Below are 57,671 nucleotides of genomic sequence, written 5' to 3'. Positions count from 1 at the left end.
ATGTACAGGTACGCCTACACGATGCGCAGCCTGTTGATTTATTGAGTTAATTTGTTAGCTGAATAGTTGGCATTTGCGACTAATCGACATCGAACCTTAGCTCTTTATCCCCTATGCGCAAAATTAAACTGGCCCTGTGCGACGATCATACCTTGTTTCGCGTGGGCATGTCCACCATTCTTGGTCAGATTCAGGACTTTGAGTTGATTCTGGAAGCCGGCAATGGACAGGAACTGATCGACAAAATTGCCCGTAAAACCCCTGATGTCGTATTGCTCGACTTACAAATGCCGGTCATGGACGGCACGGCTACCGCCGACTACATGCGCGAACACTTCCCATTGGTGAAAATCGTCGTGCTTACCATGCACGATGAAGATCGGATGGTGTTGCATCTGCTCGAAAAAGGCGTCAGTGGGTACCTGCTGAAAGATGCCGAAGCCGGCGAAGTGGAAAAGGCGGTCCGGAAGGTAATGGACGAAGGAGTCTACCTCAACGAATTTGTTTCGAAGGCGATGCTCCGCAAGATGACGAACAAAACGAAAGTTCAGCCCGTCAATGCCTTCTATAATAGTAAAATTCTACTCTCCGAGCGTGAGAAGGAAGTCCTGGTACTCATCTGCGAAGGACTTTCGACCAATGAAATCAGCGAAAAAATATTCCTGAGCCCCCGTACGGTCGAAGGCCACCGGCTGCGTATTCTCGAAAAAACAGGCACCAGAAATACCGCGGGTATGGTGGCCTACGCATTCAAAAACAGCCTGGTCTGATAGAGGTTAGTAAATAGTAGTAAGTTGATAATCAGCGGTCGGGACCGGTAGCCGATTCAGCTTCTCACAACGAACCACTATTTACTATCCGCTTTTACAAACTGCCTGTTTTACCCCCATCGACCGGGAGATTGATGCCGTTAATCGAAGCGGCTGCGGGTGTGCACAGAAAAGCGGCCGCAGCCCCTACTTCTTCAGCCGTAATGAACCGTCTGGTCGGGATATCCCGTTCCAGTTGTGCAGCGATCTCTTTTTCTGTTTGACCCGCGTTTTTAGCCCGCGACGCAATCGTCGACGACAGACGGGCAGTGTCGGTGTAGCCCGGCAGCACGTTGTTGACCGTAATCCCGAAGTGTGCAATCTCCAGCGATAACGTTTTAGCCCACTGAGCCACCGCTCCCCGGATCGTGTTCGACACGCCCAATCCGACAATCGGCTGCTTAACCGAGGTCGAAATAATATTAACAATGCGGCCATAGCCTGCCTGTTTCATTGCCGGAACAACTGCCTGAACCAACACCTGGTTGTTGAGCAGGTGATTATGGAAGGTCTGTAAGAATTCATCCGCCTTTGCATCGATGAGCGGCCCCCCCGAGGGCCCGCCTGTGTTGTTAATGAGTATGTGCATTTCCGGAAACTGGGCCAAATGGTCAGTTATTCCCCGTTGTACCGCCCCTGGCTGGCTAAAATCGGCAACGATATACCGATGAATTTGTCCTTCTTTCGTCGCTAAATCGGCTAGCGTAGTTTTCAGGGTCTGCTCGTTTCTGGCCATGAGTATAAGGTTGGCACCCAGCAGTGCCAGTTCTATGGCTGTAGCGCGCCCAATCCCCTGCGTACTTCCACAGACGAGCGCCGTTTTTCCGGTTAAATCAAGGTTCATTTTATTGACTAATTAGGGTCTCCCGAGTCGTTTTTTGGCAAGCTGTTGAATACCAGTCATCAGGACAAATACCCAAACAAAAACGACAAAAGCACCGTTGACGTAGTTTTACATCGACTAATTAACGAGTTTTGATCAACTTTGAAAGCAGTATTAACCTTTTGCATTCTAAAAAACCATGTCAAAGACTTTAATTATTGTGATCGTCATTGCCTTGATACTGGGCATGTACGGGTGTAGTTCATACAATGGATTAGTACAGGAAGATACGAACGTACAGGAAAAATGGTCGCAGGTACAAACGCAGTACCAGCGCCGGGCCGATCTGATTCCTAACCTGGTCCGGACCGTACAGGGGGCGGCCAATTTTGAAAAGAGTACCCTGACAGCGGTCATCCAGGCACGGGCCAATGCAACCGGTATTAAACTGGATGCCAGTCAGCTAACTCCCGAAAATATACAGAAATTTCAGGCTGCGCAGGATCAGCTGAGTGGGTCGTTGTCGCGGTTACTGGCCGTGGCCGAAAGCTATCCCAACCTGAAAGCCAATCAGAATTTCTCGGAACTCCAGGCACAGCTGGAAGGCACAGAAAACCGGATTGCGGTATCCCGAAACGATTTCAATGGGGCTGTAAAAACCTATAATCAGTCGGTACGGTCGTTTCCCAATAATATCTTCGCCGGTATTTTTGGCTTCCCGGTCAAAGGGTTTTTCGAAGCGTCTGCAGCCGCTCAGAGCGCGCCCACGGTACAGTTTTAATAGCGTAGGGCGTGGGGCACGGGGCATGGGATAGATTTCCCACGCCCTGTACCCTACGCCCTACGCCCTATACCCTATGCCAACCAATCTTTTCACGTCCGCAGAGCAGCAGCGCATTGTCGATGCTATACGACAAGCCGAAAAAGCGACGTCAGGCGAAATCCGGGTTCATATCGAACCTCACTGTGGGGAGGCCGATCCAGTACGGCGGGCCATCGACGTATTTGCCCGGTTGGGTATGCATCAGACAAAGGCACGAAACGGGGTGTTATTTTATCTGGCTCACGTCGACCGTAAGTTTGCCGTAGTAGGCGACCAGGGTATAGATGCCAAAGTGCCAGCCGACTTCTGGGAAACGACCAAAGAGCTGCTACGTACGCATTTTAGCACCGGTGATTATGCTACCGGATTGAGCCGGGGGATCGAACGGGCCGGAGAGCAGTTGAAACATTATTTTCCATACGCCAGTGACGATACCAACGAACTTGCCGACGATATTTCGTTTGACTAATACTGACGTGAACGCCCCCTTTTTGATTACGTATCTTATCCGAACGCTCCGTGTAGGATTGCTTCTTTGGTTGCTTGTTGCCCCAACTGGTCTGCAGGCGCAGGACGTCGCTACGGATACCGGTACCAACACGGTTATTCCCGATCGACCGAATCCACCACGTCTGGTCAACGATTTTGTCGGTATCCTCAGTAGTTCAGAACGATCGCAACTGGAGCAGAAGCTACGGACCTACAACGACTCGACCTCGACCCAGATTACCATTGTAATCGTTAAAACAACCGAGCCTTACCCTATCGGCGATTTTGCGTTTCAGGTGGGGCGAAAATGGGGTGTTGGGCAGCAAGGGAAAAATAATGGCTTGGTGCTGGCGTGGGCTACGCAGACCCGAAAAATTTTCATTGCCACCGGCTATGGCCTGGAAGGAGCCATTCCAGACGCTATCGCCAAGCGGATCATCTCGAATACTATTGTTCCCGCCTTCAAACAGGAGCAATATTTCAGAGGGCTGGATGAAGCCACGACCGAAATTATCCAACGAGCCAGTGGCGAATACAAAGCCGAACCCAAAAGCGACAGCGGGGAAGGCGACGGCTCCGGAGCTATCTTTATCGCATTGATCGTCTTTCTGATCATTATTTTTATCATTTCACGCCGAAATCGGGGTGGGGGGAACAATCGAAATCGGGGTGGCGGCTGGGGGCCTGTCTTTTTCCCAACGTCGACTTTTTCGGGCTGGGGTAGCTCGGGTGGCGGCTGGAGCGGGGGCGGTGGAAGTAGCGGGGGCGGTTTCGGCGGCTTCGGCGGAGGGAGTTTCGGTGGTGGGGGTGCTGGTGGCGATTATTAGGTGAAAATACCTAAACTTATCTACCAGTCGATAGGCTTAATCCGCCGTTCAACGAAAATCCTGGCCTTGCCCGAATCTCTCTTCTATTTTTGTAGATTCATCGATCCACTTAAATGGGAACCGGTTTTATTCGTTACAGCTTCATCTTTCTCGTTTTCTCGCTTCGATTAGCCGCACAAACAAACCCGGCGTTACCCAATACGGCACAATCCGACATCGTACTGCCAGATACCACACGCGATGACGTACCTGATCAGCAGCTACTCAGCAGCCAGACCGCATCGGGGCAGGCCTTGATTTTTGCACCATCGAAAAAACCCCGAACCGTCCGGGCCGTCGAAATCAGTGATAAACTTAAAATTGACGGCTACCTGAATGAAGCCGACTGGCAACGGGCCAAATCCATCAGCCGGTTTGTTCAGGTCGATCCGAAACAGGGCAGTCCGGCAACCTTCGATACCGACGTTCGGGTGCTCTATAACCGACATTTTCTGTACATCGCAGCCGTCAACCGCGATACACTTGGCCGTAAAGCCATACGAACGCCTAATTTTAAGCGCGATTTTTCGGCTATGGCTCACGATCATTTTGGCGTTGTCATCGACGGCTTCAACGACCGGCGCAATGCGATGACCTTTGCCACCAATCCCTACGCTACCCAGCGCGATATGCTTTCGTTCGATGATGTACTGTACGACATAGACTGGGACGGGTTTTGGAAAGTGCGCACCAGCCGGACCGATTCGGGTTGGGTTGCTGAAATGCAGATTCCATGGCAGACCCTACGCTATGTCCGGACAAGCGATTCGACCCAGAGTTGGGGAATTAATTTTTATCGCAATCGGCGCTATTCCAACGAGTTATCGGCCTGGTCGCCCTATCCGAGGGCCTTTACATCCAGTCGTGTTGCTTACGCGGGGTTGATTACGGGTCTGAAACCTCCCCCTCCTTCAACTAATGTTCGGATTCAGCCTTACGTGTTGATCAGCGACGATCGCTACCAGGGTACCGAAGTAGGCTATGGGCAGAAGGCGGGAATCAAACTGGGTGGGGATTTGAAGTGGGCTATCAACCCGAATACGGTTCTCGACCTGACCTTCAATACCGATTTTGCTCAGGCGGATGTCGATCGTCAGGTAAATAATCTAACCCGCTTTTCGGTGCTGTTTCCCGAACGACGCGCTTTTTTTCTGGAAAATGCCAGCTTATTCGGTGCCGGCTTAGCTGGAAATAATAATACCGGAGAAGGGGGCAGTATGGTTATTCAGCCCTTTTTTAGCCGGACGGTAGGCTTGGCTACGCTTCCCGATGGCACCAGTACGCCAGTACCCATCGATGCCGGGGCCCGACTGGTGTATCGGTCGCTAAATCGAAATTATGGGGGTATGCTAATTCGGCAGCGTGGGATACCCGGCAGTCCGACTACCGATTTTGCCGTAGCTCGTTACGTAGAGAACGTGGGCGGTCAAAACCGAATCGGTGGCCTGGTGACGCTGAAAAGTACTCATGCTACCGATAGCTCGGCTACACGGCAGAACATGACAATCGCTTTAGACGGCTTCTTCCGGCTTAGTCAGGCGTTGGCCTACAACGCTATGGTGACCAGCACGTTGGGCTCGACGGACAATGACCGGGGCGTCTCGGCTTATAGTCAGTTTATCTACCGGACGAATCAACTGGTAGCCTGGTGGACGGAATCGTTAGTGACGAGGAACTTCAATCCGGCCATGGGTTTTGTTTCCCGGAACGATGTCATTGCCACTACACCGGGAGTTTATCTGGTCGAGCGGGGTAAGTGGCTTCCTAAATGGATACGCAGCTTTGAACCAGGGGCTTTTATGGAGCTGTATCATAAAGCTTCGACAGGCTATTTACAGGAAGCGCAGTATAACTTCAACCCTTTGTGGCTGACGTTTCAGAACGGAGGCAATCTTGGGTTATTTGTCAACCCTACCTTCCAGCGGCTCGACGATGGCGATTACCGGCCACTGGGGTTGGCTATCGAGTCAGGAAAATACCGGTATGTTCGGTACACGATGATGTTCAGCACTGATCCATCGAAGAAAATATCCTTTCAGTTTAACGGCGAAACTGGTCGGTATTACGACGGAAGTCTCAATTATGGCCGGGCGTCTATGGTGCTGGCACCTATTCCACACATTGCCTTCACCCTAAGCGGTGAACTCAACGATTTCCGAAATGTGGGCAGCTATTCAGGTAAGATCGGTTTATACAGCGTCGAGAGCCGCATGGCCGTCAATCCGCGTCTGCAACTGATCAGCTTTTTCCAGCGGAATACCTATACCGATAAGAACGTCTGGAACGTGCGGCTGGCCTGGGAGTTTCAGCCACTGTCGTTTTTGTACATCGTGTATAACAACGGCACTTACGCAGGAACGGCCAGAGCCATCGACCGCCAGCAGGAACAGCACATCATCGGCAAGCTGTCGTATCTGAAGCAGTTCTAAACTGGGATTTTTATGATTTTACTGACCAACTTTGATTTTTGCTTTCGAAGAAAGCGTGTTGAATCATGGTCGGTCAATCAAATCACATAAATCCCGGTCTAGATAACCTGCTTTTCGATAAGCAGAATGAACAGGTGAATGACTTTAATGTGGATTTCCTGGATGCGGTCGGCATAACCGAAATGCGGAACCCGGATTTCGACGTCGGCCTGACCAGCGAGTTTCCCCCCATCTTTGCCCGTCAGCAAAACGACCTGCATTCCTTTCTGACGAGCGGCCTCTACGGCGCGTACGACGTTGGTCGAATTGCCGCTGGTGCTCATGCCGAGGAGTACATCACCTGGGTTTCCCAATCCTTCTATAAACCGCGAAAACACAAATTCGTATCCGTAGTCGTTGCCGACGCACGAAAGATGGCTGACGTCGGAAATGGCAATAGCGGCCATCGACCGACGATTCTCACGGTATCGGCCGGAGAGTTCTTCGGCAAAGTGCATGGCGTCGCAGTGTGAGCCGCCGTTGCCACAGGAGATAATCTTATGGCCATTCTTTAGGGCGTCGGCCATGAGTACGGCAGCCTGTTCGATGGCCGAAAGATGAGCCGGGTTGCTGAGAAAGGCGTCTAATACAGACTGTGCTTCGGTCAGTTCCTGGCGAATAAGATCAAGCATAAACGGTTATAACTGAATCACCCGTCTGGTTGCAGGTAGATTCGGATAGCACAAACTTACTGACGATAGATGACTTTTGACCAAAAACGGGGCTAAAACACCCAGTTTCGGTAAGGCATGTTCCAGCGCAGCCCAAAACTGGCAACATTGTCCGTGTACTGATCGGAACGGTACTGACTGTCCTGAAAGCGATATAGGTAGCGGCCTTCCAGGAATATATTGTGCCGGATCATGTACGACGCCCGTAAGTCTACGTAAGTAATCACGGTTTTACGGCCCTGGCCAATGTAATTACCTTCGTCGCGCTTGCGGCTGTTATAATCTTTTAGAATATTACCGCCGTAATTAATATCGGCAGCCGGGTCGGCACCGTACATCATCAGCCCGAAAATACCGTTGGCCGACAGACGTTTCTGCTGATAGCGGACAATGCCCAGTCCTTCCAGAAAATTGCCGCCCAGCGGATGCGCCAGCGGCTGGCTGTAGTTAGCGTAATTAGTTTGCCCTGCACTGACGGTCGGCGACCCTTCGTGCGAATACGTATAAGGACGCGCCAGATTTAATTCGGCCTGCAGGTCGAGGTTAGGGACGTTGAACGCATCGATGTATTTGCCACCCAGTTGTATGGCGAACTTATTGGTCCAGTCGCCTTTGCCTTCCCGCAGGGCCTTCAGCCGAAACTCATCGATCATAATCTGGGTATAGACCATGAACTGGGAGAGGAAATTAGCTTTGAAATCGATTCCAATCAGCGCATTATCGGCACTACCCTGGCTCGATTCAATATACCGATAAAGAATGATGGGGTTTAAATAGCTGAGATCCAGCCGATCACGGCTGAAAACCTCGGCTTCAAACACCCCCAGGTTCATGTGGTCATTCAGATTGATACTCAGATGGTGAATGGCCGTGTACTTCTGTGGAATCAGATGCTGGCCTTTAGGCAGCGGAGCCTGAGTATTCTGCAGGGAGGAGAATAGGTTCGTATACTGAATACGCCGGCCCAGACGAGTCGACAATTTCAGGAATAAGCCCGGCGGACTGTTGTCGGAGAGGAGCAGAGACCGGAAACCATTACCGAAAAAATTGCGGTCGTGGCCAAACTGTATATTAATGACCTTGAGGGCATTGAATGTAATATATCCCCTGGCCGACAGATAGTCGACCCCGCCATTGGAACCAAAGGGTTTGACGAAGCCTTCGCCCGGTGCCGAAGCCAGAGAGTCACTGGCATATGTCATGCCGTACTGGCGCACATACTCGGGGTAAGCCGCCTGCGTATCGGAGAAGAACGTGTAAAAACCCAGTTTGCGGCCAATCGTACCTCGGATTTCCAATCCCCGCGTATTAACAAACAGCATCCGCTGGTTGCTGGTCAGAGCCTCCGATTGACCCGTACTTTTTTCGAGACCCAGCCCAACATAGAGTACCGGATTGACATGGAGATCGATGTCGGGCGTTTGTAGATTATAGAAATCTGCCTTTTTGTGGTAAAAATGCTTTAGAATCGGTTCACGGCTATCGCCGGGCGCTGCCTGAGGCCTCAATTGCCGGGTATACGGATCGATCTGCAAGGAATCGTTGGGGTCTACCCACTCCCAACTGTCATTGCGCAGGTAATCGAAGTTGAAATAATCAGAGTCTGAAAACTCCCGGCCTGGGTGAGTTAGGAGGCTGTCGGTCAGCTGAATAATAGCCTGTCGGTTGTAGGGTTTGACCGTGCTGTGAAACCCTTCGGCCCATCGATTTTGCCGAATCTCAAGTCGGTCGACCAGATGATAATAGTCTGCGTTAAGTGGTACGAATGGACTTTGTGCCCGAACAGTTAACGAAAGCAGTAGAAAACAGAAAACGTAAACGTTGCTGTGCATGAAAATAACGACTATCGGGTCCGTTGTGTCTTTTTTCTGGACTTGGTGGACCAAATGAACGGCTTAAATTAGGCAATTGGTTTGGATATACGCCAACCTTGCGGCTAATTTAGGGCGAAAGAAGCCTTCCCTATGTTTGTCTTTGCGCATCAGTCGTCCCTGGCCAATCAATTTATGGCCGAACTTCGCAGCGTTTCTATTCAGCAGGATCGTCTGCGGTTTCGCCGAAACCTCGAACGGCTTGGTGAATTGATGGCCTACGAAATCTCCAAGAAATTGCCGTATCAGAACGTGGACGTGCAGACACCACTCGGAATCGCCCATACGCAGATTCTTCGTCAGCAGCCTGTTCTGGCTACTATCCTGCGGGCCGGATTGCCGTTTCATCAGGGGTTTGCCAATTATTTCGACCAGGCTGAAAATGCTTTTGCCGGCGCTTATCGAGGCTACGTACCGGGCGAAAACGATGCGTTCGAAATTGCAATGGACTATATCGTAAGTCCTGACCTGAGCGGCAAAGTCCTGATCCTCTCGGATCCGATGTTAGCCACGGGCCGTTCGCTCGAAAAAGTATACCATGCGCTGCTCCGGTACGGAATTCCGGCGCAAACCCATATTGCCGCCATCATCGCCAGTCCCGAGGGGGTTCAGTATGTACAGCAACGGTTGCCCCAGTGCCACCTCTGGCTGGGGGCCATCGATGATCACCTGAACGAGCATTTCTACATCGTACCTGGTCTGGGCGACTCAGGCGATTTGGCCTTCGGCGCGAAGGTGTAAATGAATAGTAGTTAGTAGACAGTCGTTAGGTTTAGCGACTGACCACCAACTACTATCTGCTAACCGCTTCTTCTACCTCAGGTCGACTACTTCGACGCCGGGGTATTTCGATTTGTCGAAGACGAAGAGCGAGTCGGGAGCGTCGACATTCGGAGTGAATTTGGTGATGGTATATGACGTACGCTTACCATCTTTGTTGATGATCAGCCAGTTTCGGACAGACTTGTCAGCTTTATCCACCGAAATCTGCACTGTCTGAATTGGACTTTTGGGGCGGTTAGGGGTCAGTTCGATAACTTCTACCGTCCGGCTTCCCTGTTTCTGCTCTTTCAGGTATTTGTAGTTGAACCCCCGCTTATAAATTGTGTAGATCTGCGTCGGGTTCAGTTCGCCAATGCCACCCCCTTCGTAATCCTGTACATTGACCTCGTTCGACTCCTTAATGTACGTCGACATGGTTTTGCCATCTGTGAAGACTTCCTGCCCGCCGAGGACCAGGCGAAACTTTTCGTTTTTGACGGTCAAATCACCTTTGTACGATTCCTTCGTACCCGCTCCCACGCTGTTGTAAGTAAACGTGGCCTGATATGACTTCAGCGACTTATACTTTTTGCTCATTGCGTCCAGAATATCCTGCGCCTTTTTGTCTTTTTGGGCCAGAGCAGGTAGCGTCATTACAAACGCCATACTTAGCATCCATGCTATTTTCTTCATTTTTATAGGTGTTACTCGTAAATTCAGACGTAAGAGAGCCGCTCGCTGCGGATCATGTGTTTGTAGTACAGACCAGAAACCCGGGCAAAAGTTTAAAGACTGCGTATTCTATGCCCAGACTGGTCATGAAATGGATTCATTCCCCTTTTAGCCGTTTGAGCATTTCTTCCAGCGTCTGCAAATCGCTGACCAGCACTTCGCGGGCTTTGCTGCCTTCAAATGGGCCGACGATCCGGGCAGCTTCCAACTGATCGACCAGGCGACCGGCCCGGTTGTAGCCAAGTTTTAGCTTGCGCTGAATCAAAGACGTGCTGCCCTGCTGGTGAATAACGATCAGGCGGGCCGCTTCATCGAACATCGGGTCGCGGTTGTCAAGATCTACGTCTTTATCGTCGCTCTGTCCGCCATCGTCGCCGACGAATTCCGGCAGGGCGTACGCATCGTCGTAGCCACGCTGGTTGCCCACAAACTCACAAATCTCTTCGATTTCGTTTGTATCGACAAATGGGCACTGAAGACGAATGATGTCGGAGTTGGACGAAAGCAGCATGTCGCCCTGCCCAACCAACTGCTCGGCTCCGCCCGTATCGAGGATGGTCCGGGAGTCGATCTTTGAGGTTACCTTAAACGACAAACGCGCCGGGAAGTTCGCTTTAATAAGACCGGTAATAACGTTTACCGACGGCCGTTGCGTGGCCACCACCAGGTGAATCCCGATTGCCCGTGCCAACTGGGCCAGCCGGGCAATGGGCTGTTCGACTTCTTTCCCCGCGGTCATCATCAAGTCGGCTAACTCATCGATAATCAGGACGATGTACGGTAGAAAGCGATGCCCTTTTTCGGGGTTAAGCCGCCGTTTCACAAACTTCGCATTATATTCTTTCAGGTTTCGGCAACCGGCATCTTTCAGCAGATTATAGCGGTTATCCATCTCGATACAGAGCGAGTTAAGGGTGTTCACCACCTTTTTGGTATCGGTGATGATAGGCTCCTCCGAGTCGGGCAACTTCGCCAGAAAGTGGCGCTCCAGTTTGTTGAACAGCGTAAGCTCTACTTTCTTAGGATCGACCAGTACCAGCTTTAGTTGCGACGGATGTTTTTTGTAAATCAACGACGTCAGCAGGACGTTCAGTCCGACCGATTTACCCTGGCCTGTGGCTCCGGCCATCAGTAGGTGCGGCATTTTAGCCAGATCGGCTACGTAAATTTCGTTCGAGATGGTTTTGCCCAGTACGACCGGCAGATCGAACTTACTAGTGTTGAAGACATCGCTGGTGATCACAGACCGCATCGAAACCATCTCGCGGTTCTTGTTAGGTACCTCGATACCGATGGTTCCCATGCCCGGCATGGGCGCAATGATCCGGATACCCAGCGCCGACAAACTCAGCGCAATGTCGTCTTCCAGGCTTTTGATCTTTGAAATCCGAACACCTTTAGCCGGCACGATCTCGTACAGGGTAACCGTGGGCCCGATCGAAGCCTGAATGGAGTCGATTTCGATGCCAAAGTTTCGCAGCGTAGTCTCGATGCGCTCTTTATTGGCCGTTAATTCATCGTCGGAAACGTTGGCTTTGCGGTTATTCTGATAGTCCGTCAGTAATTCGTTCGTCGGATACTGGTACTGTGGTAAATCGAGGGTCGGGTCATATAAGCCATGAACCGATACCAGGTCGTCATCTTCGAATGGATCAGGTTCAAACGTTGGTGCGGGAGTAGCACTCAACTCGTCGCTATCTGATTCATCGACAACCGCATCCCGGTTTTTGATCGTCAGCGTAACCCTTGTCGAGTGGGCAATGACCTCAGGAGTCGCCGGCCGTTGTTCATTCGCGGGCGCTGGATCGATTGGCTCGTCTGCCACGTAATCTTCGGGTGAGGTCTCCGAATAATTCGCCAGCGGTGCCGGGTCTACCTCGGGTTGCTCGTCGTCCTCCAGATCGAGTTCACTTTCTTCGTAGGTCTGGAGCGGATTATCGGTTCGTCTGCGCGGTTTGGGCGGACTCGTACGCGAAAAATCAGGTATGCTGATGTTCCGGACATCGAAGTAATAAACAACGAAAAAGAACAGTAGGAAGGCAATAAACGCCAGATTTCCCCAACCGAACAGGCCGTATAAGGCAACGTTCATTTCGTAGCCGATGCCGCCACACCAGACGCTGGATGTTTCGGCGGAGTGGGTCACCAGCACGATGTAACCCAGCAGCAAACTAGTCCAGACGGCCACGAAGAGCAAAGCGGCTGTTGTTCGGCTGAGGGGGAGAAGTTCGTGCGCGAACGTTAGTTTAAAGCCTGCCAGAAAAATAATAACCGGTAAGGCCAGCGCACCGACGCCAAACCAGCGAAAAACGAAGGCATGAGCAACATAGGCACCCACCAAACCTACCCAGTTACGGGTTTCAGTAGCCGCTTCGGCCAGGGGTTCCGAAAAGGCAGCGCCTACGACGCTCTGATCGGCTGGGCCATTCAATAAATAAGATACGAAAGCTACGAGCAGACCGATAGCTAGCCCCATGAGCAAAACCCCGAGCGTCAGGGTGGAGCGCTGATCGGTCAGCCAACGATCCAACGCAGCCCCCCAGTTGAAAGAAGGCCGCTGGGCTGTGGTACTGTTGATGCGAGGGCGGGGTTCGTTGCGTTCGGCAGGCCGTTTAAGGGTATTCTGGCGTGGAGATGTCGTCGGTTGTGCCATGCGATCGGTCGGGCTAGCGGCAGGTAAATTTGCTCTTATTTAAACGAAAAACCACGTAGAATTGATTTTACATTTTACAAATGTAAACTAAACTCCTTAAATCCTGAGTAGTCTCCGGCGCGATCTTATCCTATGCGCACTAATCCCTGATTAATTTTTTTTGCCAGGCCCGGCCCTTCGTAAATAAAACCTGTGTAGACCTGCACCAGGCTGGCACCGGCGTTGAGTTTCTCCTGCGCATCTTCGGCCGAAAAAATACCGCCCACTCCGATGATCGGGAACGAGCCACCCGATTGCTGATGCAGGTAACGAATCACATCGGTCGCTCGTTCGCGTAGAGGAAGCCCACTGACGCCACCGGCGCCCATTTGAGCAACCGTTTGTGGGTCGGTTGCCAGATTGTCGCGACGGATGGTCGTGTTGGTCGCAATGACGCCCGCAATGCCCGTCTCGGTTACGATCGCAATGATGTCGTCTAATTGGCCGTTGGTCAGATCGGGCGCGATTTTGAGCAGAATGGGTTTGGTTGTCGGATGCTGGCGATTTTCCTGCTGTAAGGCCGATAAGAGTTTGGTCAGGGGTTCACGCTCCTGCAAATCACGAAGGCCGGGCGTGTTGGGAGAGCTGACATTGACCACGAAATAATCGACCGTGTCGAACAACTCCCGAAAGCTAATCAGGTAATCACTCAGAGCATTTTCGTTTGGGGTATCTTTATTCTTCCCGATGTTTCCGCCAACGATTACCCGCCGGTTGCCCCGGTTGTTGGCAAATTGCCGGAGTCGTCCGGCAGCCGGGCCGACCCCTTTGTTGTTAAATCCCATCCGGTTAATTAGCCCCAGATCCGTTTTTAAACGAAACAGTCGGGGTGTCGGGTTGCCCGGTTGTGGACGGGGGGTGACCGTGCCTATTTCAACGAAACCAAACCCAAGATCGCTCAGCTCGCTGATAAGTTCTCCGTTTTTATCGAACCCGGCCGCCATACCGACCGGGTTTGGAAAGGTCAGGCCAAAAACGGTACGGGCTAAACGCTTGTCTTCCAGAACGTAAATTTTTCGGCAAATCGCTGATATACCCGGAATCGCCAGCGCTATTTTTAATATCGTCGATACGGTGTGGTGAATCGTCTCCGCATCGAAGCGGAACAAAAAAGGCAGAATGATTCGCTTGTACATAGGCGCAAAGATAAGGCCGCACCGTCCTGGAGGGATGGCCGAACAACATCTTTTTCTGGCTAACCTGGGGTCCAGGCGGCCGTATCCTTACCCGAATAAATCAGACGATAGATAGCGGTCGCCCCGGTCGCAGATAATGCTGACAATAACTCCGGATTCGATTTGCTGCGCTAACTGAACCGCAGCCGCCACTGCTCCGCCACTACTCATGCCCGCAAAAATACCTTCGACGCTGGCCAATTTTCGGGTCATTCCGGTTGCCTCGTCAGCCGAGATTTCCATAACCCGGTCGACGCGTGAGGGATCGAAAATTTTTGGTAAGTATTCGATGGGCCATTTGCGAATTCCGGGAATGGACGAGCCGTCTGTTGGCTGGCACCCCACGATCTGGACGTCGGGGTTCTGTTCTTTCAGGTAGCGGGAGGTTCCCATGATGGTTCCTGTGGTGCCCATTGCCGATACAAAGTGCGTGATCTGACCGGCGGTGTCGCGCCAGATTTCAGGGCCCGTGGTCCGGTAATGCGCCAGGTAGTTGTCGGGATTGGCAAACTGATTCAGCATCAGGTATCCGCCTTTCTGTACTTGCTCGTCGGCGTAGTCGCGGGCTGATTCAATAGTTTCGGTCAGAATGACCTTCGCACCGAAGGCTTCCATGGTGAGCACCCGCTCACGCGTGGAGTTTTCAGGCATGACTAGTTCGATGGGAATATCGTATAGCCGGGCAATCATGGCCAGCGCAATGCCGGTGTTGCCGCTGGTGGCTTCGATCAGTTTCATACCTGGTTTCAGTTCGCCCCGCGCGAGCGCTCCCTGAATCATACTGGCCGCGGCTCGGTCTTTGACGCTGCCACCTGGGTTGTTACCTTCGAGTTTACCGTAGATCGTAACGTTAGGATTAGGATTTAGACGGCTGAGTTCAATTAATGGAGTATTTCCGACTAAATCGAGCAAGGTTGCCATGCTGATTTTTTAAGACTTGTTGGTTGAGATAGTCAAGCTGAAAGCCGATCAATAAGTTCGCTATACCCTGTATTCCTGCGAAATTGGGCGGTTGCCGGATCGTACGAATGACATTGTCTATTTCATGAAATAAATAGGCTGTTTTCATGAATATCTTTTTTTAGCAAGGCTAATTGATTGATAATGAATTTTGTGTAAACTTGCTGCAGCACAGACATGAACGTATGTTTTCATTCATAAAACCTTCGTTATGTTCTGTTTATTCACACCTCTAATCTGTTACTTCATATGAAAACAACTTTATTTGCGAAACCTCTTACTAACTTACATCTTGAGGAAATTGCCGGTCAACTGGCTATGACTGATTTGACCTTACCTTTTTGGGGCTGTCGTAAAAAAATGCCGATGCATCGGATTGTTCGGCTGGAAGGCGAAGGCAACTACACGGTTTTTCATTTTGCCGACGGAAGCCAGCTGATGGTTTCGCTGACGCTGAAAAAGATGGAGAGCCGCCTGTCGCCGAAAGTATTTGCCCGACCGCACAAAAAAAATATCATCAACCTGCTGTATCTGGCGAGCATTCACCCCGACCGGCAGCAGTTGAGCGTGAGTCTTGTCAACGGCGACCGGGTCGAAGTTTCCCGACGGAAAGCCAGCCGATTCATCAAACAGGTGAAGGGGTTTCAGCAGGAGCTGATGGTGCTCGAATCCAAGCCTACCGCACCCATAGTGGTCGTAGCGTAATTGTTTCATCCGGGTTGCAGATTGACGCTTTGTCGCTAAATCCGCAACCCGGATTTGTTTATACTTACTTTTTAGCTTTCTCCAGCTCTTCGTCGCGCAGTGGCCGTCGCAGAATTTTTCCGACGTTCGACTTGGGCAACTCATCCCGGAATTCGATAATGCGGGGCACTTTATAGGGCGTCAGGTTTTCCCGACAGAAGGCTTTGATGGTTTCAGCAGTTAGATTCGGATCTTTTCTGACCACGAATATCTTGACCACTTCGGTCGATTTGTCGTCAGGAACGCCAATGCAGGCCACTTCCAGTACACCAGGACATTGAGCCACGACATCTTCTATCTCATTGGGATATACGTTGAAGCCCGACACCAGAATCATATCTTTCTTCCGGTCGACGATTTTGAAGAAGCCATCTTCATTCATCACGCCAACATCGCCGGTTTTAAACCAGTCGCCCAACATCGATTTGGCGGTTTCATCGGGCCGGTTATAGTAGCCTATGAATACCTGTGGACCTCTGGCAACAATTTCACCCGGTTCGCCAAGTGGGGCATCGGTACCATCCTCCCGAATGATTTTCATTTCCGTACTTGGCCACGGAATCCCGATCGTTCCTACCCGGACCGTACCATCGGTGGGATTGGAGCTAAGCACGGGTGAGGTTTCCGTGAGTCCGTATCCTTCACAGGGCGTATTTCCGGTGAGCTTAGTCCAGCGTTCAGCCACGGAGGTCTGCAGCGCCATGCCTCCTGCCGAGGTAACTTTTAAATGGCTGAAATCGACCTCGGTGATCCGGGGATGATTGAGCAGGCCATTGTAAAGCGTATTGACGCCGGTGAAACCGGTTATTTTGTACTTTTTCAGGTCATCGATGAACGCGTTCATATCACGAGGATTCGTAATCAGCAGGTTCATCGATCCACTTTTCAGGGCCGCCAGCGCATTGGTCGTCAGAGCATATACGTGATACAAAGGTAAAGCCGCCACCATGATTCCTTGGCCGTCGGGAATATGAACCGGCTTCAGCCAGTAATGCTGACATTCTACGTTGGAGATGATGTTTCGGTGGGTCAGCATAGCGCCCTTCGAGACGCCGGTTGTTCCGCCAGTATACTGGACAAAAGCCAGATCTGTATTACTGACCGCTACCGGGCGAAACGGCTGGGTAGCGCCCTTGCTTAGGGCCTCGTTGAACGAAATGGCATCGGGCAGATGATAAGCCGGCACTAACTTTTTGACGTATTTGACAACGGCATTGACCAGTTGTTTTTTCGGGAAGCCCAGTAAATCACCCAGCTGAGTGACAACGACGTGTTGAATATCTGTACGATCGAGAATTTTTTCGAGGTTGGCGGCAAAATTGGCCAGGATCACAATGGCTTTTGCCCCTGAATCCTTGAACTGGTGCTGCATCTCGCGCGGAGTGTAGAGCGGATTGGTATTAACCACCGCCAGGCCCGCCCGTAGCGCTCCGAACATAGCTACGGGGTACTGTAGGGTATTGGGCATCTGAATGGCTATCCGATCGCCCTTCTGGAGTTTCACATCGTTTTGTAAAAACGATGCGAACTGCTCCGACAGCTTGTCCAGCTCACCAAATGTCATCTGTTTGCCCAGGCAGGCATACGCCGGACGATCTTTGAAGCGTCGGCAGCCTTCTTCCAGCAGCGCCCCCAGCGACGGATAGGCGTCCGGGTTGATGTCGACGGGTACATCTTTGGGATAAAAACGTCGCCAGGGGTATGGATTTAAGGTTAGTTTGGTCTCCATGGAAAAGCGTGTAGTTTCGACGCAATTTTGGCCGCTGCCCGAGGGCAAGGGTAATTTCGCGTTCAATTTATAATTCTATACCCAGTTTATTAGAGAAGTAAGTTCGGAACTTACCCTAAATACCTCTCCTTTGCAAAAAGCATTCAAAAGGAGCCTGCCGAAAGAGAAATCTTTCTAACAAAATTACAGAAATTGTTTAATTATTTCTTGGGAAGAGTATAAACCTAAGACTAGTTTATGTTAAGCCTTTCATGTATGATAAAACGGCCGAAACTCACAGTTTCGGCCGTTTGGCTACCATTTACACACCTATTTGACCGCCTATCATTATACGGCTTCTGGCATGCAACTTCAAGTGGGATTAGGCGTCATTGAGTTGACGCCTAAACAGCGTTTAAGTTAAGAAAGAATGCAAAAACGCCGGTCCTGATTGAGGCCGGCGTTTTTAATGCCATATCCTGTTGGCAATATAATTAATATTTTTTAAGAATTAACCGTAATAAATACTGTAATTCAGGATAATGGAAAGGGATATATATACTATCTATTAATTTTTAAGAAATTTCACGACTCAGGACCAGTTTCATAATTTCGCTCAAAGCCGAATCGGCTAACGAATAATGAATCTCCTTACCCTGCCGGACGCTTTCAAGAAGCCCGCGGTCTTTCATTCTGATTAATTGATAAGATAATATAGTCTGTTCGACTTTTAACCGGCGCTGCAGGGTGGAAACATTCATCGACCGCTTCTTGGCCAGCAACAGAATGAGCCGGATGCGAAGCGGATGCGCTAGCGTTTTAAGGAGTTCGGCAGCCTGATCAATTGTCTGATCATTGACCGAGCCGGTAGGGCGCGATGGTGTCGCCAGAGAGGCCGACTGTCTGGGAAAACTCGGAGAACTGGTTCTGGTTTGTATCTTACTATTATGAGCTTCTAAACGCAGGGTTTCCATAGACTGTTTCTTATTGTTCTGTTGTTTAGATACCTCCACGTTGTGAGTAAAAGACCACCCTGTAAGTGGACACAGAACACTAATTAGACTATTAAAAAGCTAAAAGGTAACGCAAATGCCGCAAAATAAAATTTTACAGCTGTTATAGAAGTGCTAAATCACAAATGGCGACACTTAGTTTTATGTCTCTTCTTTTTCGGTAACCTATCTGGCACTAAAGGTACTTGTCAGTTGACCAAGCTGATAAACGGTTGATGAGCCATTTTTTAGCCCGGTGAGCCGGACCGATCATTCAGTGATGAGTTTGCCAACGGCTCAGTATAAACCCGGACGGAAAGCCTGTTCTTTGTCGTTAACGCTGCCGTACGAACGTTAATTGAGGTACAACAAAAAGGCTAGCCTATTACAGAGACTAGCCTTTTTGTGTACTACCGTAGGGGTACTGGTCTTTATTGCTGAGCTTCAAAAATAGCCATGGCCTTGTCGATTGTATCATCGTCTACACCGTCAACAGACAACTCGTTGTCATTTTCAACGTTACTGACTACGGTAACTTTGTCCATGTCCAGGCTCGGATCAGCCAAAAATAACGCAGCCCGAAATCGTTCTTCAATTTTTCGGTTCAGAGCATCGTTGACATTATGCGTAAGCTCATGAGCCAGTTCAAGTTCTTTTTGGTTACTATTCATGCCTGTCGATCAAATTTGAAACGTAAAGATACAATTATTCCCTTTTCTCGTAAAAGCATAATCGATTGAGTTATTTGTGATAGCTATAGCTCTGTAAATAAATCGGTTATACTTGCTCCGTTTTACTTTAGTTCTTCAACAGCCAGCCTGATCAGCTTGCCTTCGTCATTCCAGTACAAACCTGCCTTGCCGTCCTCTCCGACCAGGGCCAGCGTAAGCCCGTGTTCGCCTGCGTACCGATCCATTTCTGACTGGACGTCGAGAATTTCTTCGTAAGGCACCACCACCCGTTTAACAGAGCCGTAGGCCGCTCCCGTCCACATCGTCAAGGTTATCTGCGCTTTCATGCCACATGTTGTTTGATATAACTCAACCAGCCTGGGTTGAACCAACCGGCCGTCGGCAATTTGCCCAAAAGGAGTTGGTTTGACTTACGCAGGGGGAAAGATGATCGAGCCCGACTCACCCTGGGGCTCGGCCACCAGGAGGTGAAGGCCCCCCTGGGACTCTGCCCCTTGAGCGTCTGGAGTTTTCCCCTCGGCCAGGTACGCAATCACCTGTTGTTCGTCGCTGAAGGTGTACTGAGCCGACAGGTCAGTCGGTAAGCTGCCGGGCTTCTGATCAGCCGATCCGCTGGTCTGAAGGTCCTGAACAAACAGATTGACGATGCGAAAGTCGGTTGTTCTGGCCATTATTTCGAGCCAGCCCGACGTATCGTGCTTCGTGTTGAGGATCGTGTAGTAGTTTCCGGCGTTACCCGTGTTGTGCAGAAGCCAGTCGTAAAGCGTTTCCATCGTGCAGAAAAAAGCCGTGTTGATTTATAACAACCCGGCTGATAAAGCGATGTTTTCGACGCTGGTATAATTTCGGGTGCTTACCGGTATAAAGATTGAAAAATACCGATTAGGAAAGCGATAATGGCGCCAGCCGGGCCAACGACAAACACACTGGTCATCCCCGCTTCCTGATGGCGGTCGTGCGTATTGGATGAAAACCAGAGAATCAGAAAATAGCTTGCAACCGCGACAAGGCAATAACCAGCGAGTGCCCAGAGCAGCCCGGTTCCAATGTGTTTCATGGCTTGTAGGTGATGAGCCTTATGGGTGTCATACGAGCGTATGACACCCATAAGGCTTCGGATTTACTGAGGCACCGACTGTTGAATTTCTTCCTGCTGCTGGCGAACCTGCTGACCGATGGGTATGTACTCGACTTCGCAGGGATAACCGAACAGGCAGTTGACTTTGATCTGCTCGGCAACGCGCTCCGGTACCATATTTTCCCAGCCATCTTCGCCCAACTGAATCATTTCCAGTACCCGATCGGTCGATATATGCAGATTCTGTTCGTTGTAATCGGTTATATCTTCGATCTTATCGTTTCGTACGAGATACTGAAATAGCGGCTCTAAAGTGGGCGGTAATTTGAATTCGTTGCAGGTGTAAATAGCCCCTTCCTTGAGGGTCGGGTAGACGAACAGCTTGACTTTTCGGCTAAACAGTGTTGCAAATGATTCCAGAATACCGCCCGGTAAAAATTCATAGTGACCTTCCTCGAAAATATACTCCAGGTTCGGAATCCCGACAATCAGGCCGATTTTGAGCCGTGTCAGCCGGGCCAGATACGCAACCAGCTTATAATATTCCAGGTAATTGGATATCATCACCGTTTGCCCCATGGAACACAAAATATCGACCCGGTCCAGAAAGTCCTTCTCGTCGATACCCTGTTCATTGGCCTTCAGGTTATGCAGGGTCAGCTCCGCCATCGAAACTACCCGGTTGGCCTCCACGTCGGGTTCGTCTTTGAATTGCTTGAGGCCATTTTCGATCATGTCCATCTGCACATTCGTGACCGGGCGTAGCCGACCGCGCATCACCAGGATGTGTTTTTTGTAGAGCGCTTCCGAAGGTTGCAGTACCTGGCCGTCGGGACCGAATAGAGCGGCATCCGTAAATCCGTTTTTCACCAGGTGAAGGCTCATCAGCCGGTTGTCGACGTCCGAGAAATCGGGTCCCTTGAACCGGATCATGTCGATCTGAATCCGGTCGGGGCTCAGATCGTCCATGAGCGAAAGAACCAGGGTTTCGGGTGATTTCGCGTAGTAATAGCAGCCATAAATCAGATTGACGCCAATAATGCCCAGTGCCTGTTGCTGCAGGATGTTCTCATTGTCGAGCATTCTGACGTGAATGATCACGTCATTGTAACCCGCCTGCGGACTCAGCTGAAACCGGCAGCCAATCCAGCCATGCGCATCGTTGGTGCGTTGGTAATTGAGAGCAACAACCGTGTTGGCAAACGAAAAAAACGTCGTGTCGGGCCCACGTTTTTCGGCTAATCGCTTTTCGAGCAGGCTGTATTCTTTACTAAGCATTTTGATCAGCCGCGACTCAACCACGTAGCGGCCGCTTTCTTCAACTCCGTAGATCGAGTCGCTGAAGGTCATGTCGTAGGCCGACATCGTTTTGGCGATCGTTCCCGAGGAGCCACCTGCTTTAAAAAACATGGCGGCCGTTTCCTGACCAGCACCAATCTCCGCAAATGACCCGTATATCCGACGATCGAGGTTAATGCGTAATGCTTTCTGCTTGGTGCCTATATTCTTTTCGTACATAGTATTGGCGTACTTGCTGATGCTAAAGTATAAAGTTACTGTTTTAAACGTCAAATACAGGCCTCCTGGGTACCTTGAGTGTAAAATAATACAATTTTAACACTGCGCTTTCGGATGGCTATAGTAGAAAAAAGTGAGCTAATAGGACTATTGGCGGACACTTGTTTCGGCCAGCCTGAAGGAGCCGTTTACCCACTAGGCTACATCCTTAGAACACTAGTTTCTGTACGTTTAGTTTTCAGCAAAAAGCATCTTCGATGTGCTTAATGCGAAGCTCATTTCCGGCAATTGTGACGGCTATAATATCAAACCGAATATCGAAGCGCCAGTCCGTCGAAAAAATATAATGCTCGGCGGCTTTCATGACCAGATGGGCTTTGGTATACGAGACAAACTCCTCCGGATTACCGTAGCTTAAGTTGGTGCGTGTTTTGACTTCCACAAAAAGCAGCAGTTTACCTTTTTTGGCGATCAGGTCGATTTCCGCATGCTGATGGCGAAAATTCCGGGTCATGATTTCATAGCCCTGCTGCCGCAGAAACTGAACCGCTTCTTCTTCACCCCGCTGACCGGTCTCGTTGTGTTGTGCCATAGTAGATTGTAAGGGTTACAAATAACGAAAATCCGAACGAAACTTGCTCACTTGGTTGTTGACATATTAACGGGAACCAGTTTTTCCGCAAGGCAATGAATAGTCTTATAAATAAACAAGTTGAGGTTCGAACGCTGGGATTGATCGATTATCAGGCCGCCTGGGATAAGCAGGAACGGCTGTTCGCTACGGTAGTTGAGCAGAAACTAGCCAACCGGGCCCGCCCCGCTACCGAACAGTTACCTACGCCAAATTATCTGCTTTTCTGCGAGCACCCGCATGTGTATACGATGGGCACGAGCGGGCATGCCGAGCATCTACTGGTCGATGAAGCCCGGCTGCGCACCGAACTGGGAGCTACCTTTTTTAAGATCCGGCGTGGGGGTGACATTACGTACCACGGGCCTGGTCAGTTGGTAGGCTATCCGATTCTGGACCTGGACAATTTTTTTACGGACATTCATCGCTATATGCGGTTACTGGAAGAAAGCATCATCGCTACCCTGGCCGATTATGGCTTGTCGGCTGGTCGGATCGAAGGACTAACGGGTGTCTGGCTCGGCGCCGATGCGACGAATGACCCTACCGCTGGGCCAGCCCGTAAAATTTGCGCGATGGGAGTAAAAGCGAGCCGTTGGGTAACGATGCATGGATTTGCCTTGAACGTCAATACGGATTTGCAGTATTTTAGCCATATTGTCCCCTGCGGAATCGCCGACAAGGCCGTTACCTCACTGGCCAAGGAGCTGGGCCACCGAGTGGCACTCGATGAGGTGGCGGATCGCGTTCAGCACCATATGGCCGGGTTGTTTGATATGAATTTAGTAGCCCCAACCGTCGAGCCGTCGGTCGGGGAGGAGTTTAACGGACAGAAAACCGTTAGGTAGAATGAAAAAAGATATTCAGTTTTTGCCCGTCGAGGGTGTACAAATCGTTATTGCCCGTAAAGAAAACGTCTTGGGTGAGTATGATTGGCAGGTTTTTTTGATCAACCAGAATGACGTACCCATCAAAAATGTATTCGTCACGTCGAAAGGGTACGGGCAGAAGAATGACGAAGAACAGAAAACGTCGACCTTACGGCATTTTTTTGTCGAAGTAAAGCCCGCTGCTTATGAGGTGGTGGAGACCATTATGCCCGATGTGTTTCACCTCAACAATGAATATTGGGTTAGTTACTTTATTGATGATCAGATTTTTGACAAGAAGTTTATCTTCGTGCCCGATAGCATTATTGACGAAAATCTCGTGCCAGTACCCGTGCTGGGGCTGGAAGGTATTTTGCACGACTGAGTAGCACAACTTTCCCCGTGTTACACAACCTGAAATCCAATGCCGCCACCTACTTCCTGGAAACGCCGACTCAAAAACTTTCTGTTCATCGACCTCAAAACGGTGGCCGGCGAACCATCGCTTCTGGCGGTCGAACCGCGTTTACAGCGTTTGTGGGAAGAAAAAAGCCGGTATTTTAAAACCGATGATGAGCTGTCGGCCGCGGCCTGGTACGACCGGCGGGCTTCGTTCTACGCCGAGTTCGGGAAGATTATCTGCATCGGGGTCGGAGGGTTGTTTTTCGATGACGACGATAAGCCACACCTGAAAGTCAAACTGCTCAGTAACGACGACGAAGCGGCTTTGCTACAGGAATTTCTGACCATTGTGAACCGCTACCCACCCGGTGAGTTGACACTCTGTGCCCACAATGGCAAAGAGTTCGATTACCCGTATTTGTGTCGTCGGCTGATGGTCAATGGCTTACCGCTACCACTGGCGCTGCAGATTTCGGGTCGGAAACCCTGGGAGATTACCCACAAGGATACGCTCGAATACTGGCAGTTTGGCGATAAGCGCCATTTTGTGGCCCTCGACCTGCTGGCTGCGGTGCTGAACATACCTACCCGCCCGCTCGAATGGACCGGCGATCGGACCAGCGAAGTGTACTACCGCGAGCACGACTGGCCACGCATTGAGCAATACGCCCGTGATTCGGTCGTGATGCTGGTGCAGGTGTATTTGAAAATCGTAGGTGCCCCGCTCGTGGCCGACGAGCACATTGTTTTAAGTGATTGATACAGTGAATGTATAATGAACATAGTACAGACGTAGGGCAGGTGGAAGCCCGCAATTGACAGTTACTGATACGGGTTTCACACGCCCTACGGCAACTCTAATGGCTGAACATTATCCATTATCCTTTATTCATTCACGTATCAACTCACATTGCATTCATTTTTTAGCCCGCTGCGAAGCGAGGCACACAGTATGAGAAACGGAAAACCAAAACAAACAAAATATTCCAAACCCGCATCCGGTGGAGCGGCCAGTTCGGCTCGCCCACGTGAGAAGGGCCTGGAGAAATCGACGAAGACAAGGTCAAGTCAACAAGCCAATCTAGGCCGGGCCGACTCGTTTCTGGATGAGTTGAAAAATGACCTAATGGCGTTTTTTCAGATCAACAGTGATCAGTCATTTACGCAGGATCAGGTGCTGAGCCATTTCGACCCCAGCGACCGGCGGATGAAGCTCATCATGCATGGCCTGATCGGCGAACTTGCCGAAGAAGGCCGGGTAGTTCGTCAGGCGGACGGGAGCTACCGCGCCGATGCAGACGCCAATCTTATCGAAGGCGTGGTCGATCACGTCAATTCACGCTTCGCGTATGTCGTTCCAACCACAGCGACTGGTGTGCGGGGCGACCGCAACGACGACATCTGGGTGTCGACGGATGACCTTTCGGGGGCTGTCGACGGCGACCGGGTACGGGTGATTCGATTTACCGACTCGCGCAACCGGGGAAGGCGTATCGAAGGAAAAGTGGCCTCGATCATCGAACGGGGCCGTACGGAACTCGTTGGCCGGATCGAAGTCTGGCCGACCTACGGCTTTGTCGTTCCTGACAGCAAGAAGATTTACGAGGATATTTTCGTCCCAAACGACAAACTGGGCGGAGCCAACGATGGCGAGAAAGTGGTTGTCCGGCTCACGAAATATCCCGAGCCGAATAGCCATAAGCAACAATTCGAGGGCGAAGTTATGACCGTGCTGGGGCTGGCTGGCCAGAACAATACGGAAATGCACGCGATTCTGGCTGAATTTGGGTTGCCGATTCATTTTCCGACGGATGTTGAGCAGGAGGCCGAAGCTATTCCGACCAAAATCCTGAAGAAAGACCTGGCCAAACGACGCGACATGCGCGAGGTGACCACCTTTACGATCGATCCGGTCGATGCCAAAGATTTCGATGACGCGTTGTCGGTGCAGGTACTCGAGAATGGCAATTACGAAATTGGCGTACACATCGCCGACGTAACCCATTACGTACTGCCGGGCTCAAAACTGGAAGCCGAAGCCTACAAGCGGGCTACGTCCGTGTATCTGGTCGACCGCGTGGTGCCGATGCTGCCCGAAAAACTGTCGAATGGCTTATGTTCGCTCCGGCCCAACGAAGACAAGTTAACCTTTTCGGTGGTGTTCGAACTGACTCCCGACGCCCGGATTGTAAACGAGTGGTTTGGCCGAACCGTCATTCACTCGAACCGACGGTTTGCCTATGAAGAAGCGCAGGACATTCTGAACAGCAACAGTGGCGACTATCTGGAAGAACTCCGGCTCCTGAACGAACTGGCCTACAAACTACGCGACGAGCGGTTCAAGCACGGCGCAATCAATTTTGAGACGGTCGAAGTGCGGTTCCGGCTGGATGAGAACGGCGTACCGCTGGCTGTTTACCCTAAGATCCGGCAGGATACGAACAAGCTCATCGAAGAGTTTATGCTGCTGGCGAACAAGCGGGTGGCCGAGTTCGTGCATACGCTCTCGAAGCAGAACAAAGGCCGCGAGGAGAATACCATGGTCTACCGGGTACACGAAGGCCCTGACGAAGACAAGCTACGCAGCTTTGCGGATTTTGCCCGTCGGCTGGGCTACAAGCTCAATGTCGACGATGAGCATCTGTCGAATTCGATGAACCGGTTTATGGCCAGCATCGAAGGCAAGCCCGAAGCGGGCATGTTGCAGCAGCTTGCCGTGCGGACCATGTCGAAAGCACGGTATACGACCGAAGATCTGGGCCATTTTGGCCTCGCCTTTCGGCGGTACTCGCACTTTACGTCGCCCATCCGTCGCTATCCCGACATGATGGCTCATCGGTTGCTTCAACATTACCTGGACAAGGGAAAACCTGCCGACCGCGACGAATACGAAGAAAAATGCAGGCATGCCTCCGAGCGTGAACGCATGGCGGCCGAGGCCGAACGGGCCAGCATCAAATACAAGCAGGTTGAGTTTATGAGCCGTATGGCACCGGGCCAGTCGTTCGAAGGGGTCATCTCCGGCGTTACGGAGTTCGGCTTTTTCGTAGAGATCACCGAGAACAGTTGCGAAGGCTTAGTCAGGATGCAGGATCTGACAGACGATTACTATGATTTCGATAAGGAGAACTACCGGATTATTGGCCAGCGCCATAAGAAGATGTACACCTTTGGCGATGCAGTAGTGGTCCGGTTAAAAGAAACGAACCTGGCCCGCCGGAGCATGGACTTTGCCCTGGTGAATGATAAAGTCGAACGGCAGTCGGGCGATACGGATGCTGAATCAGGACGTTCGGGTCGGCGTGACGGCCACAAGGGGGCTCGCTCAGGTGGTTCGGCCAGTGCCTCCTCCTCCCGGCGGAGTAGTAGTTCGGGGCGTAGCCAGGCACCGGCCGCCAAAGGCGAAAATCGGCGCGGAGGCCGTGGACGTCGTTAAAAAGTAGCCGTTGATTGACGAATACGCTTGCATGCAACGTATAAAACGGCTACATTTGCACTCCCAAAAATAGGGGAGCCGCTCCCGTAGTTCAATGGATAGAATTATGGTTTCCGGTACCATCGATAGGGGTTCGAATCCCTTCGGGAGCACAAATGCTACTTTAGCCGCCGTACTTCATTGTACGGCGGCTTTTTTTGTAACTAGCTAAGTATTCACTTTTTTGGTTCTGTTTAGTAGTTGCGCTGTTACGAGCTCAGCCTCTCGCTACCCTTTTCTATGAACATAACGACCTGTTTTTTAGCGTAACAACGCAAAGCATACATCAGGTTATCAGTCTGGTGCATCGGATTTAATATAGTTTATATTTAGGGTTTAAACCCATCCACAAGCCATATTATCTGATGATTAGTTACCGATTTATACCGGTACTGTATTTAACTGCTTTGTTTAGTTACTATCCCTGCTCAATACTTCAGGCACAATCGATTCAGGATATCGACCGTCTACGAAATAAAGCCGAAATTTTTTACAGCCAGGGCGAGTACGATCGGGCGCTTACCCATTACCTGGATGGCTTCCGATTGGCTCGGCAGATCGATAAAGTCCGGGCTGCCAACTTAACCGTCGATATCAGTTCGATCTATCATATGCGGGGGCAGTACCGGCAGGGGGCGGCTATCTGTCACCAGGGTACCGAACTCCTCAGGCAGGCTGCTACCCAACCCGACTCGGTGCAGTTCAAGCTCCATTCGAGTCTGGGGGAGATGTACAAGAAACTGAACCTTCAGGATTCGTGCTATCTGTATTTTTCCAGAGCAAACGCCATCCTACAGCAGCATCCGGAGCTGGAGCAACGCATTTCGGGCTATGTCATCTATCACTACAACAACCAGGGTATGATGTATGTCCGGGCGGGGGGCTATAACGAAGGGCTTAGCTACCTGACCAAAGCCTTGTCCATCGCCGAGCACTACACGACCTCCAAAGAAGACATCGCTATCTTACAGAATAACCTAGGCGAAGTATATGGTCAGCTGGGGCTGTTCGGGAAAGGGTTGGTCTGCCGGAAAGCCGCGCTGGCTCTTTACCCCAAGCGGGATTTTTATAAATACCAGATTCTGAGCGGGGCTTCCTGGGACGCTCTGCGCTGTGCCGCCTACGAAGAGAGCATTGTTTATGCCACAAACGCTCTGTCGCTGGCCCAATCGATCGGGCAAACCACGTCGGCAAACGCCAGTTTATCGGCGGCCACGTCGGCCTTGAATCGACTCGGGGATAGCTATGCTGGTCTGTGCCAGTACGATCGTGCCATCGATTATTACCAGCAGGCGATCAAGCGCCATAATGCCGTTTTTAAAAAAGAAGATAGTTCGCTGGCGGCTAGCTACCTGGGTCTGGCGAACGTAAAATACAAACAGGGGTTTCCGGAAGCCGCTCTGGTGTTTTGTCAGAAGGCTATCCGTAGCCTGTCGCTGGACAACCCGACGCCTGTCCTGGCCGAGCAGAGTTCTTTCGAAGCCCTGGCGCTCAAAGCCGATCTGTTGGTTCAACGGGCCAGAATGACCCGGCAGTTAGCCGATTGGCGCCGTGCCTGCGATACCTACGATCACGCGCTGATGGTGGCCGACGCCATACGCAAAAGCTACAACGCTCTGGAAACCAAGTGGTTTTTTTCTACGCAGGTCCGTCCCGCTTACTTAAGTGCCTTCGAGGCCGCCTACGCCCTGTACGACCAGACGAGGAATCTGCAGGATAAGGAGCGGGCTTTTCAGCTCCTGGAACGGTCCAAAGCGGCCGCACTGACAGACATCACCCGGGAGTTGCTGATCAAGCCGACTAATGTTCCGGCTACGCTGCTCAATCGCGAACGGGAGCTTCAGCGGATCATTATGCGGCAAAAGCTGGAACCGCCGGCACGACCTTCGACGGCTATGATCGATGCCCAGATCGGGCTGGCTCAGCTTCACCAGCGATTAGAAAAAGAATTTCCGGCTTATTACCAGGCCAAGTACAAGCCCCAAACCGTATCGGTAGCCCAGATACAGGCCGCCCTCGATGACCACACGGCTTATCTGAGCTACCTGCTGGGGCGGAATAGCTTATACATTGCGGTGGTCACTCAGGGCGAAGTGACGCTGGTGCAGAAACGTGGTGATCTGAACACGCTGAAAAGCGCGATCGGTACGCTCAATAAGGCGCTGTATAAGAACCCCGGTCTGGGGAACTATACCGGATCGTCGGGAGCCATAATGGGGTACCGATGGCTGATCGAGCCCATTGGCCAACTGTTGGCAGATACCGATCGGTTAGTTATTTCGGGCGATAACGAGCTGCACCGGATTCCGTTCGAAGTGCTCGAAACGGGCCGGCTCGTCGATGATTTTCTGATCAAAACGTATGCGATCAGCTATGCGTCCTCGGCGAACGCGTTGCTAAATCGGCCGGGGGCCTCACCGACTCATGAAAAGGGAAGTCTGCTTAGTCTGGCTCCCTTCGTTAAGCCTGCCACGGCGAAAGAACCACCGCTGGAATTACCCTACCTGCCAGCCTCCCAGGCCGAAGTCGAGCAGTTGCCAGGCGAAGTGCTACTGGGAAAAGCGGCTACCAAGCGCCGGTTCATGCGCACCTACGGGGCCTATAAAGTGCTACACCTGGCCACACATGCCTACGCCAACGATACCGAACCCGCCCGGTCTTACATTGCTTTCTACCCGGATGGGAACCCGGACAAATTATACGCCGAAGAAATTTATAATTTATCGTTTGCGCGAACGCGGCTCGTCGTACTCAGCGCCTGCGAAACCGGTAACGGTAAACTTCAGGCGGGCGAAGGGGTGATGAGCCTGGCGCAGGCATTCGCTTATGCCGGTTGTCCATCCATTGTGTCTACGCTCTGGGGCGCCCACGATGAGAGCATGGCTTATTTATCGCAACAACTGCACAAACACCTCCAGGCCGGTCTGGCGATCGATGTGGCGCTGCAACGCACCCAGCTCGATTATTTTCAGTCGGAGCTTTATCCGAAACTGAGCCATCCGCACTACTGGGCCAATCTGGTCGTCATGGGCGACAGCCGTCCGGTTTATACCGTTGCCTGGGCTTCAACGAGCGTTGTGGTCATTCTTGGCGCTGTTTTTCTACTGGGGGCCATTCTGTTTTTTCGGCAACGAGTCGCTACCGGGCGGGTGGTTGTCGGGTAAGCTAAGGCAGTACATTGGCCATAAACAGTTTCCATTCCATTTTCCGGCGGTTGAGCCAGCCCACTTCATACGCACACTGGTCGCACTGCTGTAGCCGTCGGTAAAGCTGACTGGCCCGGTTGATCTGACGGCTCCGGAGGTACGACACGGCCAGGTGCCACTCGGCTGCTTCCCGAAAATAAGGACGCAGATCGTCGACGGCCAGTACGTTCTCAAAATGACGGGCGGCCTGCACGTAATCTCCTTCGACCATACGGGCCTGTCCTTCAAAGAAATTTTCGAATGCCATCCGTTGCGGAGCCGGCAGTTGTGTGGTGTCGATATGTCGCAGCGCCATCACGTCGTATCCCGCGTTGGGCAGCGAAATAGAGGCCATTGACAAATACCCAATGATGAGAAGGCAGGCGGCTGCTACCCCTACGGCCACCCGGTTCCACCCAATCCGATGCCTGGTAAAGACCGGCTCGGTTGCCTGCTCCCGGCGGATCTGCTGCAGTGTGTTTCGCATCTGCTGCTCGGCCAGAGCTTCGTTCAGCAGCGTCTGCGCCCGACGAACCGATACCAGTTCGTCGGCCAGTTGTTTATCCGTTTTCATTCGCTCTTCCAGGCGACGACTTTCTTCTTGTTCCATACGGCCTGTCAGGTAGTCTTCCAGCTGTTCCCAGCGTTCTACCGGATCTTCTGATATCATACGTCCGCTAATTTTAATAATTTCTGTATACACCGAAACTTCCGCATTTTCACGGCTCCCACCGAAGCCAGTCCGAACTCCGCAGCGATCGATTCCAGCGACTGTTCGTGCTGATAGAAGGCCGTCAGTATCTGGCGGCAGGTTTCGCCCAGTTGCTGAAAATGTTCCCAGGCCCAGGCCCGGTAGTCGATCTCGGTTACGATCGTTTCCGGGGTGTCGGGCCCCTCATTACCAGTAGCAAACCAGTACTGACGCTCCTGTCGGCGGCTTTCGCTTTCGAGTTTTTTGAGCCACTTCCGGCGGGCAATTCCAGTCAGGTACGCCCCCAGGTCGATCTGCTCCCGCTGTTCGAAATGGCCACTTATTGCCTGCCGCAGAAAGGCGATCATGACCTCCTGAATCACATCCTCGGCATCGTCTGGCGACCCTCCCAACTTTCGAACGTATCCCTTCAGCGATCGGCTGTAGGTGGCGTACAAATAGCGGGTAATGTCGTCGACGCGCTCGCCCTGTCGAAGATTCGCAATGATCGTTTCGGTTGGTAGCAGTTGTGGCATAAGAGGTGGTTTTACTGAGTAGTTCCCACGACGACCCTGAAGGTTACGCCAATCTAAAAAAAATCTGCGATTAGCCGGTGACAATTGCCCGGCTCATGCCATAAACCCATGACTCTGAAATACAGAGTTGTTAGTTGACAAGTTAGGGCGCCCACTTGTGTAACTGATCCGTTCAGAAACGCAAATCCTAACCAGTATGCTTATTGCAGGCAAAAAATCGGCGCTTTGCCGAGTGGGTAAACTTTGTCTTATCGGCTTAGTCATAGCCGCCAGCTCGTGTCAGAACGATCCCGTGACTCCGCTAAATCCCAGCCGAACCGTGGCTTGGGTACCTACGAACCCCGCCCCGGTCGATTTACTGAAGACCAATGGCGACCAGCCGCCGAAAGATGTCGGGGGTGGGGGCGGAAGTGCACACTGCCCGGGTGATACCATCCAGACGAATGACGATCAGCCGCCGAAAGATGTAGGCGGTGGTGGAAAAGGGAGCTGACCTGGTGTCCGGTTTTGCAGCAATGCGAAGCCGGACACCAGGCGTTCGAAACAGCGGTGGTTATGCCGGTTTTCTTTCACCTGATTTTACCCAAGACGGCGTGACTTCAGCGTGTGCTTCGGGAATAGACTGGAGAAAGCACAAGTTGATTTCGCCATTTTCTGATATTATTTATGGATCAAGCCAACGTGTACCCGATTGCCACCGATCAGCAACTCCTGGATGGTCTGCGTAATAAAAATCAGCAAATCTGGCGTCAGGTCTACAATACCAACCGCAGGCCGGTGGTGAATTACCTGCGCGGGCTGGGGGCTTCAGACGAGGTGGCGATGGAAATTTACCAGGATACCCTGATTTTTCTGGATAGTAAAAAAGACACGCTGACCCTGCAAAGTAAGTTGTCGACCTACCTGACGGGCGTTGCCATGCTTAAACTAAAAGAGCACTGGAAGAAGGAAAAAACAGCCGCCACCCGAACGGGAGCTGATTTTGAACGGCAGCTACAGCGTCGGAAACCGACCGATGGCGAAACGGATGAAGCCGAACTGGCGCTCCTGCAATTGACGGTAGAAGATGGGTTCCGATTCGATCTGGACAATGCCGACCCGGACGTCATGGTGCAGAAGGCGCTCGCCCAGATATCCCTCAAACACTGCGCCGACATCTTTCAACTGCGCTACTGGGATGGCCTCGACGATAAGCAGATAGCTGGCAAACTGGGCCTGTCGCATGGTTCCTTGCGAAATCAGGTTGGTGATTGTAAGAAAAAAGTAAAAGAGATTTTAGTAGGTATGGGTTGGGGACAATAACTTTCTCTCGTTGAGCACAGGGCTACCAGCGACTCACCACCCTTTATAGACACGAAACCCATGACGGACGCCGAACGCGACGAATTGATCGAGAAATCCCTGCTCCATGAACTGGATACGGCCAGCGAAGCCCAGGTGCAGCAGCTTCGGCAGCAGGACGATAGCTTTCGTCAGGCTTATGATTTTCAGGAACTGCTGATTCAGCAGGTGCGGCTCAAACGTCGGCAGGAACTGCTGAACATGTTTGCCGAGTTCGAAGCCGAACAGGAATCCGACACTAGCGCGGAAGAAACACCCGGTGGTCTACTGGCACCGCGCATCGACCCGCAGGAAACCCCAATCGACCGACCGGTTCGTTCATTGTGGCAGCAGAGCTGGTTCCGGGCCGCGGCTGTCGTGGCTTTAGGGGTGCTTGCAGCTACCGTCTGGTGGCAACTGGCGCGCTATGACCCATCTCCCGTTGCCCGGGATGAACACGATTCCGTCAAAATACCCTTGCCAACGGACTCCGGTCGACGTAAACTCATTGAACCGCACCGAATTCCAGTGCCAGAGCCGCAAGGGCCAGTCGCTCATCAGCCTGTCGAGCCGACTCAATTGCGGGGGGCGGTGGCTTTACCGTATTACGAAACGGAGGATGTACGGCTGGGCTTTGGTCAGGATCGCCAATCGTCTGATCTTCGAGTGGTTATCTTTAATATGGGGGAGGAGCCGGCATACGAGTTTCGCGATACGCTCAAGGTGTATCTACCCGTACTTCCCGCGGCAAAACCGGCCTGGACGCTAGTATACAACCGATCAACCGACACGTATTACCTGCTGACGGGCAAAACCAGGTATGAGCTTGTCAGAGGGTTACAGGCCCGCCAACCTCTCCGGAAGGCAGAGTAAAAGGCGATAGGGCCACCCAGGCTGGAAGCCATCACTCAGTCGGCACGTAACAAAGCCAGTTCCTAACGACGCCATCCTGCATAACGACCACCAGATTGGCCGGGTCATAACGGTAATACAGCAGCCCATTGGCGGCTGCTACTACGCACGGCGGTTCGCCATATCGCCGTATCAGTGCCTGAACCGAATCGCCGGATTTGATTCCCTGTTTGGTTTGAACATGGCTATCGGGTCGTGACACAAACAGATCAAAGCTACCGTTTGCCAGTGTTATTCGGTACAGAGCTCCGTCGGGCATTCGACCGCCCTGAATCCGGACCATCCCCGGCTCTGGAATAGCCAGCCGTTCGGGTAATGCGAACGTATTGGGAAAAGGCAGGGAAATGGTTCCGAAATTGCCTTCCGGGGTCAATAAAACGCCTGAAGCTGGTCGGGCATACCGATTGGCCACCTGCGTCAGTGCCTGCGTGGCAACGGCGGCAGGCTGGCTGTTTAGTTGGGCATATACGGTTGCCACCTCCAGATTGTACCTTAGTTCATAAGCACCACGGCTTTGCGCTAATTCGGCCAGCCCTTCCTGACTCTTTCCCGCTTCGATGAGCGCAATACCCCGGACCAGCCGTGCATTCGGGGGCAGCCGTTCCTGGTTCTGACGAAGCACTTCTTCCAACTGATCGATGGTTTCCTTGGCGGTGCCGGTCCGGCCCAGCATCGACAGGGCCGTGGCTAGATTGACAGCCGCCACCACATAGGTTTCATCCAGCTCAAGTGCCTGCCGAAAATTGGCGATGGCCTGTTTAAGTAAGTCCGTTTTATTGAGTTCGTCGCCCCGGCTAGCTTCGGGTCGTAGCCGATTGCCGGTTTCGACCTCAAACGGATAGCGGAAAGGCATTTCGTACAGGGTCATGAGTTGAGCCGCTCGTAGCAATTGGCATAACCCAATGTTCATCAGCAGCTCTTTCGTCGGCATCTCTTCCGAAACGAACGTAAAGCAGCGTTGCGCCGTGGGATAATCCTGTCTCCACAGAAAAAAAAGCCCGGCTTCAAACGCCATTCCCAATGAGTTGGCTTTGCGGGCCTGCTCTTCCATCAGTAAAATACGCTCTTCTCGGCTGGGATAACCTGTCATCTGAGTGGGTAAACGATAGGCCGTATAAATGGCCATATACAACGGTTTGACCAGCCGATAGGCATCATAGCCTGCCAGAAACGCCCGATAAACGCCCTGCATATCGGCCTGCGCTTCCAGCACCTGCGTTTGTTGGGCCTGTGCAGGAGTGGGCTGCTGGCGTTTAGTCAACTGGGCAAAGCCAAACCAGTCGGCATGTTTGCCGTAGTAGTGCGTAAGTTCATGGCCCAGCACAAGCGCCAGCGCCGAGAGTGAATCGGGCCCAAAATGGCGACAGATATCATAAAGTTTTTCATCCAGAAACAGTTCGGGCTCGGGTCGGGAAACAAACTGAGCGATTCGCTGGCTGGCCGGGTCGGCTACCAGCGTCAACTTCGGCAGTCGTTGTTCGCCAAAAGCCGTTGCCAGTTGTCGACAAACCTGCTGCGTAACCCGGTACTTATAATCCGGTGCGGGAGGAGACGCCGACCACGACTGATTCTGAATGAAGAATAAAAGGCTGAATGCCAGAGCGATAACTTGAGATGTCTGCCTGTTTTGCATCGTTGGATTGCCGGTTGGCTACACCCCTTATTCCCGATTCGGGGGCAATAGCAACATCGTTTACAGAAAATACCGGAAAATTTTTTGAACCGGTGCGTGACGTCGAGGGGGCGGGTGGATATATACCTATGTCTGCCGAGGCTGTTCCGGCTTCTATCCACACTTTTCGACTCGTATCCAATAACCCTAATCCTATGAAAAACTTATGAAAGTAACACGTCTACTGATATTGATCACCATCTGGGTAAGCCCCTTCGCCGGGCGGGCGCAGGCCCCTAACCCCGCACAACCGGCCGAGCTGGATGCCGTTATCAAAGAGCTGGAAACCAACGGGTATGAAGCCATCAAAAACAAGAAACTAGATCTCAGAGCCATCCACTATGTTAGCGGAACCAGTCGGCTGACCCCGGAAGACAAACAATACCTCGACACGATTGCGGCTTTTCTGACCCGCGTGCCAACCGTAGTCATGGAAATCGGTGGCCATACCGATAATGTCGGTAATAAACAGGCCAATCTGCAATTATCGCAGGAGCGGGCTGTGTCGGCCATGCAGTACGTTATCGGTAAGGGAGTGCTGACCCGGCGGATCAAAGCGGTTGGCTATGGCAGCTCGCAGCCCATCGCCGATAACCGCACAGACGCCGGGCGGGCTCAGAACCGTCGGGTCGAATTGAAATTTCTGGGGCTCACCAGCGACGTTTACAACCTGGTTACGAAAAGTGGGCGCAAGCTCCCGGCAACCTACGTGGTGGTGAGCGCCGACGGGCGGACCATCAGTTACCGCGAAAATGCCAACTCGCCCCTGACGCGTGTGCCGGCTTCGGGCATCGATTACATCGAATACCCCGACGGAAGCCGCCGGCGGCCCGATGCCATCATACTCAGCGGGTCAGGTGGTGGGTCATCGGCAGCGGGCTTCAAAGAAACCCCCACGACGGCATCTTCCCCAGCTCCGGTGGTCGAACGGAGCCGATCAGCCTACGAACCGTCTACTATCCAATCGATTATCAAGTACGCGCCCCTGACGAATTTCGGCTATGAGCGGGTGCTGGCGAATAACCACTCGATTTATGCGGGACTGAGTCTGTATAGCCTTGGCTTTGGCGTATCGGCCATTGGTCTGAAAGCCGAGTACCGATTCTACGGACTTATCAAAGACAGCCCGAAGCAGGCACCGGAAGGGTTCTGGGTCGCACCGACAGTGCTGTTCTGGCACGTTAGCGACCGTTTCGACGTGACCGATAACCTGTTCTTAACCCAGATTGGCGGCATAGCAGGGTACCAATGGATTTTCAATCGGAAAATTTCGCTGGAGCCTGCCCTTGGGTTAAGCCTAACGGCCGTTGGGAGTGGGTCAGACTATGCGTTGGGAGCCGGATTTGTGCCCCTGTTTGCCCTGCGGGTCGGGTATGTCCTGAAATAATCCGAGACGATTCTCTTATCTCAATGACAAAACGGTTCCTTATTTGTTGCTTTTTGTTCCTGTGGCCTGGTTGGCTAGTGGCTCAGCACCTGGGTATTGCCCAGGTACTGGAGTTGGTCAACACGCCTGTCGATAAGCGGGGTACGATCCTGAAAGCAAACGGATTTGTCTTCGAAGGAACATCCGCCAAGGCCACCTGCTACCGATACGGACGCATGCAGGCCGATCTGTACGGTGACGAATACCAGGAAACCATTCTGTACTGCGCCAGTGGTTCGCTCACCTACGTAACGTTCAGTCCTGATCATGCCACAAACCTGAAGTTTCAACTGGTCCGTAAATTTGATTTTCAGGATCAGGGCGCGTTTACGGCCGAGTCGGGCTTACTCAAAAACCGGTATCAGCGCCGGACACTGAAAGTTGAAACGGCCAACACCAAAGACAGTCAGCGGCAGGACATGTGGGTGTTTCAGTTTTATGATGATCCGTCCGCAAAGCCTGCTCAGCCCCCGTTAGCGCAGCGCAACGAACCTCCCGCCGAGCCAACGGGCCGCTCAACGCCGGTGGCGCTCAAAGGAAATTTTTATGCGCTACTGATCGGGGTGAACGAGTATACAGACCGGAAGCTGCCCGACCTGACCTTTCCGATTGACGATGCGGAGAAGCTCAAACGGGTATTGACCGACCACTACACGTTTCCGGACCGAAACGTTACCGTGTTGACGAACCCAACTCGGAAAGGAATATTAAGGGCCTTCGACGAGTTGACTTACAAGCTTCGGAAAGACGATAACCTGCTGATTTTCTTTGCCGGACATGGTCGTCAGGAAGAAAAAAGCCAGCAGGGGTACTGGCTCCCGGCAGACGCCGAAAACGACTACGAAGCCGACTGGCTGAGCAACAGCACCATCCGCGATCAGCTCCGGCGGTTTTCGTGTCAGCACGTGCTGGTTGTGTCAGATGCCTGTTTCAGCGGGGAGCTGATTTCCACCCGCGGCAGCGTGCAGCCTACCAAAGCCATCCAGCAGCTCTATACTCTCAGGAGCCGCCGGGCCATTACCAGTGCGGGCAATACGGTGGTGCCCGACCGGAGCGTATTTATCAATTACCTGGTGCAGCGACTCGCCGAAAATAGTAAACCCTACCTGACGGCAAATGAGCTGTTTGTCAGCATGCGCGAGGCTGTCATCAACAACAGCAGTCTGAAGCAGGTTCCGATGTATGGCTATATACAACAGTCGGGCGACGAAGGGGGCGATTTCATTTTTGTGCGCCGGTCGCCCTAGAGCCACTTACTTTCAAGATAATCGGCAGCCATAGGTGACAAATCGTCTGTGCGGTTCATATACATCCGAATCGTACATAAACCTGTATCATCATGCCTGCAAGAAACAAACGAGAAGCTGAAACACTGGCAAGTTCTGCCATCAACAAATGGGCCATAGGATTTGCCTCCGTTGCCTGGATACCTGGTTCTCACTACGCCATGGGCGCGGGCGATCTGGCCATGGTCGTTCAGGTCGGTAGTATTTACAACGTCGATCTGGACAGAACGGCGGCCGGTAGTGTCTTCACCTCCGTGGCGGCTCCCCTGATCGGGAGTAAGGTTGCCCATTCCATTCTCGATTTCCTGCCCGGTATTGGCTGGGCCGCTAAATCGGCCGTAGCACTGGGTACCACCAAGTTCGTGGGGCAGGCACTGATTCATTATTTTAAAGACTGTTCTCCGTTGCCCGACTGATAACCGGTTCGCAACGGCGCTGATGAGCATTTTACCGGTTCGGTTGATTTTTCTGAAAAATTTTCGAATAAAACCGGTGACAAAAACCAGGGCCTTTCCATAAACACATAAATCGAGCCGGTCACGACGGCTCGCACCCCAATAACTACTTAAACTTGACGACCCATGTCAGCTTTTACAAGAAATCCTCTTCTGGTTCGCCTAATCGATCAGGCTGTTGCGCATCGGCTGGTAAATACTACAAAACGCTTCGTGTCAGCCCATACGGTCATACGTATACTGCTGATAGTCAGTTTGCTACCGGGCTTGATCAACTGTTCGCCACCGGCCGGAAACGTAGACCCCGCACCCGCCACGACCGATGAATACATTTCGTACAAAATAGACGGGAAAGAATATTCGGATAAAACCCTGGGATCGCTGGGCAGTGGCTCCGACTATTTCGGATTGTGGAGTGTCATTGCTGTTTCCACTAGTTTCAACAGCCCTGGTTACGGCCTGAAATTGTACGTAGATGCGCCGAAGGTAGGCACCTTCACGACTCAGAACGATCGGCTTTCGGGCGAACTTGGTTATATCAAATCGCTAAGCGATGTCCAGACGTACAGCCTGAGCAGCAAAAACAGTGGAACCCTCACGTTCACGAAATTCGATCCGGCCGGATTCGCCGAAGGTACGTTCGCTTTTGTCGGCAAAACCGATAAAGGCCAGACCATCACGGTGACGGATGGTAAATTCAAAATAGACCTACGGTAGCGGATCGGCCCTTGCTTTCCGTTTCTATCCACATTTCGAAAACTTCGTAGCAAACCCCCGACCCGCTGGATTTAACAAGATGGACTTGTTACGTATATAGGTAGTCGTTAGTGAAATGTCAGTCAGGCCAGATCGGCCATTATCTGGGTCAACTGGTCCAAGACCAAAAAATAATTGCCGGACCGTTACCTCAACCTTATCAGCAGGCATCCTTTGTAAAGCCGCCGTCTCGCGGACAGCTCGTCAGCCGCTAAGCAATCGAACCAAAAACCAGTTAACCAAAGCTATTACATACATGAAACGCATTGTTTACCGACTCATTCTCCTGGCTAGTGTGCTGACGAATACGGCGATTCAGCCGCTGCTAGCTCAAAAGACGAATCAAAAAAGCAAAGACGTTCAGGTAACCCTGGAACAGGTTGCCGAGAAATGTAAAGGGTTGCCGCGCGATAAGCGGGTGATTGTCAAAGTGGCGCGATTCAGCGTTTCGACCCGGTCGGCGCAGGCCCACACGACCTTCGGCGATGAACTGGCAACGATGCTGACCTCCGCTATTCAGCAGACCAACTGCTTCCGCGTGATGGAAATGAACCGCAATGTCGGCGACGCTACGACCGAAATGGCGTTTGCCCAGGACGGCTTCACCGACGGCTCAGGCCCGCAGGCCGGTAAAATGATTGGGGCACAACTGGTCGTTACGGGCGAAGTGACTGATTTCTCAGAAGGTAATAAATCGACGGATGTAGCCGGCCTTAATTTCGGCGGTAATACCGCTACCGTAGGGTTTACGTTAAAATTGCTCAACCCGCAAACAGGCGAACTTCTTTTCAGCCGGGATATCAACATGAAAGGCAGCACGTCGGGTTTTCGGGGGATGAGTCTGGGCGGAGCCAACGGCCTGAAAATTGCCGGGTCGACCGAGAACCGGGCTGTGCAGGACGCCGTCCAGAAAGCCATTATCAAGTCGGTAGAGGTAATGGCCGATGCCAAAGATCAGATCGAGATGCCCGAGCCGATGAAGCCGAAAGAAGTAAAACGCTACACGGCTCAGAACTGCCAGATGCTGCGGAATGGCTCGCCTAAGGTGATGATTCTGATTACGGAAGCCACCACCGTGGGTACCTCCCGCTCGACCGACGACACCGACCTGGCGCGTCGGGAACGCGAAATGCAACTGCGGGAGCGCGAAAACAACATGCTGCTGGGCCGCGAAATCGTGAAAGGTATTTTTGCCCGACGCAGCAAAGAAGCCCCGAAGACAGAAGAGCCCGCCAGCCGCCAGACATCGGCGTCGGCTGTCATCAAGCCCGTCGTGATCGAGCAATCGGCCACTGAAGTCGAGCTGACACGCCGGTTTGTGGAAGCGGGGTTCCGGGTCATCGATCCTAAAGCGTACGCTAAAATGCGTCGGGTAGCCGATTCGACGGGCGATATGTCGCAGATGGCCGCCATAGGCTTGAAAATGGGTGCCAACATCATCATAACGGGGCAAACGATTTCTGAGCGTACCAACACGCAGGGCGGCATGGTGTCCTGTCGAGCCCGTCTCGAAACGCGCGTCGTCGCGACGGAAGATGGCACCATCCTGGCTTCTAATTCCCTGTCGGGCGGGGGGATCGACGTATCGGAAGCGGTGGCCAATAAACAGGCGATTCAGAATGCTTCGGAAAACATGACCCAGTACCTGCTGGAGCGGCTCTGCGCTATGAACGTACAGTTTGCCAGCGTCGCCAGCGGCCCCGCCATGGCACGTCCGGCGGCTCGCGTAACCACCGCCAGTGCTGCGTCGGTGCCAGCAGCCAACACGACTGATATTGCCGTTACCAATGCCAGCTTCGCTAAGCTGCAGGCGCTGGCCGGGATTCTGACCAAAAATCCGAAAGTAAAAAGCGTACAGAAATCGCTGAGAGGAACCGAAGGAACGCTTCATGTCGAACACCTAGGTTCGACTGATGACCTGCTCGAACTGCTGGGTAAGAATCCGGCAACCCGATTCGAAGTGACTGGCATGGAAGACGGCAAAGTGAGCCTGACCATGAACTAAGCGACTGTACATCAACTATATACTTCTATCCACATCTTTTTCTCTTACTACTCATGAACCGTTTTCTTATCCCACTCACGCTCTGCTGGTGGCTGCTTGTCGACCTGCCTTCTGCAATTGCCCAGACACGCGGAACCGATGCGCTGTACAAACTCGATCGTAGCGTGGTACAGGCAAAAATCAACGAAGTGACCGCCACGGACGTATTCTACACGGAACCCACTTCGCCGACGACAACGCGCAAAATACGGAAAGCCGATCTCTGGAAAATCGTTTTTTCGGATGGAAGTACCGATGTATTCAATTCCCCCGCTACTGGACAGACAAGCGGGGCAGCATCCCAGAAACCAGCGGTCGTCCGCAGCGAATCGAACCGGGCTTATTCGAACGTATCATCCACCAATGAGTCGGGCGATGGTCCGCAGTCGATTATCAAATACGCCCCGCTGACCAGCTTCGGGTACGAAAAAGTACTGCCAAACAACCGCTCTATTTACGCAGGGCTCAGTTTATACAGCGTCAACTCGTTCTACACGCGCGTCACGGCGATTGGTTTCAAAGGTGAGTACCGTTTTTACGGGCTGGTAAAAAGTAGCCCGAAGCGAGCGCCTGAAGGCTTCTGGGTCGCCCCGACGGCCTTGTTCTGGAACGTCACCGTCCGAGACCTGGACTTCTTTGGCGATACCGATAGCGAAAGTGCCTTTGTGGTTCAATTGGGCGCTATTGCAGGTTACCAGTGGGTTTTTAACCGGAAGATATCGCTGGAACCCGCCTTCGGCTTAAGTCTTACCGCCGTCGGTAGTGGTACGGAGTCTGCACTGGGGGCGGGTATAGTGCCGCTGCTGGCCCTGCGGGTCGGGTATGTCCTGAAATAACCGACTGATCCTGTTTCTCTCATTCCCACTTTTTATTCTTAAACACGCTTCCTTATGAAGGCATTTCTCTGCGCCTGGCTTCTCATCGTCAGTAGCCTGGCATTGGCTCAGTCGTCCCGTACGGATGCGCTGTATAAGCTGGATCGCACCTCGATTGACGTTAAAATCGATGAGTTGACGGATACCGATGTCATTTATGTCGATCCGGCGACTCCAAAAGTAAAGAAAACCATCGCGCGCCGTCAGGTCTGGAAAATCGTGTTCAGCGATGGCAGTACAGAAACCATTACACCCCTGACAGATAAGACTACCGACACGGATCAGATCACATTGATCGACCAGACGACTGTGCAGGGGAATGTCACTCGGCGCGACGACCGGAAGCTGTACTACACCAAGCCGAACGATCCGACCAATACCCAGTACGAACTCCTGTTGAGCCGGCTCGGCCGGATTCATTACGCGACGGGCAAAGACGAAGTGTTCAGTAAAACAGGTGGTAATGCGGTTAACAACCAGCCAGCTATTCGCGCCGAAAAAACGATCGACGCAGCGCCAATGGCCGATAACTCAGCGCCTGCAGCCAGCTATTCCGATCCGGCAGCTTTTAGTCGTATTCATTTGACCGTAGGGCCGGAATTTGCTTATTATCCGGGCCTACTCAATAAAGACCGGGCCTGGCTGAATGATTCGACAGGCTTTGGCATGAAGCAGAACATCGGCGTAAGCCTGCGTTTCGACTATTTGCTCCTGCGAAGGCTGGCCGTGTCGGCTACGGTCGGTTATTACGGCTGGGAGCTAGTCCGAAAATATACCCGTGAGGGGATTTCTGAATACAGTGAAACGAAACGTCTGACTCAGATTCCAGTTCAGATTGGTTTTAAGATCTATCCGTTGAGTAGTTTTTACGTAATGCCTGAAGGAGGAGCTACCTTACTTTTTTCATCGTACAAGACCTCCGACGCACATCCGGAGCCTTCCAACGAATCCACGCAGGCAACGCCGATCACCTACGGAGGTAGCATAGGCTACGAAATTCGTCGAAACGCTTTATTGCTTGATTTCAGTCTGCGCTACCAGATACTTGGGGTTCATAACCTTCATTCGCCTGATTTTACGATCAATGAAAATCTCAATATTACCAGCCTGAGAATTGGTATTGGCTTCGGTACGTCCAGAAAATAAACTGACTACATCATGACTTACTCAAATATACTTCGACTCGTTTCATTGTCTTTAATCATTGTCTTTGCGATGCTTGGTAGCTGCCGTCGGGAGGTTGAGATACCGTTGCCTGAACTAGTCGGTAACCCTGGTAATCCCCGGTTTAATTTAAAATTCGATAATGACCAGAGAGTGGACCTGGATCTATACGTGACCGATCCGAATGGCGAGACAATTTATTACCGGAATCTAAGAGCCCGAAAGAGCAAAGGGACGCTGGACGTAGACTGTAAATGCGAATCGTGTGATCTGGGACCGAACGAAAATATATTCTGGTCTTTAACCGAAACCGCACCCAAAGGCAAATATGAGTTCTGGGTCAAGTATTACAACGATGTGTATGACACCTGCAAATTCCCTGAGAAGCCAACCAATTTCACGGTTATCGTTCGGAATGACGGCCGAAGAACCAATCCTGAACTGTTCAAATACTCGGGTGTCCTTCGGCAAAAAGACATGGAATCCATTCACTGGATCTACGACACCACGACGGAAAAAGTGACTCAGAAATAATTAACAGCTACACGAATGAAGCGTCTACTATTTATTTATGCGTTAATAGGTTTAGTCAATCTCCCGGCTCTGGCCCAGGACGTAGTCTACCTCAACGACCAGACAAACGTTACCGGAACCCTGGCCGAAATCACTCCCGAAAAAGTGTCGCTTCGAGTTGCTAAAGGGGAATCGATGATCAAGTTTTCGTACGGGGCCGACAAGGTGGCGGCCGTAGTCAACCAGCGGGGGCGGTTTCTGTGCCTGAGCCAGTTGCAGGCCTTGCCCGCCGACGAGCGCGACCGGCTGATCAGCCAGTTTATGACCGGCACCAGTTTGCCGAAGTACGACATCATCGTGCAGGCCATTCCGCCAGGGGTGATTTATGGGAAAGTCGCTTATGCCCAGGGCGACGTGGTCAACTACACAACCGTCGACGGAGCCGCATCGAGTCTACCCAAGTCCGATCTGGTCGGTATTTTCTACCAGACGGGTAAGCACGAACTCTTTACCGACGCCACTTTTCTGTGCGATAAAAATATCGTTGTCAACGAACCCGGCCCCGCGGCCGCGCCTGCTCCAACCGCTCCAACAGCGCCGGAACCCAAAGCTGACGAATTGGCCAAAACAGAGAATCATGAAAAGCAGCCTAAACCGGCAAGTGCTACAGCCGAGAAGCCAAACGTACTCCAACTGACGGATACGCAATACGAAGAATACCGGTCGCAGGCGCTCGAACGGGTGCAGGAGTTTGCGGTCATGCTGGGTGTGATAGCCGATAAGACCGTCGAAGCCGGCCAAAAAGACAAAGCCATCAATCAGGTTCTGAAGATGTTCAAGCCCGATGCGGTCATTCAGGTCAGTTCGATGGTACGGGGTGGGCAGGCCAATACGTACAAAATCAAAGATTATCTCATCCGGCTCAAGCTCATTCCTTACAAAAACGTGTCGCTCGAATGGAGCGATATCCAGTATGTCCAGGAGCTTACGCAGAAAGATGATGGAAATTATTACGGAAAGATCAAAGGTGAGCAGCGGTTCACGGGCCTCAACAGCAAAGATGAAGTGCAATACAGCGATATTACCCAGAAAGATGTCGATGTGATGCTGACGCCCTACAAAAAGAAGAAAGAGGGTCAGGACGAAAGCAAATGGGCGGTTTTGTTAGGAAACGTAGGGGTGATGGCAACCCAGTAAGCAGCCGCAACGATGATCAACTTTATCCGTTTCTGGTTGCTGCTGGGGCTGCTTGCGGGTGTGAGTAGCTGGTCGGGCCTGCAGGCGCAGGCGCTGACTACCCGCGATAACGAAGAAGTGAAACTACTGGCCCGCCGGAAAATAGAGCGGGGGCTGGGCGACCTGCTGAATGTGCTGAGCCTGGCCGACCTCGGCGAAGCCGAACGCAATGCGCTTATCAGCGAAAGCTTTACGCCGGGGGTAAACCAGCTCTTTGCCGACAAAGACATAATTGTTGAAGATGACATCAACCCCACCCGAGCGGCTGCGGGAACCGTGCTGGACATGTCGGTTGAAAAATACCTGGCTAACTTCGATCTGCTGTATACCAAAACGGGGCAAAGCACGATTCAGTTTTCCAATATTACGGTCTCCGATCTTAAAAAGGGAAGTAGCCTGTACGTCAAGGTATTTTACACATCGTTTTTCGGGGGGAAGCATACGAAAATCGACAAGCCTTACGTACCGATACGGCGGGTGGCGGAGGTGCGCGCCGATCAGGTGGGTTCGAAATGGAGCGTACTGATCACTCGGCTGGCGTTTATGACGCAGGCCGATTCGACGATGACTCTGGCTCTCAACAACGTACCACTGAAAGAAGCACCCGCGCGAACGGCTATGGCCGATTCGGTAACGGCCCGCGTGGATTCGGCCCAGGGAATGGCGGTGGCCGCAGGGCCGGTCGATCCGGAGCAGGAACGGGAGAAAAAGGCGCTCGAAACCTACCAGAAACTACTGAAGGATGGCGAAAAAGCCTTCGCATCCGGCGATCTCGAAATGGCCCAGCAGATCTATGAGCAGGCGGAGAAACAAAAACCATTTGAAGACCTGACCCCGAAGGTGCGGTTATTCCGCATTCAGCGGGTGCTCGAAGAACGGGCGCGGAACTCGGTTGTGGAAATGAAAAAAAGAGCAGAGCTGGCCCTCCGGAAACGCCGGTATGCCGAAGCCCTCGCGCTCCTGCAACGCATCGCCGACCAGCAACCTGACTCCACGAATCTACTGGTTCAGATTAAAGAGCTGGTAACTAAGTCGCGCCGGAAAGCGGAGCTCGACGAGCGGTTTTCAGCGGGCCAATACCGGGATCTGGTCAAAGAATATGCGCGGCTGATCGATGCGGATCGGAAACAGAATAAAGAAGTCGCCAACAAGGTGAACAGTTCGGACTGGTATCTGGGCCGGGGCAAATGTTATACGCAGCTGGCTGACTACAAAGAGGCCCTGCGCGACCTGAATGAGTCGCTGGCGCTTGATTTTCAGAACCTGGATGCGCTCGAATCCCGCGCGGATCTGTACGCTCGTATGGGTGATTATCCGAAAGCTGCGGCCGATCTGTCGGTTTACCTGACCGTCGACCCCACCAACGCCGACCTGCTGGCCCGCCGGGCTACGTACCGAATCCGCACGAACCGAATCGCCGAAGCCCTTGCCGATTATGGTGAAGCGATCCGAATCAGTAATCAAAATCCGCGCTTTTACCTGTTACGCGGCATGTTGTACCAGCAATCGGGACTATTCGACAAGGCTGAAGCTGATTTTACGGAAGGTATCAACCGGAGCCGTCGCCAGCCGGAGCTTTACGTGAACCGAGGCTATGCATACATTGGTCTAAAGCAGTACGAGTCGGCCGGAACCGACTTTGCACGAGCCATCGAACTGGGTGTAGACGCTCCCAACCGAAAACGAATCGACTCGGTTGCCACGCGCTTTTACACCCAGAGCGAGCAGGAGTTGCAGGCCCGAAAAGTCCCCGAAGCGCTGGACCGACTGGCCATCGCCCTGATGCTGAAGCCGGACTATGCCGATGCCTGGCTGGCGCAGGGTAAATTGTACGCTGGCCTGGGAGAAAACCATCGGGCCGACAGTGCGCTGACGAATGCTATTCGGTATAATCCGACCCAGGCCAGCAGTTTCTACCAGCGCGGATTGACGCGTCTTCGGCTGGCCAGTTACGGTCCCGCCGTCGACGATTTCGGCCAGGCTATTGCGCTGGAGCCAGGGTTGTACGAAGCTACTCTGGGTGAAGCCAAAGCCCGAATGGCGCTCCGACAGTACGACAAGGCACAGAATACGCTGGCTACGTTACGCTCGTTGCGGAAGCAGCTTGAGAAACGGTATCCGCCCACTTTTTTTGCTGATACCTATTTTTTGTCGGGGCGATGTGCTTATGAACTTCGGCAATATGAGGCTGCTCTTGAGCAATTTGAAGACGCTCTTTCGATTAGTAAAGAGTGGGTGGCTGCCTACACTGAACGCGGCCGAACCTACGAAGCCATCGGAAAAACAGACCGCGCCCGCGACGATTATACCAAAGCCGTTCAACTCGAACCAACCGTGGCGGCCCATTACATTCCGCTGGCAATGATGCTCGAACGGCGGGAAAAACCAGAAGATGCCCTGAAAGAATACGCTCACGGTCAGGAACTGGATCGCGACCACGAACTGGCAACGGTTATTGCGCTCGGAAAAGGGCGCTGCCTGATGGCCCTGAACAAATACCTGGAAGCGCTGAATGAATTGACCAAAGTTGGCCAGTACGACGGGTTGGCTTGTACGGACGAGTGCCTGTACCTGCGTACTTATGCCCAGGTACGGACGGGGCAACTGCCCGCGAATGTTCGGCTGGCGGGTTTGAATACCGTAACCGCTTCACCTGAGTACGCCCCTAAAATTCGGTATGTGCTGGCCTGTGCGCACCTGCAGGCCAATGACGATGACCAGGCACTGGTGCAACTTGAAAAAGCGTTGCAGATGGGCTTGCCAAAGGAGTTTCTCAAAAAAGATAAACTGATTGACTTTGTCAGGAAAGATTTTCGTAAGACGTCCGCTTATACGCAACTTACTAACCGATACCGGTCATGAGGTAGGGCGGCTGAGTGGTCTGCTCCTGATCAGCTTATTGAGTTCGGTAGTCCCTGGATCCACGACGGTCAAAGCACAGCACATCTGGGTTAGCTGCCGGGCGCAGGATCATCGGTCGCACCGGTTCGTTGCGGCAAACTGGCAGTGGGCGGACTCTACGGATCGACCCGTTTATGAACAGAAAGCTGACGCGGATGGATTTATGGGCTTGGTGCCCCAACAGGCGCGTTACCTTACCGTCAGTAGCAGTGGCTATCGACCCATACGTTTGCCGGTTCAGTGGCCTCCGATCGGGACCGATTCGCTATCGTTTCGGTTTGTGGTTCCGGTCGTGCCGATCGACAAACCGACGGCAAACCAGCCGTACTTCCAGTCGGAGCAGCGGCCGCTGCAATTAGCCAACCCGCCAGTTCGCACAAGCCCGGTTGTGGTAAAATTTGTTATCGGCGATGCCCTGACAGACCAGCCTGTCAGGGCGAATCTGTGTTTGTTTCAGACACGCGCTCGTCGACAACGTTGTTATGATGTCAGCACGTTGACGACCAAACTGCTGCCGCCCGACATTGTCGCTATTGAAGTGAGAGCCGTTGGTTATCAACTGTATCTGGGTAACCTGATCATCGCCGATACGACTGCCGAATCGACTCTCGACTACAAAATCCGACTAAATCCTACCCCAACGCTGCTGGCCGTCACGGTGCCAGAACCTTACCCAGATCTTACTTTGGAAGGGGTAGCAGACCGGGCCAGCCAAATACTGACAACTACGGATAATACCCATTTTTTTGTCTCTTCCAGGCCCGGCCAGTACCGGTTGACCAGCCAGGGGAAGCCACTACCGGAATCCCGTCTTTCCCTAAGGGAAGGCATAAACGCTTACTACCCTGCCCCGCTGGTTCCGGTAAGTTCAAGCCCACGACCAGGTCGGGAGACAACCATTTATTTTCTTCAGAGCAGCTACGAACTCAGCGATTCGGCCCGGCGGCAGCTCGACAGGGTGGTGGCTGTGCTGAAACAGAATCCGCAGATGAAAGGGCAGATTACTGGCCATACCGACAACGTAGGCAATCCGCTGCTCAACCATACGTTGTCGGAATTCAGGGCTAAAATCACCAGGACTTATCTACTGCGCCAGGGCATTCAGGAAAGTCGCCTTTCGCTAACCGCCGTAGGCGCTGGTCAGCCCGCGGTGGCCAACGATACCGAAGCAAACCGGCAGCGAAATCGACGGGTAAGTGTGGTCGTTTACGAATAACCCCGGCAGGACGTTAAGCCGCCCCGGCCGCGTATTGGTTTTATCGTCTCAAGTGGCTATTTTTCAACCCATTTCTCTTTTTGAGCTTTGTATATGGGGAGCAGGGTGGATTTCCGCGATCAGAAAGTATTTTATGAATCGCTACGATCGGGCCAGGAGTCTGCCTTCGAACACTTATATCGATTACTCTATCAGCGAATTGCTTCGTATGTTTTCGTAACGGGGGGAACTCGGGACGACACCAAGACCGTAGTGCACGAAACGATCATTGCTTTCCTGTTCAACCTGCGGTATCAAAAATACGAATGGCGTGAGGAGGCTCAGTTGATGACTTACGTAGTACAGATCGCGCGTAACAAGTGGACGCAAATGTGCCGGAATGCTTCTCGTACCGTGTTGATCGACAGCCACGAATGGCCCGCCAACAGTCAGGATATTCAACCCGCCGATCCCGAAGAGCAGGATTTCGAGCAACGCCGGCTAGCGGTCGAAAAACAGTTGTCTTTGCTGAGTGATCGCTGTCGACAAAGCATCGAACTGTATTATTATGAGCAGAAAAGCATGCAGGAAATTGCGGTTGCGCTCGGATGGGCCAATGAGCACGTGGCCCGGAATAAAAAATACCAATGTCTACAAAAACTCCGGAAGTTACTTGGCCTGACCGACGGGAATATATAGACACACCATCACGCCAATTGATACGCTCATGACGGAATCTCTTTTCGATGAATTTGAAGCCTATACCGAAAATCGGATGGTGCCGCCCCAGTTAGATGCCTTTGAAGCGCGCCTGGAACAGGACTCGGCGATGCGCCTGGCCCTGGCTGATTATCAGCGGTTTCGCCATAGCATCGAAGCGATAAAGTTAAAACAGCAACTCGTGTCTATTCATGACCGGCTCGACCAGCGAGGAGAGCTGGCGGCTTCTCCGCCAGCGACCAGATTCTCGGTGTCGTGGGGTGGGTGGACCCGCCTGGCTATTGCCGCTGTCGTTATTCTGGTTGCAGGGTATGGGCTGCTCCGGGTCTTACGCCCAACTCCAGCCGAGCAAACCTTTCTGACTTATTATCAACCCGAACCGGTTCCGCGCGGAATGACTGCGTGCGGTCCTCAGCTTACTCCTGGAATAAGCGCCTACCGCTCCGGCAATTACGAACGGGCATTGGTGGGTTTTAGGCAACTGCCTGCCTCCGAACCCTGCGTAGCCTATTATATCGGATTGGCTCAACTGGCGCTGGGGAATGCCCCCGCAGCGATCACCAGTTTAAACCGGGCGCTTGACGCAACGAACGCGCCGGACCTGATAAGCCGGAAAGCCGAATGGTACCTGGCCCTGGCTTATCTGAAAGCAGACCGGGCGACAGATACCCGTAAGCTGTTGATCCGGATCAGTGATCAGCCTGAGCATCCATTTCAACAAATAGCTAAAAAAGCACTGGCCGACCTGGAGCATGAGTAGCGGATTGTGGTCAGGAAAGCCATTCGGCCAGTACCTTACAAAACGTAATATCCGATGCTTGCTGGTCGTTCTGGTCGGCTGGCAACTGACCGCCTGTTCACTCAGGCCTGGACGAAGCACCACAACGGATGGCGATGTCGTACAGCCTCTCTGGCTCGATCAGCGCACAACGAATCTGCCCGTCGATACGATTGACTGTGCGAAGGTGGTAGTCCTGCTTATTGGCATCAGCCAGTACGACCCGGCCAGCGGTTGGGAGACGCTGAATGCCGAAAACGACGTTCTGTTGATGGAAACCAACCTTCGGCAGCGCGGAGTCAGACCGCAGCACATCCATCGGCTAACGGACCGACAGGCGACCAAAGCGGGTATCGAACAGGCGTTGAAAATGCTGGCCGATACCTTGCAGCAAGGTGATCAACTGTTGATTCACTACGCCGGACACGCCCGGCAACTGGTGGATGATAACGGCGACGAAACGGATGGATACGATGAGGCCATCGTGCCCTACGACGCTCCACCCGTCCATCGACTGCAACCCGATGGCTACCTGCGCGACGACGACCTGAATCGATATTTAACCGGCATACGAACTGCATTGGGGCCAACCGGTTTGGTATGGCTCCTCTTCGACTCCTGCCACTCGGCTACCCTGAACCGCGGGAAGAACGCTCAGCGCCTGCGCGGGGGGGGGGCTCCGCTCGGTAGGCCAACTCGCCAATCAGGCTGGGTTAACGAATCGCGGAGAACGACCTCGGGCTGGTATGAAATGGGAACGAAGCCTGGAGCGATGGCCCCCTACATTCTCTTTGCGGCTACCACCGATGGGGGAGAAAGTTATGAAACGATCGACGCATCTGGCCGATCGTTTGGGCCCCTGACCCGGGCGCTCTGCGAAGTCTGGAGTACTCCGTCAACTTCCGAACCGTACCGTCAACTCTTCGAGCGGATGGCCGTCGTTATGGCGCGTTATGCTCCCTATCAGCGCCCCAGTCTGGAAGGCGATAGCGAAGTGTTGGCGCTCGGGTGCGGAGCCGCTGCTACTAGTCGCCCCGTTGGCTATCGTACGGTAGGCGAGCCGTTGCGGGTAACCGGACCTCCTCAGGATGCCGCTTTGATCAAGACCCTGACCAGCCTTTCGTTTGTGCGCATGACGACCAGTCAGCCCCAGTTGCGCATCGACCGCCAAGGTCGGGGATATCAACTGCGCCTAACGGCCAATAATCAATTGCTGGCCGGGCGGATTGGATCGGTAGACGAGTGCGCCGAAAAAATCCGGCAGTATTTTGCCCGGAACGTGCTGATGCAACTGCAACAGAAAAACCCGGCCTTTGCCATTGAGACCAAAATGCAACGGGTACAGATCGAACTCCGGAATGGGCATAGTGTCGTTACAGATACCTTACCTGCGCTCATGACAGCGGGGCTGGCTACGTTCCGGGCCTCGGCCACCGAGCGCGTGGTGCTGACTCTGACGAATACCGGCCCGCACCCCGTGTATATAACCCTGGTCGATCTCCCACCCGATGGACGTTTGCAGGTATTGATTCCCGAAACGGGTCATGCCGCCACGGAGTATCGGTTAACACCGGGTCAGTCGCTCAGCCGCCGGATTCGTATTACCGAGCCGCTTGGGGCCGAACTGTATAAACTGTTACTGACGCCCGAACCGATCGGGCTGGAGAGTATCGTACAGACGCGGGGCAATTATCCGGTTCGACACCCCTACGAAGCTCTTTTTCAGCGCATGTACGCTACCCGTGGCCAGCCGGAAACGGCATCGATAAAACTGTCCGATAACGCCGGTGCTACGGCAGACGTGCTGTTCTGGACCGAACGACCCTGAGTAATTATTGTCATGAATATGCATCGTCTGAAAGCTACCTTATATATAGTCATTGGTATTTTATTGGTGAGCGAACCCGTTCTGGCTCAGTCCTGGAAAATACTGGCCGATCGAGCCGATTCTTTAAACCGTGCTGGACAGGTCAATGGAGCTTATGCTGCTTATGAGCAGGCCGAAAGACGGGCTGAGATAGAATTTGGCCGGGATCATTTTAACACGGTGCAAACCCAGTTGATGCTGGGTGCCGTTCTGATTCAGAAGGGAGAATACAAGCCTGCCGAGAAGAAGTTGATAGCCGCTTACCATTTACTGAGTCGTATTGCGCCGGATTCTACCGAACGCGTAGAAGCCATCAATTACTTAGGAATCATCTATCGCAACCAGGCTAACTATGGCAAAGCCGACTCGGTCATGCAGAAAGCACTGGCAGCCACATCGGTGTTACCTGCTGCAGCGCGTCGGAAGTATAGAGCTTATGCACTAGGGAATTTAGCCAGTTTATACCGGGTAATGCATAATGCACGACGCGCCGAGCCACTGCTCATCGAAGCGCTGGCCATTCAGGATTCCCTCACGGGCAAATTGAATCCGGAGTATGCATCCTACCTGAGCAGTTTGGCCAGTGTTTACAATAGCCTTCAGCAATACGTTCGTGCTGAGCCGTTATACCTGGAAGCGCTGGCTATCACCAGCCAGTTATTCAGTGATGAACATCCACGGGTGGCTCTGGTTTTAAACAACCTGGCAACGCTCTATTTCGACTTAGGCAATTATACCAAAGCCTTGTCTTATTCTTTAAAAGCCCTGAACATTCGCGAAAAGACGGGGTCCAGAGGGCGCGATTACTTACTCAATCTACAGAATTTAGCCGTCTTCTATGATAAGACGAAACAATTTAGGCTGGCCGACTCGCTGTATAACCGCGTCTTAACGATGATTGAGCAACAGTTGGGGAAATCAAATATAACCTATGCCAATACGCTCATGAACCGCGCTTCGCTATTTCGTGAATCAGGGCGTTATGCTGACGTCTGTAAGGTAAGTGAAGAGGCTCTTAGTCTGGCTAAATCGGCTATTGGCACGGAAAACGACTTGTACGCCCGGATGCTTAACTCGACGGCTGTTAGCTATCAGTATGTGGGAAATTACGTAAAAGCCGATTCGCTCAACACAGCGGCTTTGGCAATTTGTGAGCGAGTGCTAGGAAAGAACACCGTGGCTTATGCTGTTTATTTATTTACCCAGGGGCAGCTAAGCTGGCAAAGCGGTAGGCGTCAGGAAGGAATCGTAGTAATGAACGAAGCCCTGTCCAGAATGACCGGCAATTTTAACCGGAATTTTTTAACAATGACTGCCAGCCAGAAAGATGCCTTCCTTAGCCAATGGCAAGGGCTCTATCGGCAGTACTTCTCTATCATAACAGCCCGTGGCAGCGTATTGACATCCTCCGCTCCGCAGGCTTACGACGTTACGATTTCGCTCAAGAATATGCTCCTCAATGAGCATTCTCAGGTGATCACCACGCTAAATCAGTCGGACGATATATTGCTGAAAAACCGCCTGGACTCGTTGTATAAAGCAAAAAATCTATTGGCAGATCTATATATAAAGCCAGCCAAGGATCGCCAAAATATTGACTCGCTCGAAGCGCAGGCCGAAGTGCTGGAAAAAGCGCTGGCGCATCAGTCGACGGCGTTTCGGCAGGCTCAGCAGTCATTACAGATCCGGTGGGAAGATATTCGCAATACGTTGAAATCAGATGAGGCCGCTGTTGAATGCATTAGCTTTCCATACTATAACGGAATATTTCCAACCGATTCGATTCGGTATATGGCCCTCATCGTACGATCGACCGACAAAGTACCACAGATCGTGCCGCTCCTGGCCGATGAGCGGCCGCTGCGCCAGCTGCTGGCGCGAAAAGCGGGTACGGCAGATCCGGCCGCCTTGTATGCTGCCCGCGGTTCCGAAATCGATACGGATCAGCTTACGCGGGGCGATTCGCTCTACAGGCTGATCTGGGAGCCCATCGACCGGCTGCTGACCGGCATAAAAACAGTTTATTTGTCGCCTTCGGGGTTGCTGCATCAGGTATCGTTTGGCGCGCTTCCGTATCCGGGCTCTACTAAAAAAGGCATACGCTACCTGGCTGATCGCTACGAGCTGCGGCAAATCGGTAATACGCGGCAGGTTGTCGCACAGGCAGGCAATGACAACAGGTACAACGATCTGGTAAGCGTCCAATTATACGGGGGAATTCAATACGATACCGCAGCGGCTTCGTTGAGCGTTAGGACCACAACCTACGTCGCTCGTGAACCCAACGAATTAGCCTGGGCTTATCTGCCGGGTTCGCAGCAGGAAGTCACGCAAATCGGTCAGCTTATCGGGTCAAAAGCGACAGTAATAACCGGATCCGCAGCCACCGAAACCGCGCTGAAAAACGTATCGGGTCGATCGCCGACCGTGCTCCATATTGCCACCCACGGATTTGCTTTCCCTGACCCCGCGGTTACTCCTAACGATTCTGGCGCAAATAGGGGCGAAGCCATGTTTCGGCGAATAGCGAATCCGCTGTTGCGGACGGGCCTGCTGATGGCCGGCGCCAATCGGGCCTGGCTGGGTGGTCGCCCAGCCCTGGGGGAGGATGATGGCATTCTGACGGCCTACGAAGTAGCCAGCCTGAATCTGTCCGGTACGCGATTGGTCATACTGTCGGCCTGTGAAACCGCCCTGGGCGATATACGGGGAAGCGAAGGCGTATTTGGCTTGCAACGAGCCTTTAAAATGGCCGGGGCCGGGCAGTTGCTTATAAGCTTATGGCCGGTTTCCGACCGGGCAACCAGCACGATGATGCGGACGTTTTACCAGCAGTGGAAAAAACACAAAACGAGTCGGATCGCTTTCCAGAAAACGCAGTCGTTGATGCGTAAAAAATATTCGCCTTCCGTATGGGCTGCGTTTGTACTCATCGAATGAGCGTACCGCCCGAAATCCCGTCCATTTTTAGAGTCAGCTGATCATGCCGGCAGGGCGGCTATGGTTGAGTAACCGGCTACCACTCGAGCTCGTGAAGAACTTCCTGCACATTCAGGATAATTCTAACCCGCTGCCCAAATCTAGCCTCCAGTTCAAGCTTAAAAACTAACGCTTCGCCGTAGGTTTTATGCCGTGTGTAATAGAGCTGGCCCTCGGCGATAATCGTAAGTAAATAGGGGTACATAAAGCAGGGATTGCAGAGTAGGGAGGCAAGATAACGAAGTCGCATAAACCAGCCTTTGGGCCGAATAAAAATTTACTACTCGGTCGTCTCCGCAAGCCTGAAAAGTAAAGCAGCCAGGTTTACCAATACCTGATTTTTATCAGGTAAGATTGAAACGTACGTCAGTGCTGGTAACCTGCATTATCCTTTCAGATAAAAAGATAAACTGCCTGTTGTTCTCAGGCAGTTGTTCGGTAATTAATATAAGTTCAACAGAATGAGGCACTTGCTGATAGGAGTGTGCCCTTAGCCAGGGACGGCAACCCATAAAAAAAACACCCTGCCTACCGTTAAGCGCTTTGGGTGTTGCTTTCGGTAGGTAGGGCGAAACCTGAAACTGCTGTGAAGTTAACAAAAAAATAGATATGTTAATTGTTTTTCTTGAGTAGTCTGTCGAATTGTTGTCAACCTTTTCGACAACAATAGGCGGTGAAAGGCCATCAGGGCCTTTATCGGGCATTAACGGAGAACAGAAATTTGTTTAACTAAAATGGCTGGATAGTAAACTTCATCTGCTCGTGTAAAGCCTGTTCCGCCAGGATTTTGCCGCTGCTTAAAACAAGGGCCTGAATAGGCTGAAGCAACCGACACGGCCGGGTACATTGGGTGCTGATCGATAACGATATTGTCGTTGGGGGTTGTCTAATACGCCAAATCATGGACTCCCGAAGGCATTTTATCCTGAAAGGAAGGCGTATATTTACAAGGCCTGTACAGGTTGGCGATTGCTTAACTAAAAAACACAACAGGCTATCAGTGAGCGCAATGGCTGCTCACGTGTCGATTGAACTGGATGAAAAAGATAGAGGCAGTTGCTCAATCCGCTAAGGGTAAGCCGAAATTCATCGCGCTGAGTGAAAGCATCATTGAAAAAATAAAAACCGGTGAGTTACAGCCGGGCGATCAGATTCCGTCTGAAAATGAACTCATCAAAACGTTTAGCATCAGCAATACCACGGCTCGCAAAACCCTGCTCGAAATCGAGTCGAAAGGCTGGGCCCGGCGCATAAAAGGTAAAGGCACCTACGTGTTGAATCGTACGGAAGACCATCATCTGCTGCGAACGCTTGGCTCGATTTATGCAACCCGGCGTGGTTTTCACGATAGCCTGATTGCCGAAGGGTTTACCCCTAAAAATATCGTTCTGGAAAAAACCGTATTGCCCGATGGCATCTCGTCGGAAATCAATGGCCGACATTTTATCATCGACGGCCCGGTGCTGAAACTCCACCAGCTTCGCTATGCAGACGATCTGCTCATAAAAGACGAAGTGAAGTATATCTCGCTTACACTTTGCCCCAAAATCAATAAAATACCGACGGAGGTGTCGTACTTCAAAGTCTACGAAAGTACGTATCATTTGAAAATCAACGAGGTGCAGCAAACGCTGAGCGTAAAAATTCTGGAGCCTAATACAACAAATTTTGAGCTTAGCAGACCCACACCGGTGTTTGTGCTGGACAGCGCAGTGGTCTGCACTGGCGATAGCGTGGTTGAAATCGAACAATCGTACTACCACGGCGAGAAATACAAGTTTGCCGTAGTCACCAGCCCTAACTACAGGTAACTTTCGCCCAACTCCAGAAAGAATTACGGTTTTAGGGTTAAAATCAGAATCTTATCGCCCGAAGCTGCGGACTTTATACGAAGTGTACCCGATTCGTTT

The 57,671-nt window shown here is 52.2% G+C and carries 51 protein-coding genes and 1 tRNA gene (2 of these 52 running past the window's edge); 33 read left to right on the top strand and 19 right to left on the bottom strand.

From position 1 onward, the window contains the following. Window positions 1-50, top strand: partial view of a sensor histidine kinase gene (locus tag ACYVC2_RS26395; RefSeq protein WP_461107590.1) — the end only. The gene continues 763 nt to the left of window position 1, outside the view; only the last 50 of its 813 coding nucleotides appear in the window; the start codon falls outside the window, past its left edge; the stop codon is at window positions 48-50. Window positions 51-113: 63 nt separating this feature from the next. Beyond that, window positions 114-770 (top strand): response regulator transcription factor, encoded by a 657-nt coding sequence (locus ACYVC2_RS26390; protein WP_461107588.1) that lies wholly within the window; start codon window positions 114-116, stop codon window positions 768-770. Window positions 771-864: 94 nt separating this feature from the next. Here ACYVC2_RS26390 and ACYVC2_RS26385 read toward each other — a convergent pair whose 3' ends face one another. Further along, complete coding sequence (locus tag ACYVC2_RS26385) at window positions 865-1,653, bottom strand: SDR family oxidoreductase (protein WP_461107586.1); 789 nt, start codon at window positions 1,651-1,653, stop codon at window positions 865-867. Between the two features lie 178 nt (window positions 1,654-1,831). Between ACYVC2_RS26385 and ACYVC2_RS26380 the strand changes: the two genes are divergently transcribed. From ACYVC2_RS26380 to ACYVC2_RS26365, 4 genes are all read left to right on the top strand, one after another. Next, the gene (locus ACYVC2_RS26380) at window positions 1,832-2,413 is read left to right on the top strand and encodes a LemA family protein (protein WP_461107584.1); all 582 of its coding nucleotides are present in this window, start codon (window positions 1,832-1,834) and stop codon (window positions 2,411-2,413) included. Between the two features lie 76 nt (window positions 2,414-2,489). Continuing rightward, complete coding sequence (locus ACYVC2_RS26375) at window positions 2,490-2,924, top strand: TPM domain-containing protein (protein ID WP_461107582.1); 435 nt, start codon at window positions 2,490-2,492, stop codon at window positions 2,922-2,924. Window positions 2,925-2,946: 22 nt separating this feature from the next. Next, window positions 2,947-3,771: a TPM domain-containing protein gene (locus ACYVC2_RS26370; RefSeq protein WP_461107580.1), complete on the top strand. Its 825-nt coding sequence runs from the start codon at window positions 2,947-2,949 to the stop codon at window positions 3,769-3,771. 113 nt (window positions 3,772-3,884) lie between these two features. Continuing rightward, on the top strand, window positions 3,885-6,239 hold the full coding sequence (locus ACYVC2_RS26365) for a carbohydrate binding family 9 domain-containing protein (protein WP_461107578.1): 2,355 nt from the start codon (window positions 3,885-3,887) through the stop codon (window positions 6,237-6,239). A 98-nt stretch (window positions 6,240-6,337) separates the two neighbouring features. Here ACYVC2_RS26365 and lpcA read toward each other — a convergent pair whose 3' ends face one another. Next, window positions 6,338-6,910, bottom strand: coding sequence for a D-sedoheptulose 7-phosphate isomerase (gene lpcA, locus ACYVC2_RS26360; RefSeq protein ID WP_461107576.1), 573 nt, complete (start codon window positions 6,908-6,910; stop codon window positions 6,338-6,340). A 92-nt stretch (window positions 6,911-7,002) separates the two neighbouring features. Next, window positions 7,003-8,781 carry a hypothetical protein gene (locus ACYVC2_RS26355; protein ID WP_461107574.1) on the bottom strand — a complete coding sequence of 593 codons (1,779 nt, stop codon included), beginning with the start codon at window positions 8,779-8,781 and terminating at the stop codon, window positions 7,003-7,005. A 132-nt stretch (window positions 8,782-8,913) separates the two neighbouring features. On the opposite strand from ACYVC2_RS26355, the gene upp reads away from it, so the two are divergent. Further along, complete coding sequence (upp, locus tag ACYVC2_RS26350; RefSeq protein ID WP_461107572.1) at window positions 8,914-9,561, top strand: uracil phosphoribosyltransferase; 648 nt, start codon at window positions 8,914-8,916, stop codon at window positions 9,559-9,561. A gap of 72 nt (window positions 9,562-9,633) precedes the next feature. On the opposite strand, the gene ACYVC2_RS26345 is transcribed toward upp, so the two are convergent. From ACYVC2_RS26345 to cysM, 4 genes are all read right to left on the bottom strand, one after another. Next, window positions 9,634-10,275: a LolA family protein gene (locus ACYVC2_RS26345; protein WP_461107570.1), complete on the bottom strand. Its 642-nt coding sequence runs from the start codon at window positions 10,273-10,275 to the stop codon at window positions 9,634-9,636. A gap of 136 nt (window positions 10,276-10,411) precedes the next feature. Then, the gene (locus ACYVC2_RS26340) at window positions 10,412-12,967 is read right to left on the bottom strand and encodes an FtsK/SpoIIIE family DNA translocase (RefSeq protein WP_461107568.1); all 2,556 of its coding nucleotides are present in this window, start codon (window positions 12,965-12,967) and stop codon (window positions 10,412-10,414) included. Between the two features lie 125 nt (window positions 12,968-13,092). After that, window positions 13,093-14,142 carry a quinone-dependent dihydroorotate dehydrogenase gene (locus ACYVC2_RS26335; RefSeq protein ID WP_461107566.1) on the bottom strand — a complete coding sequence of 350 codons (1,050 nt, stop codon included), beginning with the start codon at window positions 14,140-14,142 and terminating at the stop codon, window positions 13,093-13,095. 87 nt (window positions 14,143-14,229) lie between these two features. Continuing rightward, window positions 14,230-15,102, bottom strand: coding sequence for a cysteine synthase CysM (cysM, locus tag ACYVC2_RS26330; RefSeq protein WP_461107564.1), 873 nt, complete (start codon window positions 15,100-15,102; stop codon window positions 14,230-14,232). A 405-nt stretch (window positions 15,103-15,507) separates the two neighbouring features. Between cysM and ACYVC2_RS26325 the strand changes: the two genes are divergently transcribed. Then, window positions 15,508-15,846 carry a LytR/AlgR family response regulator transcription factor gene (locus ACYVC2_RS26325; protein ID WP_461107562.1) on the top strand — a complete coding sequence of 113 codons (339 nt, stop codon included), beginning with the start codon at window positions 15,508-15,510 and terminating at the stop codon, window positions 15,844-15,846. Window positions 15,847-15,910: 64 nt separating this feature from the next. On the opposite strand, the gene ACYVC2_RS26320 is transcribed toward ACYVC2_RS26325, so the two are convergent. The 8 genes from ACYVC2_RS26320 to ACYVC2_RS26285 form a co-directional block, all read right to left on the bottom strand. Continuing rightward, the gene (locus ACYVC2_RS26320) at window positions 15,911-17,614 is read right to left on the bottom strand and encodes an AMP-binding protein (protein WP_461107560.1); all 1,704 of its coding nucleotides are present in this window, start codon (window positions 17,612-17,614) and stop codon (window positions 15,911-15,913) included. A gap of 554 nt (window positions 17,615-18,168) precedes the next feature. Continuing rightward, window positions 18,169-18,567 carry an ArsR/SmtB family transcription factor gene (locus ACYVC2_RS26315; protein WP_461107558.1) on the bottom strand — a complete coding sequence of 133 codons (399 nt, stop codon included), beginning with the start codon at window positions 18,565-18,567 and terminating at the stop codon, window positions 18,169-18,171. Window positions 18,568-19,016: 449 nt separating this feature from the next. After that, on the bottom strand, window positions 19,017-19,256 hold the full coding sequence (locus ACYVC2_RS26310) for a hypothetical protein (RefSeq protein ID WP_461107556.1): 240 nt from the start codon (window positions 19,254-19,256) through the stop codon (window positions 19,017-19,019). A 122-nt stretch (window positions 19,257-19,378) separates the two neighbouring features. Continuing rightward, the gene (locus ACYVC2_RS26305; RefSeq protein WP_461107554.1) at window positions 19,379-19,603 is read right to left on the bottom strand and encodes a hypothetical protein; all 225 of its coding nucleotides are present in this window, start codon (window positions 19,601-19,603) and stop codon (window positions 19,379-19,381) included. A gap of 84 nt (window positions 19,604-19,687) precedes the next feature. Further along, window positions 19,688-20,050 (bottom strand): hypothetical protein, encoded by a 363-nt coding sequence (locus ACYVC2_RS26300; protein ID WP_461107552.1) that lies wholly within the window; start codon window positions 20,048-20,050, stop codon window positions 19,688-19,690. Between the two features lie 80 nt (window positions 20,051-20,130). After that, the gene (locus tag ACYVC2_RS26295; RefSeq protein WP_461107550.1) at window positions 20,131-20,334 is read right to left on the bottom strand and encodes a hypothetical protein; all 204 of its coding nucleotides are present in this window, start codon (window positions 20,332-20,334) and stop codon (window positions 20,131-20,133) included. Window positions 20,335-20,397: 63 nt separating this feature from the next. Beyond that, window positions 20,398-21,873 carry a TonB-dependent receptor gene (locus tag ACYVC2_RS26290; protein WP_461107548.1) on the bottom strand — a complete coding sequence of 492 codons (1,476 nt, stop codon included), beginning with the start codon at window positions 21,871-21,873 and terminating at the stop codon, window positions 20,398-20,400. A gap of 238 nt (window positions 21,874-22,111) precedes the next feature. Then, window positions 22,112-22,465 (bottom strand): YraN family protein, encoded by a 354-nt coding sequence (locus tag ACYVC2_RS26285; protein ID WP_461107546.1) that lies wholly within the window; start codon window positions 22,463-22,465, stop codon window positions 22,112-22,114. 95 nt (window positions 22,466-22,560) lie between these two features. On the opposite strand from ACYVC2_RS26285, the gene lipB reads away from it, so the two are divergent. The 6 genes from lipB to ACYVC2_RS26255 all read left to right on the top strand — a co-directional run bounded on the left by lipB (window position 22,561) and on the right by ACYVC2_RS26255 (window position 30,414). Then, window positions 22,561-23,352, top strand: coding sequence for a lipoyl(octanoyl) transferase LipB (gene lipB / locus ACYVC2_RS26280; RefSeq protein ID WP_461107544.1), 792 nt, complete (start codon window positions 22,561-22,563; stop codon window positions 23,350-23,352). A gap of 1 nt (window position 23,353) precedes the next feature. Continuing rightward, on the top strand, window positions 23,354-23,758 hold the full coding sequence (locus tag ACYVC2_RS26275) for a hypothetical protein (protein ID WP_461107542.1): 405 nt from the start codon (window positions 23,354-23,356) through the stop codon (window positions 23,756-23,758). 39 nt (window positions 23,759-23,797) lie between these two features. Further along, window positions 23,798-24,535: a 3'-5' exonuclease gene (locus ACYVC2_RS26270; RefSeq protein WP_461107540.1), complete on the top strand. Its 738-nt coding sequence runs from the start codon at window positions 23,798-23,800 to the stop codon at window positions 24,533-24,535. A 192-nt stretch (window positions 24,536-24,727) separates the two neighbouring features. Next, on the top strand, window positions 24,728-27,211 hold the full coding sequence (gene rnr / locus ACYVC2_RS26265) for a ribonuclease R (protein ID WP_461107538.1): 2,484 nt from the start codon (window positions 24,728-24,730) through the stop codon (window positions 27,209-27,211). Window positions 27,212-27,291: 80 nt separating this feature from the next. Further along, window positions 27,292-27,363, top strand: a tRNA-Arg gene (locus ACYVC2_RS26260). Window positions 27,364-27,657: 294 nt separating this feature from the next. Then, window positions 27,658-30,414: a CHAT domain-containing protein gene (locus tag ACYVC2_RS26255; RefSeq protein WP_461107536.1), complete on the top strand. Its 2,757-nt coding sequence runs from the start codon at window positions 27,658-27,660 to the stop codon at window positions 30,412-30,414. A gap of 1 nt (window position 30,415) precedes the next feature. Here the strand turns inward: ACYVC2_RS26255 and ACYVC2_RS26250 are convergent, their stop codons facing one another. Together ACYVC2_RS26250 and ACYVC2_RS26245 are read right to left on the bottom strand one after the other, a co-directional pair. After that, on the bottom strand, window positions 30,416-31,105 hold the full coding sequence (locus ACYVC2_RS26250; protein WP_461107534.1) for a hypothetical protein: 690 nt from the start codon (window positions 31,103-31,105) through the stop codon (window positions 30,416-30,418). Then, complete coding sequence (locus tag ACYVC2_RS26245) at window positions 31,102-31,662, bottom strand: RNA polymerase sigma factor (RefSeq protein ID WP_461107532.1); 561 nt, start codon at window positions 31,660-31,662, stop codon at window positions 31,102-31,104. Before ACYVC2_RS26245 ends, ACYVC2_RS26250 begins: the two co-directional genes overlap by 4 nt. Before the next feature lie 196 nt (window positions 31,663-31,858). Between ACYVC2_RS26245 and ACYVC2_RS26240 the strand changes: the two genes are divergently transcribed. The 3 genes from ACYVC2_RS26240 (at window position 31,859) to ACYVC2_RS26230 (ending at window position 33,855) form a co-directional block, all read left to right on the top strand. Next, window positions 31,859-32,155: a hypothetical protein gene (locus tag ACYVC2_RS26240; protein ID WP_461107530.1), complete on the top strand. Its 297-nt coding sequence runs from the start codon at window positions 31,859-31,861 to the stop codon at window positions 32,153-32,155. A gap of 173 nt (window positions 32,156-32,328) precedes the next feature. After that, complete coding sequence (locus ACYVC2_RS26235) at window positions 32,329-32,964, top strand: RNA polymerase sigma factor (RefSeq protein ID WP_461107528.1); 636 nt, start codon at window positions 32,329-32,331, stop codon at window positions 32,962-32,964. Window positions 32,965-33,024: 60 nt separating this feature from the next. Then, complete coding sequence (locus tag ACYVC2_RS26230; protein ID WP_461107526.1) at window positions 33,025-33,855, top strand: hypothetical protein; 831 nt, start codon at window positions 33,025-33,027, stop codon at window positions 33,853-33,855. Between the two features lie 31 nt (window positions 33,856-33,886). Here the strand turns inward: ACYVC2_RS26230 and ACYVC2_RS26225 are convergent, their stop codons facing one another. Further along, entirely contained in the window at window positions 33,887-35,527 is a 1,641-nt protein-coding gene (locus ACYVC2_RS26225) for a M48 family metalloprotease (protein ID WP_461107524.1), read from the bottom strand. 205 nt (window positions 35,528-35,732) lie between these two features. On the opposite strand from ACYVC2_RS26225, the gene ACYVC2_RS26220 reads away from it, so the two are divergent. The 16 genes from ACYVC2_RS26220 to ACYVC2_RS26145 all read left to right on the top strand — a co-directional run bounded on the left by ACYVC2_RS26220 (window position 35,733) and on the right by ACYVC2_RS26145 (window position 57,572). Beyond that, window positions 35,733-36,953: an OmpA family protein gene (locus ACYVC2_RS26220; protein ID WP_461107522.1), complete on the top strand. Its 1,221-nt coding sequence runs from the start codon at window positions 35,733-35,735 to the stop codon at window positions 36,951-36,953. Window positions 36,954-36,976: 23 nt separating this feature from the next. Continuing rightward, entirely contained in the window at window positions 36,977-38,239 is a 1,263-nt protein-coding gene (locus ACYVC2_RS26215; RefSeq protein ID WP_461107520.1) for a caspase family protein, read from the top strand. Between the two features lie 92 nt (window positions 38,240-38,331). Further along, window positions 38,332-38,694 (top strand): hypothetical protein, encoded by a 363-nt coding sequence (locus ACYVC2_RS26210; RefSeq protein ID WP_461107518.1) that lies wholly within the window; start codon window positions 38,332-38,334, stop codon window positions 38,692-38,694. A 165-nt stretch (window positions 38,695-38,859) separates the two neighbouring features. Then, a complete protein-coding gene (locus ACYVC2_RS26205) occupies window positions 38,860-39,450 on the top strand; it encodes a hypothetical protein (RefSeq protein ID WP_461107516.1) in 591 nt (196 codons plus the stop codon). A gap of 295 nt (window positions 39,451-39,745) precedes the next feature. Continuing rightward, window positions 39,746-41,494, top strand: a complete 1,749-nt coding sequence (locus ACYVC2_RS26200) for a CsgG/HfaB family protein (protein WP_461107514.1) — start codon at window positions 39,746-39,748, stop codon at window positions 41,492-41,494. A 53-nt stretch (window positions 41,495-41,547) separates the two neighbouring features. Beyond that, a complete protein-coding gene (locus ACYVC2_RS26195; protein ID WP_461107512.1) occupies window positions 41,548-42,369 on the top strand; it encodes a hypothetical protein in 822 nt (273 codons plus the stop codon). A gap of 54 nt (window positions 42,370-42,423) precedes the next feature. Next, window positions 42,424-43,554 carry a hypothetical protein gene (locus ACYVC2_RS26190; RefSeq protein WP_461107510.1) on the top strand — a complete coding sequence of 377 codons (1,131 nt, stop codon included), beginning with the start codon at window positions 42,424-42,426 and terminating at the stop codon, window positions 43,552-43,554. A gap of 171 nt (window positions 43,555-43,725) precedes the next feature. Beyond that, entirely contained in the window at window positions 43,726-44,106 is a 381-nt protein-coding gene (locus tag ACYVC2_RS26185) for a hypothetical protein (RefSeq protein WP_461107508.1), read from the top strand. A gap of 15 nt (window positions 44,107-44,121) precedes the next feature. Further along, entirely contained in the window at window positions 44,122-45,282 is a 1,161-nt protein-coding gene (locus tag ACYVC2_RS26180; protein WP_461107506.1) for a hypothetical protein, read from the top strand. A gap of 12 nt (window positions 45,283-45,294) precedes the next feature. Further along, on the top strand, window positions 45,295-48,183 hold the full coding sequence (locus tag ACYVC2_RS26175) for a tetratricopeptide repeat protein (protein ID WP_461107504.1): 2,889 nt from the start codon (window positions 45,295-45,297) through the stop codon (window positions 48,181-48,183). Further along, window positions 48,119-49,438 (top strand): OmpA family protein, encoded by a 1,320-nt coding sequence (locus ACYVC2_RS26170; RefSeq protein ID WP_461107502.1) that lies wholly within the window; start codon window positions 48,119-48,121, stop codon window positions 49,436-49,438. Before ACYVC2_RS26175 ends, ACYVC2_RS26170 begins: the two co-directional genes overlap by 65 nt. Before the next feature lie 93 nt (window positions 49,439-49,531). Further along, a complete protein-coding gene (locus ACYVC2_RS26165; protein ID WP_461107500.1) occupies window positions 49,532-50,116 on the top strand; it encodes an RNA polymerase sigma factor in 585 nt (194 codons plus the stop codon). A gap of 28 nt (window positions 50,117-50,144) precedes the next feature. Continuing rightward, window positions 50,145-50,897 carry a hypothetical protein gene (locus ACYVC2_RS26160; protein ID WP_461107498.1) on the top strand — a complete coding sequence of 251 codons (753 nt, stop codon included), beginning with the start codon at window positions 50,145-50,147 and terminating at the stop codon, window positions 50,895-50,897. 58 nt (window positions 50,898-50,955) lie between these two features. Beyond that, the gene (locus ACYVC2_RS26155) at window positions 50,956-52,743 is read left to right on the top strand and encodes a caspase family protein (RefSeq protein WP_461107496.1); all 1,788 of its coding nucleotides are present in this window, start codon (window positions 50,956-50,958) and stop codon (window positions 52,741-52,743) included. Window positions 52,744-52,755: 12 nt separating this feature from the next. Next, window positions 52,756-55,722, top strand: a complete 2,967-nt coding sequence (locus ACYVC2_RS26150; protein ID WP_461107494.1) for a CHAT domain-containing tetratricopeptide repeat protein — start codon at window positions 52,756-52,758, stop codon at window positions 55,720-55,722. Window positions 55,723-56,798: 1,076 nt separating this feature from the next. Next, window positions 56,799-57,572, top strand: coding sequence for a GntR family transcriptional regulator (locus tag ACYVC2_RS26145; protein WP_461107492.1), 774 nt, complete (start codon window positions 56,799-56,801; stop codon window positions 57,570-57,572). Window positions 57,573-57,595: 23 nt separating this feature from the next. Here ACYVC2_RS26145 and ACYVC2_RS26140 read toward each other — a convergent pair whose 3' ends face one another. Further along, on the bottom strand, window positions 57,596-57,671 hold the final stretch of the coding sequence (locus tag ACYVC2_RS26140) for an apiosidase-like domain-containing protein (protein WP_461107490.1). Its footprint extends 1,571 nt past the window's final position; 76 of the gene's 1,647 nt are visible here — the last part of the coding sequence; its start codon lies off the right edge, out of view; its stop codon occupies window positions 57,596-57,598.

The sequence above is a fragment of the Spirosoma koreense genome (genome assembly GCF_054777875.1).
This window is presented reverse-complemented; position numbering and strand designations above follow the sequence as displayed.

Coding starts and splice junctions, on each gene's coding strand:
- cysM (WP_461107564.1), bottom strand. CDS start 15,102: ATGGCAACCTTGCTCGATTTAGTCGGAAATACTCCATTAATTGAACTC.
- ACYVC2_RS26160 (WP_461107498.1), top strand. CDS start 50,145: ATGACGGAATCTCTTTTCGATGAATTTGAAGCCTATACCGAAAATCGG.
- rnr (WP_461107538.1), top strand. CDS start 24,728: ATGAGAAACGGAAAACCAAAACAAACAAAATATTCCAAACCCGCATCC.
- ACYVC2_RS26220 (WP_461107522.1), top strand. CDS start 35,733: ATGAAAGTAACACGTCTACTGATATTGATCACCATCTGGGTAAGCCCC.
- ACYVC2_RS26250 (WP_461107534.1), bottom strand. CDS start 31,105: ATGATATCAGAAGATCCGGTAGAACGCTGGGAACAGCTGGAAGACTAC.
- upp (WP_461107572.1), top strand. CDS start 8,914: ATGTTTGTCTTTGCGCATCAGTCGTCCCTGGCCAATCAATTTATGGCC.
- ACYVC2_RS26345 (WP_461107570.1), bottom strand. CDS start 10,275: ATGAAGAAAATAGCATGGATGCTAAGTATGGCGTTTGTAATGACGCTA.
- ACYVC2_RS26340 (WP_461107568.1), bottom strand. CDS start 12,967: ATGGCACAACCGACGACATCTCCACGCCAGAATACCCTTAAACGGCCT.
- ACYVC2_RS26210 (WP_461107518.1), top strand. CDS start 38,332: ATGCCTGCAAGAAACAAACGAGAAGCTGAAACACTGGCAAGTTCTGCC.
- ACYVC2_RS26150 (WP_461107494.1), top strand. CDS start 52,756: ATGAATATGCATCGTCTGAAAGCTACCTTATATATAGTCATTGGTATT.
- ACYVC2_RS26190 (WP_461107510.1), top strand. CDS start 42,424: ATGAAGGCATTTCTCTGCGCCTGGCTTCTCATCGTCAGTAGCCTGGCA.
- ACYVC2_RS26235 (WP_461107528.1), top strand. CDS start 32,329: ATGGATCAAGCCAACGTGTACCCGATTGCCACCGATCAGCAACTCCTG.
- lpcA (WP_461107576.1), bottom strand. CDS start 6,910: ATGCTTGATCTTATTCGCCAGGAACTGACCGAAGCACAGTCTGTATTA.
- ACYVC2_RS26270 (WP_461107540.1), top strand. CDS start 23,798: ATGCCGCCACCTACTTCCTGGAAACGCCGACTCAAAAACTTTCTGTTC.
- ACYVC2_RS26175 (WP_461107504.1), top strand. CDS start 45,295: ATGATCAACTTTATCCGTTTCTGGTTGCTGCTGGGGCTGCTTGCGGGT.
- ACYVC2_RS26295 (WP_461107550.1), bottom strand. CDS start 20,334: ATGAAACACATTGGAACCGGGCTGCTCTGGGCACTCGCTGGTTATTGC.
- ACYVC2_RS26205 (WP_461107516.1), top strand. CDS start 38,860: ATGTCAGCTTTTACAAGAAATCCTCTTCTGGTTCGCCTAATCGATCAG.
- ACYVC2_RS26325 (WP_461107562.1), top strand. CDS start 15,508: ATGCATCGGATTGTTCGGCTGGAAGGCGAAGGCAACTACACGGTTTTT.
- ACYVC2_RS26380 (WP_461107584.1), top strand. CDS start 1,832: ATGTCAAAGACTTTAATTATTGTGATCGTCATTGCCTTGATACTGGGC.
- ACYVC2_RS26300 (WP_461107552.1), bottom strand. CDS start 20,050: ATGGAAACGCTTTACGACTGGCTTCTGCACAACACGGGTAACGCCGGA.
- ACYVC2_RS26285 (WP_461107546.1), bottom strand. CDS start 22,465: ATGGCACAACACAACGAGACCGGTCAGCGGGGTGAAGAAGAAGCGGTT.
- ACYVC2_RS26385 (WP_461107586.1), bottom strand. CDS start 1,653: ATGAACCTTGATTTAACCGGAAAAACGGCGCTCGTCTGTGGAAGTACG.
- ACYVC2_RS26310 (WP_461107556.1), bottom strand. CDS start 19,256: ATGAATAGTAACCAAAAAGAACTTGAACTGGCTCATGAGCTTACGCAT.
- ACYVC2_RS26390 (WP_461107588.1), top strand. CDS start 114: ATGCGCAAAATTAAACTGGCCCTGTGCGACGATCATACCTTGTTTCGC.
- ACYVC2_RS26355 (WP_461107574.1), bottom strand. CDS start 8,781: ATGCACAGCAACGTTTACGTTTTCTGTTTTCTACTGCTTTCGTTAACT.
- ACYVC2_RS26315 (WP_461107558.1), bottom strand. CDS start 18,567: ATGGAAACCCTGCGTTTAGAAGCTCATAATAGTAAGATACAAACCAGA.
- ACYVC2_RS26225 (WP_461107524.1), bottom strand. CDS start 35,527: ATGCAAAACAGGCAGACATCTCAAGTTATCGCTCTGGCATTCAGCCTT.
- ACYVC2_RS26335 (WP_461107566.1), bottom strand. CDS start 14,142: ATGTACAAGCGAATCATTCTGCCTTTTTTGTTCCGCTTCGATGCGGAG.
- ACYVC2_RS26200 (WP_461107514.1), top strand. CDS start 39,746: ATGAAACGCATTGTTTACCGACTCATTCTCCTGGCTAGTGTGCTGACG.
- ACYVC2_RS26375 (WP_461107582.1), top strand. CDS start 2,490: ATGCCAACCAATCTTTTCACGTCCGCAGAGCAGCAGCGCATTGTCGAT.
- ACYVC2_RS26275 (WP_461107542.1), top strand. CDS start 23,354: ATGAAAAAAGATATTCAGTTTTTGCCCGTCGAGGGTGTACAAATCGTT.
- lipB (WP_461107544.1), top strand. CDS start 22,561: ATGAATAGTCTTATAAATAAACAAGTTGAGGTTCGAACGCTGGGATTG.
- ACYVC2_RS26290 (WP_461107548.1), bottom strand. CDS start 21,873: ATGTACGAAAAGAATATAGGCACCAAGCAGAAAGCATTACGCATTAAC.
- ACYVC2_RS26180 (WP_461107506.1), top strand. CDS start 44,122: ATGAAGCGTCTACTATTTATTTATGCGTTAATAGGTTTAGTCAATCTC.
- ACYVC2_RS26305 (WP_461107554.1), bottom strand. CDS start 19,603: ATGAAAGCGCAGATAACCTTGACGATGTGGACGGGAGCGGCCTACGGC.
- ACYVC2_RS26245 (WP_461107532.1), bottom strand. CDS start 31,662: ATGCCACAACTGCTACCAACCGAAACGATCATTGCGAATCTTCGACAG.
- ACYVC2_RS26165 (WP_461107500.1), top strand. CDS start 49,532: ATGGGGAGCAGGGTGGATTTCCGCGATCAGAAAGTATTTTATGAATCG.
- ACYVC2_RS26215 (WP_461107520.1), top strand. CDS start 36,977: ATGACAAAACGGTTCCTTATTTGTTGCTTTTTGTTCCTGTGGCCTGGT.
- ACYVC2_RS26195 (WP_461107512.1), top strand. CDS start 41,548: ATGAACCGTTTTCTTATCCCACTCACGCTCTGCTGGTGGCTGCTTGTC.
- ACYVC2_RS26240 (WP_461107530.1), top strand. CDS start 31,859: ATGCTTATTGCAGGCAAAAAATCGGCGCTTTGCCGAGTGGGTAAACTT.
- ACYVC2_RS26230 (WP_461107526.1), top strand. CDS start 33,025: ATGACGGACGCCGAACGCGACGAATTGATCGAGAAATCCCTGCTCCAT.
- ACYVC2_RS26365 (WP_461107578.1), top strand. CDS start 3,885: ATGGGAACCGGTTTTATTCGTTACAGCTTCATCTTTCTCGTTTTCTCG.
- ACYVC2_RS26145 (WP_461107492.1), top strand. CDS start 56,799: ATGAAAAAGATAGAGGCAGTTGCTCAATCCGCTAAGGGTAAGCCGAAA.
- ACYVC2_RS26320 (WP_461107560.1), bottom strand. CDS start 17,614: ATGGAGACCAAACTAACCTTAAATCCATACCCCTGGCGACGTTTTTAT.